54 protein-coding genes, 1 pseudogene and 1 riboswitch (1 of these 56 cut by a window edge) are annotated in these 56,247 nt (G+C 58.7%); of the genes and pseudogenes, 33 read left to right on the plus strand and 22 right to left on the minus strand.

The features are described 5' to 3' along the window. The 10 genes from BLT54_RS16200 to BLT54_RS16245 form a co-directional block, all read right to left on the minus strand. Positions 1-336, minus strand: partial view of an ABC transporter ATP-binding protein gene (locus tag BLT54_RS16200; RefSeq protein WP_074646333.1) — the beginning only. The gene continues 564 nt to the left of window position 1, outside the view; 336 of the gene's 900 nt are visible here — the first part of the coding sequence; it begins with the start codon at positions 334-336; the stop codon falls past the left edge of the window. Further along, on the minus strand, positions 333-1,196 hold the full coding sequence (locus tag BLT54_RS16205; RefSeq protein WP_074646334.1) for an ABC transporter permease: 864 nt from the start codon (positions 1,194-1,196) through the stop codon (positions 333-335). The genes BLT54_RS16200 and BLT54_RS16205 overlap by 4 nt, the downstream gene beginning before the upstream one ends. After that, positions 1,189-2,196, minus strand: coding sequence for an ABC transporter permease (locus tag BLT54_RS16210; RefSeq protein ID WP_074646335.1), 1,008 nt, complete (start codon positions 2,194-2,196; stop codon positions 1,189-1,191). The genes BLT54_RS16205 and BLT54_RS16210 overlap by 8 nt, the downstream gene beginning before the upstream one ends. A gap of 67 nt (positions 2,197-2,263) precedes the next feature. Further along, complete coding sequence (locus tag BLT54_RS16215) at positions 2,264-3,802, minus strand: ABC transporter substrate-binding protein (protein WP_074646336.1); 1,539 nt, start codon at positions 3,800-3,802, stop codon at positions 2,264-2,266. 129 nt (positions 3,803-3,931) lie between these two features. Continuing rightward, positions 3,932-5,476 (minus strand): phytoene desaturase family protein, encoded by a 1,545-nt coding sequence (locus tag BLT54_RS16220; protein ID WP_074646337.1) that lies wholly within the window; start codon positions 5,474-5,476, stop codon positions 3,932-3,934. 3 nt (positions 5,477-5,479) lie between these two features. Next, positions 5,480-7,030 carry an indolepyruvate oxidoreductase subunit beta family protein gene (locus tag BLT54_RS16225; protein WP_074646338.1) on the minus strand — a complete coding sequence of 517 codons (1,551 nt, stop codon included), beginning with the start codon at positions 7,028-7,030 and terminating at the stop codon, positions 5,480-5,482. An 11-nt stretch (positions 7,031-7,041) separates the two neighbouring features. Continuing rightward, positions 7,042-9,186: a thiamine pyrophosphate-dependent enzyme gene (locus tag BLT54_RS16230; protein ID WP_074646339.1), complete on the minus strand. Its 2,145-nt coding sequence runs from the start codon at positions 9,184-9,186 to the stop codon at positions 7,042-7,044. 11 nt (positions 9,187-9,197) lie between these two features. Further along, positions 9,198-9,644 (minus strand): MarR family winged helix-turn-helix transcriptional regulator, encoded by a 447-nt coding sequence (locus BLT54_RS16235; protein WP_074646340.1) that lies wholly within the window; start codon positions 9,642-9,644, stop codon positions 9,198-9,200. Then, positions 9,641-11,206 carry a phytoene desaturase family protein gene (locus BLT54_RS16240; RefSeq protein ID WP_074646341.1) on the minus strand — a complete coding sequence of 522 codons (1,566 nt, stop codon included), beginning with the start codon at positions 11,204-11,206 and terminating at the stop codon, positions 9,641-9,643. The genes BLT54_RS16235 and BLT54_RS16240 overlap by 4 nt, the downstream gene beginning before the upstream one ends. 15 nt (positions 11,207-11,221) lie before the next feature. Then, positions 11,222-12,016 (minus strand): cyclase family protein, encoded by a 795-nt coding sequence (locus BLT54_RS16245; protein ID WP_074646342.1) that lies wholly within the window; start codon positions 12,014-12,016, stop codon positions 11,222-11,224. Between the two features lie 568 nt (positions 12,017-12,584). Between BLT54_RS16245 and BLT54_RS16250 the strand changes: the two genes are divergently transcribed. From BLT54_RS16250 to BLT54_RS16260, 3 genes are all read left to right on the plus strand, one after another. Next, complete coding sequence (locus tag BLT54_RS16250; RefSeq protein ID WP_083351871.1) at positions 12,585-13,010, plus strand: cupin domain-containing protein; 426 nt, start codon at positions 12,585-12,587, stop codon at positions 13,008-13,010. Between the two features lie 63 nt (positions 13,011-13,073). Continuing rightward, positions 13,074-13,916 carry a fumarylacetoacetate hydrolase family protein gene (locus BLT54_RS16255; RefSeq protein WP_074646344.1) on the plus strand — a complete coding sequence of 281 codons (843 nt, stop codon included), beginning with the start codon at positions 13,074-13,076 and terminating at the stop codon, positions 13,914-13,916. Beyond that, complete coding sequence (locus tag BLT54_RS16260) at positions 13,913-14,722, plus strand: SDR family NAD(P)-dependent oxidoreductase (protein WP_074646345.1); 810 nt, start codon at positions 13,913-13,915, stop codon at positions 14,720-14,722. The genes BLT54_RS16255 and BLT54_RS16260 overlap by 4 nt, the downstream gene beginning before the upstream one ends. A gap of 66 nt (positions 14,723-14,788) precedes the next feature. On the opposite strand, the gene BLT54_RS16265 is transcribed toward BLT54_RS16260, so the two are convergent. After that, entirely contained in the window at positions 14,789-15,877 is a 1,089-nt protein-coding gene (locus tag BLT54_RS16265) for an LLM class flavin-dependent oxidoreductase (protein ID WP_074646346.1), read from the minus strand. Between the two features lie 127 nt (positions 15,878-16,004). Here BLT54_RS16265 and BLT54_RS16270 point away from each other — a divergent pair, with 127 nt between their 5' ends. After that, positions 16,005-16,538 carry a winged helix DNA-binding protein gene (locus BLT54_RS16270; RefSeq protein WP_074646347.1) on the plus strand — a complete coding sequence of 178 codons (534 nt, stop codon included), beginning with the start codon at positions 16,005-16,007 and terminating at the stop codon, positions 16,536-16,538. 15 nt (positions 16,539-16,553) lie between these two features. Here the strand turns inward: BLT54_RS16270 and BLT54_RS16275 are convergent, their stop codons facing one another. The 6 genes from BLT54_RS16275 to BLT54_RS16300 all read right to left on the minus strand — a co-directional run bounded on the left by BLT54_RS16275 (position 16,554) and on the right by BLT54_RS16300 (position 21,446). After that, entirely contained in the window at positions 16,554-17,018 is a 465-nt protein-coding gene (locus BLT54_RS16275) for a MarR family winged helix-turn-helix transcriptional regulator (RefSeq protein ID WP_074646348.1), read from the minus strand. Positions 17,019-17,161: 143 nt separating this feature from the next. Further along, positions 17,162-17,539, minus strand: coding sequence for a hotdog domain-containing protein (locus tag BLT54_RS16280; RefSeq protein WP_074646349.1), 378 nt, complete (start codon positions 17,537-17,539; stop codon positions 17,162-17,164). Continuing rightward, positions 17,532-17,960: a RidA family protein gene (locus tag BLT54_RS16285; RefSeq protein ID WP_074646350.1), complete on the minus strand. Its 429-nt coding sequence runs from the start codon at positions 17,958-17,960 to the stop codon at positions 17,532-17,534. The genes BLT54_RS16280 and BLT54_RS16285 overlap by 8 nt, the downstream gene beginning before the upstream one ends. 26 nt (positions 17,961-17,986) lie before the next feature. Further along, complete coding sequence (locus BLT54_RS16290) at positions 17,987-18,427, minus strand: acyl-CoA thioesterase (RefSeq protein WP_074646351.1); 441 nt, start codon at positions 18,425-18,427, stop codon at positions 17,987-17,989. Then, positions 18,424-19,167, minus strand: a complete 744-nt coding sequence (locus BLT54_RS16295) for an SDR family NAD(P)-dependent oxidoreductase (RefSeq protein WP_074646352.1) — start codon at positions 19,165-19,167, stop codon at positions 18,424-18,426. Before BLT54_RS16295 ends, BLT54_RS16290 begins: the two co-directional genes overlap by 4 nt. After that, positions 19,164-21,446 (minus strand): bifunctional salicylyl-CoA 5-hydroxylase/oxidoreductase, encoded by a 2,283-nt coding sequence (locus BLT54_RS16300; RefSeq protein WP_074646353.1) that lies wholly within the window; start codon positions 21,444-21,446, stop codon positions 19,164-19,166. The genes BLT54_RS16295 and BLT54_RS16300 overlap by 4 nt, the downstream gene beginning before the upstream one ends. Positions 21,447-21,836: 390 nt before the next feature. Between BLT54_RS16300 and BLT54_RS16305 the strand changes: the two genes are divergently transcribed. Beyond that, positions 21,837-22,256, plus strand: a complete 420-nt coding sequence (locus tag BLT54_RS16305) for an acyl-CoA thioesterase (RefSeq protein ID WP_074646354.1) — start codon at positions 21,837-21,839, stop codon at positions 22,254-22,256. A gap of 76 nt (positions 22,257-22,332) precedes the next feature. Here BLT54_RS16305 and BLT54_RS16310 read toward each other — a convergent pair whose 3' ends face one another. Continuing rightward, on the minus strand, positions 22,333-23,334 hold the full coding sequence (locus tag BLT54_RS16310) for an AraC family transcriptional regulator (protein ID WP_074646355.1): 1,002 nt from the start codon (positions 23,332-23,334) through the stop codon (positions 22,333-22,335). A gap of 225 nt (positions 23,335-23,559) precedes the next feature. Between BLT54_RS16310 and BLT54_RS16315 the strand changes: the two genes are divergently transcribed. From BLT54_RS16315 to BLT54_RS16385, 15 genes and pseudogenes are all read left to right on the plus strand, one after another. Further along, entirely contained in the window at positions 23,560-23,988 is a 429-nt protein-coding gene (locus BLT54_RS16315; protein ID WP_074646356.1) for a cupin domain-containing protein, read from the plus strand. A gap of 153 nt (positions 23,989-24,141) precedes the next feature. After that, positions 24,142-24,558, plus strand: coding sequence for a nuclear transport factor 2 family protein (locus tag BLT54_RS16320; protein ID WP_074646357.1), 417 nt, complete (start codon positions 24,142-24,144; stop codon positions 24,556-24,558). Then, on the plus strand, positions 24,555-25,742 hold the full coding sequence (locus tag BLT54_RS16325) for an acyl-CoA dehydrogenase family protein (RefSeq protein ID WP_074646358.1): 1,188 nt from the start codon (positions 24,555-24,557) through the stop codon (positions 25,740-25,742). Before BLT54_RS16320 ends, BLT54_RS16325 begins: the two co-directional genes overlap by 4 nt. A gap of 10 nt (positions 25,743-25,752) precedes the next feature. After that, on the plus strand, positions 25,753-27,180 hold the full coding sequence (locus tag BLT54_RS16330; RefSeq protein ID WP_176832906.1) for a carboxylesterase family protein: 1,428 nt from the start codon (positions 25,753-25,755) through the stop codon (positions 27,178-27,180). Between the two features lie 11 nt (positions 27,181-27,191). Continuing rightward, positions 27,192-27,728 carry a flavin reductase family protein gene (locus BLT54_RS16335; protein ID WP_074646360.1) on the plus strand — a complete coding sequence of 179 codons (537 nt, stop codon included), beginning with the start codon at positions 27,192-27,194 and terminating at the stop codon, positions 27,726-27,728. Between the two features lie 52 nt (positions 27,729-27,780). Beyond that, a complete protein-coding gene (locus BLT54_RS16340) occupies positions 27,781-28,650 on the plus strand; it encodes a transporter (protein ID WP_074646361.1) in 870 nt (289 codons plus the stop codon). A 75-nt stretch (positions 28,651-28,725) separates the two neighbouring features. Further along, a complete protein-coding gene (locus tag BLT54_RS16345; protein ID WP_074646362.1) occupies positions 28,726-30,387 on the plus strand; it encodes an AMP-binding protein in 1,662 nt (553 codons plus the stop codon). A gap of 171 nt (positions 30,388-30,558) precedes the next feature. After that, positions 30,559-30,690, plus strand: a riboswitch (TPP riboswitch). 123 nt (positions 30,691-30,813) lie between these two features. Beyond that, positions 30,814-32,613: a phosphomethylpyrimidine synthase ThiC gene (thiC, locus tag BLT54_RS16350; protein ID WP_074646363.1), complete on the plus strand. Its 1,800-nt coding sequence runs from the start codon at positions 30,814-30,816 to the stop codon at positions 32,611-32,613. After that, positions 32,610-33,545 carry an FAD-dependent oxidoreductase gene (locus tag BLT54_RS16355; RefSeq protein ID WP_074646364.1) on the plus strand — a complete coding sequence of 312 codons (936 nt, stop codon included), beginning with the start codon at positions 32,610-32,612 and terminating at the stop codon, positions 33,543-33,545. Before thiC ends, BLT54_RS16355 begins: the two co-directional genes overlap by 4 nt. Continuing rightward, positions 33,535-33,732, plus strand: a complete 198-nt coding sequence (thiS, locus tag BLT54_RS16360; protein ID WP_074646365.1) for a sulfur carrier protein ThiS — start codon at positions 33,535-33,537, stop codon at positions 33,730-33,732. The genes BLT54_RS16355 and thiS overlap by 11 nt, the downstream gene beginning before the upstream one ends. A gap of 1 nt (position 33,733) precedes the next feature. Beyond that, a complete protein-coding gene (locus BLT54_RS16365; protein ID WP_074646366.1) occupies positions 33,734-34,495 on the plus strand; it encodes a thiazole synthase in 762 nt (253 codons plus the stop codon). After that, the gene (locus BLT54_RS16370; RefSeq protein WP_074646367.1) at positions 34,492-35,097 is read left to right on the plus strand and encodes a thiamine phosphate synthase; all 606 of its coding nucleotides are present in this window, start codon (positions 34,492-34,494) and stop codon (positions 35,095-35,097) included. The genes BLT54_RS16365 and BLT54_RS16370 overlap by 4 nt, the downstream gene beginning before the upstream one ends. After that, on the plus strand, positions 35,094-36,005 hold the full coding sequence (locus tag BLT54_RS16375; protein WP_074646368.1) for a HesA/MoeB/ThiF family protein: 912 nt from the start codon (positions 35,094-35,096) through the stop codon (positions 36,003-36,005). The genes BLT54_RS16370 and BLT54_RS16375 overlap by 4 nt, the downstream gene beginning before the upstream one ends. A gap of 8 nt (positions 36,006-36,013) precedes the next feature. After that, positions 36,014-36,748 (plus strand): bifunctional hydroxymethylpyrimidine kinase/phosphomethylpyrimidine kinase, encoded by a 735-nt coding sequence (thiD, locus tag BLT54_RS16380; protein WP_245708038.1) that lies wholly within the window; start codon positions 36,014-36,016, stop codon positions 36,746-36,748. 225 nt (positions 36,749-36,973) lie between these two features. Next, positions 36,974-37,289, plus strand: a pseudogene (locus BLT54_RS16385) (IS6 family transposase); the annotation flags it as partial. Positions 37,290-37,355: 66 nt separating this feature from the next. Here BLT54_RS16385 and BLT54_RS16390 read toward each other — a convergent pair. Both BLT54_RS16390 and BLT54_RS16395 read right to left on the minus strand, forming a co-directional pair. Further along, the gene (locus BLT54_RS16390; protein WP_083351875.1) at positions 37,356-38,729 is read right to left on the minus strand and encodes a sensor histidine kinase; all 1,374 of its coding nucleotides are present in this window, start codon (positions 38,727-38,729) and stop codon (positions 37,356-37,358) included. After that, positions 38,726-39,397 (minus strand): response regulator transcription factor, encoded by a 672-nt coding sequence (locus BLT54_RS16395; RefSeq protein WP_074646370.1) that lies wholly within the window; start codon positions 39,395-39,397, stop codon positions 38,726-38,728. The genes BLT54_RS16390 and BLT54_RS16395 overlap by 4 nt, the downstream gene beginning before the upstream one ends. A gap of 130 nt (positions 39,398-39,527) precedes the next feature. On the opposite strand from BLT54_RS16395, the gene BLT54_RS16400 reads away from it, so the two are divergent. The 4 genes from BLT54_RS16400 to BLT54_RS16415 all read left to right on the plus strand — a co-directional run bounded on the left by BLT54_RS16400 (position 39,528) and on the right by BLT54_RS16415 (position 44,850). Next, positions 39,528-40,628 (plus strand): Bug family tripartite tricarboxylate transporter substrate binding protein, encoded by a 1,101-nt coding sequence (locus BLT54_RS16400; protein ID WP_143026861.1) that lies wholly within the window; start codon positions 39,528-39,530, stop codon positions 40,626-40,628. A 134-nt stretch (positions 40,629-40,762) separates the two neighbouring features. Beyond that, positions 40,763-42,724 (plus strand): tripartite tricarboxylate transporter permease, encoded by a 1,962-nt coding sequence (locus BLT54_RS16405; RefSeq protein ID WP_425429339.1) that lies wholly within the window; start codon positions 40,763-40,765, stop codon positions 42,722-42,724. A 63-nt stretch (positions 42,725-42,787) separates the two neighbouring features. Then, positions 42,788-43,882, plus strand: a complete 1,095-nt coding sequence (locus BLT54_RS16410; protein ID WP_074646372.1) for a 4-oxalomesaconate tautomerase — start codon at positions 42,788-42,790, stop codon at positions 43,880-43,882. A gap of 11 nt (positions 43,883-43,893) precedes the next feature. Then, entirely contained in the window at positions 43,894-44,850 is a 957-nt protein-coding gene (locus tag BLT54_RS16415) for a D-2-hydroxyacid dehydrogenase family protein (protein WP_074646373.1), read from the plus strand. Here the strand turns inward: BLT54_RS16415 and BLT54_RS16420 are convergent. Then, positions 44,831-45,883: an AbrB family transcriptional regulator gene (locus BLT54_RS16420; RefSeq protein WP_074646374.1), complete on the minus strand. Its 1,053-nt coding sequence runs from the start codon at positions 45,881-45,883 to the stop codon at positions 44,831-44,833. The genes BLT54_RS16415 and BLT54_RS16420 overlap by 20 nt on opposite strands. 73 nt (positions 45,884-45,956) lie before the next feature. Here BLT54_RS16420 and BLT54_RS16425 point away from each other — a divergent pair, with 73 nt between their 5' ends. The 3 genes from BLT54_RS16425 to tcuB are packed head-to-tail and all read left to right on the plus strand — an operon-like array spanning position 45,957 to position 49,122. Then, positions 45,957-46,628 (plus strand): GntR family transcriptional regulator, encoded by a 672-nt coding sequence (locus BLT54_RS16425; RefSeq protein ID WP_074646375.1) that lies wholly within the window; start codon positions 45,957-45,959, stop codon positions 46,626-46,628. A gap of 3 nt (positions 46,629-46,631) precedes the next feature. Beyond that, the gene (gene tcuA / locus BLT54_RS16430) at positions 46,632-48,056 is read left to right on the plus strand and encodes an FAD-dependent tricarballylate dehydrogenase TcuA (RefSeq protein WP_074646376.1); all 1,425 of its coding nucleotides are present in this window, start codon (positions 46,632-46,634) and stop codon (positions 48,054-48,056) included. Beyond that, positions 48,046-49,122 carry a tricarballylate utilization 4Fe-4S protein TcuB gene (gene tcuB, locus BLT54_RS16435; protein ID WP_074646377.1) on the plus strand — a complete coding sequence of 359 codons (1,077 nt, stop codon included), beginning with the start codon at positions 48,046-48,048 and terminating at the stop codon, positions 49,120-49,122. The genes tcuA and tcuB overlap by 11 nt, the downstream gene beginning before the upstream one ends. A 40-nt stretch (positions 49,123-49,162) precedes the next feature. On the opposite strand, the gene BLT54_RS16440 is transcribed toward tcuB, so the two are convergent. Continuing rightward, complete coding sequence (locus BLT54_RS16440; RefSeq protein WP_074646378.1) at positions 49,163-50,059, minus strand: LysR family transcriptional regulator; 897 nt, start codon at positions 50,057-50,059, stop codon at positions 49,163-49,165. A gap of 88 nt (positions 50,060-50,147) precedes the next feature. Here BLT54_RS16440 and BLT54_RS16445 point away from each other — a divergent pair, with 88 nt between their 5' ends. The 6 genes from BLT54_RS16445 (at position 50,148) to BLT54_RS16470 (ending at position 56,188) form a co-directional block, all read left to right on the plus strand. After that, positions 50,148-51,329, plus strand: a complete 1,182-nt coding sequence (locus tag BLT54_RS16445) for an ABC transporter ATP-binding protein (RefSeq protein ID WP_074646379.1) — start codon at positions 50,148-50,150, stop codon at positions 51,327-51,329. Between the two features lie 85 nt (positions 51,330-51,414). After that, positions 51,415-52,308, plus strand: coding sequence for a carbohydrate ABC transporter permease (locus BLT54_RS16450; RefSeq protein WP_176832909.1), 894 nt, complete (start codon positions 51,415-51,417; stop codon positions 52,306-52,308). After that, positions 52,305-53,198 (plus strand): carbohydrate ABC transporter permease, encoded by an 894-nt coding sequence (locus tag BLT54_RS16455; protein WP_074646381.1) that lies wholly within the window; start codon positions 52,305-52,307, stop codon positions 53,196-53,198. Before BLT54_RS16450 ends, BLT54_RS16455 begins: the two co-directional genes overlap by 4 nt. Positions 53,199-53,248: 50 nt before the next feature. After that, positions 53,249-54,496, plus strand: a complete 1,248-nt coding sequence (locus BLT54_RS16460; protein ID WP_176832907.1) for an ABC transporter substrate-binding protein — start codon at positions 53,249-53,251, stop codon at positions 54,494-54,496. Positions 54,497-54,560: 64 nt separating this feature from the next. Then, the gene (locus tag BLT54_RS16465; RefSeq protein ID WP_074646382.1) at positions 54,561-55,415 is read left to right on the plus strand and encodes a phosphodiesterase; all 855 of its coding nucleotides are present in this window, start codon (positions 54,561-54,563) and stop codon (positions 55,413-55,415) included. Continuing rightward, positions 55,415-56,188 (plus strand): HAD-IIA family hydrolase, encoded by a 774-nt coding sequence (locus BLT54_RS16470; RefSeq protein WP_074646383.1) that lies wholly within the window; start codon positions 55,415-55,417, stop codon positions 56,186-56,188. Before BLT54_RS16465 ends, BLT54_RS16470 begins: the two co-directional genes overlap by 1 nt. Positions 56,189-56,247 lie beyond the last annotated feature (59 nt).

Consider the following 56,247-nt stretch of genomic DNA (forward strand, 5'->3'; position numbering starts at 1 on the left):
GATTTTACGCACCGGATTGAGCGCGGTCAGTGGATCTTGCGGAATGAGGGCGGACATTTTGGCCACGGTGCGGCGGCGGGTGGCCGGGGTCATCGCATTGAGATGCGCCCCCTCCAAGAGAATTTCGCCTTCTGTCATTTTGATCTTATGGGGAAGAATGCCAAGGACGGCTTTGCCGATCATCGACTTGCCCGCGCCACTTTCGCCCACAAGGGCGCGCACCTCGCCGGGTTCCAGTTGCAGCGACACGTTGCGCAAAAGCCGTTGGCCACGGGGCAGGGCGATGTTGAGATTGATGATGTCGAGCGTGTGGGTGTGGGCTGTGGTTGAGGTCATTTGAGCACCGGATCGAAACGTTGTTTAAGACCTTCGCCAAGTGTTGAGAAACTCAGAACAGTCATGAAAAGGGCGATCAGCGGGAACAAAAGCACCCACCATGCAAAATGAATCGCGCCTCGCCCTTCGGCGATCATCGACCCCCAGGTGGGATCATCCGACGAGATCGACAGATTCACAAAGCTCAGGATCGCTTCGACAATCACCGCGATGCCCATTTCCAACATCAAAAGCGCAATGATCGACGGCATCACATTGGGCAAGATTTCACTGACCAAGGTTGCGGCGCGCCGCGCGCCGCCAATCCGTGCGCTGTCGACGTAATCCATGCGGGCCTGAACCATGGTTTCGGCCCGGATCACCCGCGCGAACCGGGTCCAGTCAATCAGCGCAATCGCGGCGATGACGGAGCCAAGCCCGGTGCCCATCACGGCCACCAAAAGCACGGCAAACAGGACCGGCGGAAAGGCCATCCAAATGTCGACCAACCGCGAAATCACCCGATCCGCCCAACCACCGTAAAAGCCCGCAATCAGGCCAAGGGCAGAGCCAAAAATCCCCGTGGTCGTGGCGGCGATCAGACTGACGAAAAGGGCAATGCGCGCGCCGTAAATGATGCGCGACAGGACATCGCGGCCAAGGCTGTCGGTGCCAAGCCAATATCCGGGTTCGCTGCCGTCCATGAAAAACGGCGGGAGGCGTTCCAGCATGAGATCTTGTGCCAGCGGGTCATGCGGCGCAATCAGTGGCGCAAGCAGAGCCGCCGCCGCAATCACGCCGATCCACAACAGTGGCAACCACAACCGAAAGTTGGTGTCGGTGAGGATCAGCCGGGGGGAATTCGTGGTGACATCAGCCATGGCGCAACCTCGGGTTCAGGAATGTGTAAGAGAGATCGACCAAAAGGTTGATCACGGTAAAGAGGGCAGCAAAGAGCAACACGATGCCTTGGATGAGCGGAAGATCCCGGTTGATCACGGCATCAATGGCCATGTTGCCAAGGCCTTCAAAGGCGAACAGGCGTTCGACAATCACGGTGCCGCCGATGAGAAAGGTGAACTGAACCCCCACAAGCGCCAAGGTTGGCAAAGCGGCATTGCGCAGCGCTTCGCGCAAGATCACGGCGGTCTCCGAAAAGCCGCGCACCCGCGCCAGCGTCGTGTAATCCTGCGTCAACGCCTCTTTGAGGTTCTGTTTCAACAGTTGCGCGATCATCGCGGCCAAGGGCAGCGCCAGCGACATCGCGGGCATCAACATATGCGATAAGGTTGAGCCAACGACGTCCAACCGCCCCCGCAGAAGCCCTTCGAAAATGTAGAAATTCGTTGTGAAATCAATGTCGATGCGGGGGTCGACGCGGCCTGAGATCGACAGAACCGGCCACAGCACACCAAACACCAAAACAAAGATCAGGCCCCAAAGAAAATCCGGCACCGACAAAACCGCACCGCTTGTCAGATCAAGCCCGACCTCTGTCCCCGTGCCACGTTTGCGCGCGCCGATCACGGCGACAAAGCCGCCAAGTGCGACAGCGAGCAGAAGTGCCAATGTGGACAGTTCGAGTGTCGCGGGCAACCGGCCCAGCACAAGTTCGGCCACGGGTTGGCGTAGGGTGATGGAGGTGCCAAAATCGCCCTGTATCACGCCGCCCAGCCAAATGATGAATTGTTCGGCCAGGCTTTTGTCAAAACCATAGACCGCGTTGAGGGTGGCAATGTCTTGATCCGTCGCGCCGGGCGGGAGCATCATGGCAATCGGATTTCCGGGCGCAACGCGGACAAGGATAAAGACCACAACGGCCACGCCAAAAAGCGTAATCGCAGTCGTTAACAGCCGCACAAAGACGGTTTTCAGGAGCATGGGTTTCTCACATGAATTAGGACCCGGGCCGCAGGCTATGCGGACCGGGTGCTTGGCCTGATCGGTTTCAGGCTTTGGTCACGGCTTGGGGTAGCAAATCGCCAGACATGTAGGGCACCACATGCACCGTGGACGCGTAGACGATGGGCATCACATATTGCAAAATCGGGATGACATAACCCTCTTCGGCGATGTAGCGCGACACGTCTTTATAGCCCTGAATCCGTTTGTCTTCATCCGGTTCGACAAAGAGTGGCCCAATTTTTTCAATCAGATCAGGGCTGTCCCAAACGGAGTGAGGCGAGGGGCCGAACATCGAGAACCCTGTGGAGGTGGACGGGTCACCGATCGAGTTGCCCCAGTTGTAAAACGCCGCTGGGGCCAGGGTATCCGTGGCGCGCAGCTCATAGTGCTTGGCGATTTCATAGACCTCAATCTCGGCTTCGATCCCGACCTTGCGCCACATGCCGACGATGGCCTGGATCATCTCGTAATCCTTGGGTTTGAACCCGCGCGTGGTTTGAATGGTAAAGGTCACCGGATTGTCGGTGGAATAGCCGGATGCGGCCAAAAGCTCTTTGGATTTTTCAGGGTCGTATTCCACCACGATGCTGTCGTCATAGGCGGCGTAGCCGGGCACTTCGAGGGTGGACAAGGCCACACCATACCCGCGCAACAGACGATCAATGATGAGCTGTTTGTCAATCGCGTGATGGGCAGCAAGGCGGACGTTCTTATCCAACATCACGTCGATGTCGTTCAGGAAAATCATACCAATATCGGTGATCGGCACGGTCACACCGGACAGGCCGTCCTTGGCGATCAGGCGGTCGTATTCTTCGTAGGGCATATTCGTGGTTATATCTGCATTGCCCGATTCGATTTCCGCCACACGCGAGGCGGCATCGGTGACGAATTTGATGGTCACGGTGTCAAATTCTGGCGCGCCGCCCCAATAGCCCGCAAAGGCCTTGAGGCGCACATAGGCCCCCTGCTCAAAAGCGTCGACCATATAGGGGCCTGTGCCGATGGGGGCTTTTTCAAACCCTTCTGATCCGACCTCTTCATAGTATGTCTTCGGTAGGACAAAGGCGGTGAGGAAGGCCATCCATTTGAACAATGCGGGTTCAAAGCTGAACACATCGCCGGTGATTACATTGCCATCGACAGAGAAATTTCCAATTTTCGACCACACGAATTGTATCGGGTTTCCGGTCTCAGGATGTGCCGCGCGCGTGAGGGACCACACCACATCTTCGGGGGTGAGGTCGTCGCCGTTGTGCCATTTGACGCCCTCGCGGACGGTCATGGTGATTTTGGTTTTATCGTCGTTGAAACCCCATTCTGTCAAAAGGCCGGGGCCAAACGACAGGTCAGGGGCTTGGTCGATAAAGCGGTCGAACACGGCGAGGTAGAGGGATTGCAACGCGGGGTTGACCGCCGCCGGGCCCGTGGTCGGGTCCCAGCTTTGCACCGGAATATTGTAGGCGATGGTCAGGCTGTCGGCACTTTGTGCCAAAACAGGTGCTCCCGTTGCGATCAAGGCGGTCAGGGCCGCGGATGCGCCGATAAATCCGCGCCGTGTCAGTTGTGTCTTTGCAGTCATGTGCGAAGCTCCCGTTGGTTAAAGGCGGCCCATTTTTCGGACTCTGTTTCTGGAGATAGTTTGAACATATAAAGTTTAAAATTAAAGCATAAACTTAAGATTCAAGACGCATTGGCGTTGATTTGGCTGTCACTTGATCATTTGCGCAGCAAAAAATCCCGATCCGGCCCCTGTCCCGGCCCCCGGCCAAGCGGCGGCCCCAATCATGTGCAGCCCCTCAATGGGCGTGTGCCCGTCGGCAAAGCCACGCACGGGCCGAAAGAGGAAATTCTGGCTCAGGTGATGAGAGCCACAAATCTGATCGCCACCAACGAGATTGGGATTTTCCGCTTCGAGATCGAGCGGCGAGACAAGCGATTGTGCGCGGATGGTGGCGCGAAATCCGGGGGCTTGCTCTTCGATCAGATTTAGCGCGCGTTCCGCCATCAATGCCTTTGCATCTGTCCAGTTTTGTGCGGAAATCTCACCTTTTGCATCGCCTTTGATCTCAGCCGGGACCACCCGGACCTGAACCCAAAGCGTGTGCTTCCCGTCCGGGGCACGAGAGGGATCGAACACTGTCGGTTGACCAACGACAAGAAGCGGCGTGTCCGGCAAAAGCCCGGCGAGCGCCTGGGCATAGGTGCGTGAGGCGGTGTCGATGCTGCGCCCGATATGGACATATGCGAAAGTGCCAAGCGCCTCTGCCGCCCATGGCACCGGCGCGTCTAAGGCAAGGTGGATCATCATTGTTCCGGGGGCGTGGCGGAATTTTTCGAGACCTTTGTCAAACCGCGCGTCCTGTGTGCCGCCGATGAGGCGCAACAGGTGTTTTGGGGCAAGACCTGCCAAAATGGTTGAGGCTTCGACCTTTTCCCCATTCACGACAACGCCTGTGGCCCTGCCGTTTGTGTGCAGGATCTCCGTCACGTCGGCGTTGCACTCCACTGTGCCACCGTGCGCCTCGATCATGGCGACCAGCGCGCGGGTGGCGACATCAGCACCGCCCTTGCCAATCACCATCCCCATGGCCTGACCACCCATGGCTTCGAGGTAAGGAAAAATCGCGCCTCCGGCAATGTCGGGGGCAAAATCAAGGTGCATGCCCCATGTCGAAAGCGCGGTGCGCAGGCGCGGGTCTTCAAAGCTGTCTTCCAACCACGCGCGCGGCGAGCTCATCAGAAACTGAGCCACCTCAAGAGTTTTCGCCGTCCCCAGAGACCGCCATGTTTTCCAGATGAATTTGAGCAGGGGCCAGCGTTGCATCGGGGTGCCAAGCAACCCACCGACCACACCGGCGCGGGCAGGAAACGCCGCCATCAGGTCGCGCCATGTCGCCTTGTCTGCGTCGGAGGCAAAGGTGGCCAGTGTCTCGTCCACGTTGGTGGTCACGCCGACATAATCCCCCGGCTCCAACGCCTGTGCAAAGGGGCGCGAGATGGGGACAAATCCCATTCCGTGTCGCGCCATTTCCTCCCCGTGGCGGGCCATAAAGGCCGAGCCTGCGAACATGGACAGGTTCATCGCCGCGACATCGTGACGAAAGCCGGGGAGGGTCAACTCTTCGGTGCGCACCGCCCCACCGGGGGTTGGCGCGCGTTCGAAAACACGGACTTTTTTGCCTCTTGCGGCCAGATCGGCCGCTGCGACAAGACCGTTGATCCCGGCACCGATGATGACGATAGGCGTGCTCATACCTTACCCCGCAAAGCTTTTGACAGTGGCCAAGGCGCCGTCGAGTTTATCGCCTTTGACATCGTCAAGCGCCGCCACGCGCAGACGACGCATCCAATCGGCGGCATCGTCGCGGCCCTTTAAGAGATCAAGCGCGCCCATCACGCGGGCAAATTTCGACAGGCCACGGGCATGGGTGTCGGAATAGCCCTTGATCAGGCGATAATTGGCCAGCACTTCGGAGGCGAGCGCCGGGTCCGTTTTGGCCACCTCAATCGCGGTGTTGAACCATGCGGTGACATGCGCCATTTCACTTTCGTGACGTAGCAATGTGCGGCGGATTGGCCGCAGGGATGACACCACCCAGAGCATCATAAACCCGCGCAAACTATCGGTGCGAATACGCCGCCCTTTGTCGAAATGCTTGGTGTAAAACGCTTCAATACCTTTGCGTCTTTGCAGCCATTTCCCCATAGATTTGGGCAAGGTCGTGGTGAATTCTTCAAAACGCGGGTGAAAATATTCGGTCAGCATCAGGACCTGATCGTCTTTGACGACAACCTCGTCTTTGACCCGCTCAAACCGCGACGCCCGTGTTTTAATATCCGCAACCCGCAACAGGTCATCATAACACAAAGCGCGGGCGCAATATTTGGCGGCATTCACACTCAGATCAAATGGTGCGGCATCAAGCGCGGCCATCTTTTCGACCATATCAAGATAGTCGGAACCATAGGCAACATCTTGGTAGTCCACGACTTTTTTCAAACCCAGAGCCGTCATGTCCCTGACCTCATCCGGCAGGGCCGCAACGCGGGCCTCAAGGGCGGCCCATTTCGCGGCCAGCTTTTGCGGGACATGCAAAACCGGCACGACGGGCGCTGTCGCCTCTTCGGGGCGTGGCGCAGGTTTGGTGCCTTTTGCAATTTCGTAGGCGTCGCCAAACGCCCGCAAACTCGCCTCAACACCGCGGCCTGAGCCACGGATCACATCCTCAAAACTGTCACGAGGAAAGGGCAGGGCACCTGATCCCGCCAGCGCGCCAAGCAGGGAGGACGAAATCACCGACCCGGCTTTTTTCGCCACAGTTTCCATATCAAAGGCGACGACATGATCGGCGGCGATGCCCATGGCTTCGACCACGTCGGCGCCATCCACGCGGCCATCGCCGGGGTTGATTTTCTCCGACACGGCGGCGATGCGGTGGGTGGAGGTGATCAACGTGGTCCGGCCCGGCGTCACAAAGCCGCGCATGATCGCCCGCCCGCCTTCCATCAACTCGGACGCGATGAGGATGTCGACATCCCCGATCGAGGGAGACAGGGAAAACACCGGCGCGCGGCCGGTGTCGCGGCACATTTCGACATAGTAAATGGTCGCGCCTGTCCGCTGGGCCACGCCCGCAACCGAGGTGGATTGGGCGCGATAGCCATTGGCTTCGGCCACGGCGACGATCCAGTTGGTGAGCACGCCACCGCCTTGACCGCCGACCGCGAGCGCCGCCAGTGTGATGACTTTCTCTCCGTCAGGGCCGGGGGACCGGCGGGCGACAATCGGATTTGCTTGTATAGTCATGGGACGGTTCCTTAGGCAAAAGCCACGCGTTTCGCGTCGCGGCGGCTTTGCAGCCAAGAGATGATTTTTTGACTGCGGCGGGCCCGGCGTTTTTCGCCCGCGCTTGGGTTCGACACGATCTCGGCCTGAAAGAAGGAGGGGCAGAGCACGGCCGCATCCGCCACCTCACCGCAGTTGCCACAGCCGACACAGGTTTGATCAATCGCGGCCACCGGATCATCGCGCAGGGGATCGCCGGTGTCCTTGACCGAGAGGGACGGACAGCCCGACAGGCGCATACAGGCGTGATCGCCGGTGCAAATATCCTCATCCACACCAAAGCGCGGGCGCACGACGCGTTTGCCATCTTTGGCCGCCTTTGCCAGTTCGGGTTTCACCCGGCGTTGTTTGTTGAGCATACATTCCGAGGAGGCGACGATCACCTTCGGCCCCTCTTCCTCGGTGGTCAGCGCCTCTTTCAACGTGTCGCGCAGTTTGGTCACATCATAGGTGCGATCAATCTGGCGGATCCATTTGACACCCATGCCTTTGCAGGCCTCAACGATGGAGTTTTGGGTCTGTTTGGTTTTGTTCGTGGCGCGCGAGGACAGGATGTCCTGACCCCCTGTCGCCGCCGAGTAGAAATTGTCGACGATGACGATGACATTGTCGGATTTGTTGAACACGGCATTGCCGACCGAGCTGGTCAGGCCGTTGTGCCAAAATCCACCATCGCCGACGAAGGAAATCGAGCGACGGCCTTTTTTGTTTTCATTGTGAAAGGCGGCGGCAGAGGCGGGACCAAGGCCATAGCCCATCGTCGTCGCTCCCAGATCAAAGGGCGGCATGATGGAAAACAGGTGACAGCCGATGTCAGAGGAGATGTGATGTTCGCCAAGCTCTTCTTCGACCAATTTGGTGGCGGCAAAGATCGGGCGTTCCGGGCAGCCGGTGCAGAACCCCGGCGGGCGGGCAGGCAGGATTTTGGAGAGATCGGGGATTGCGATAGGGTCTTCGTTGGCGGCCAGTTTGGCCACCGGCAGCATCTCAGCCGCATAGTCGGACAGGAATGCGCCAAGGCCATCGACCATCACTTGGCCGGTGTACTCTCCGCCCATCGGCAACATGCCCTTGCCTTCGAGTTTGACCGACTTGCCCGCTTTGTAAAGCATATGTGCGATCTGTTGCTCGATGTAGTTGGGCTGACCTTCCTCAATGATCAAAACCGCATCCTTGCCCTCGCAAAATGCCATGATTTGACTGTCAACGAGGGGATAGACGCAGTTGAGGACCAACATATCCATCTCGGTGTCGCCATAGAGATCGGCCAATCCCAGACGGTTGAGCGCCCGGATCACGGTATTATAGGTGCCGCCCTGAAGGATCAGGCCCACCTTGCTACCCGGTGTGCCGAACCGTTCGTTGATTGCACGATCCAGAACGAATTTTTGCGCCGCGGGCAGGCGTTTGGTGAGCTTTTCTTCTTCGTGCAGATAGGTCGCGGGCGGCAACACGATGCGGTCCAGTTTGCGCGCCGGGTTTTCGAGCGCATCAGAGACGGTCATCGGCGGGCGCTTGTTGTCACGCGCCTCGAAATGGCCGTGGACGTGACATGAGCGGATGCCGACCTGCAACATCACGGGGGTGTTCGACACTTCGGACAGCTCAAACCCATCCCCGACCGCTTTGACAATCGCGGGCAGGTTGGGACGGGGGTCCAGCATCCAGACCTGAGATTTCATCGCGAACGCATAGGTGCGTTCCTGCATGATCGACGAGCCTTCGCCGTAATCTTCGCCCACGATGATCAATGCGCCGCCCGTGACCCCACCAGACGCAAGGTTGGACAGGGCGTCCGAGGCGACATTGGTGCCGACGACGGATTTATAAGTGACCGCGCCACGAATGGGATAATGGACCGAAGCCGCGAGCATGGCCGTGGCGGTGGCCTCGCTGGCGGAGGCCTCGAAATGCACTCCAAGCTCGCTGAGGATTTCTTCGGCATCCGCGAGCACATCCATGAGGTGGGAAATCGGCGAGCCTTGATAGCCCCCGACATAGCCGACGCCGTTTTCCAAAAGCGCCTTGGTGATGGCCAGGATGCCCTCTCCGGTAAAGGTGTCGCCTTCACCTTGTTTGAGTTTTTGGACTTCCTTGGCAAATGATCTTTCGGCCATGGGGGTCTCCTTTAAAAATCGTGATGGCGGATGTCATAGAACACCCGCAAAAGCATCTTGTTGAGCTGCGCGCGTTCGTCTTGTGTCAGAGTGGCAAGCATGGTGTCGCGCATGCCAAGCATGGCTGGCCAAGCCGTTTCATAGGCGGTATGCCCGGTATCGGTGAGGCTGATTTTGCGCACACGGCTGTCGCCGTCTTGTCCTTCGCGACGGATCAGACCGGCCTTTTCCATTGTATCGAGTGTGCGCGAGAGGGTGGATTGTTTGATCACGGTCAGCACTGACAACTCGCCGATCGTGCAGGGGCCGCCGTCAAACAAAACGACGAGGGCGCGCATTTGAGCCACGGAGACGCCCACCTCTTTGAGCGTGGCTTCAACCCCTTTGTTGTAGCGCGCCATGATCCGGTTCATCAGATATGGTGTGAATTCTTCGAGATCTTCGGGACGGTCTATCATGCGCCCAGCTCCTTGGCTGTCAAAAAGCCTGAGCCGCCGGAGAGGCCGGGCCCCGGATGGGTGGATGCGCCGATATGATAGAGGTTTTTGACGCCCGTGTCGTGGCGCAGAGTGTCAGCAAACGGGCGCCAGAGGAAAAACTGATCGAGGGCACAGGCACCGCCATAGGGATCGCCGCCAACAAGGTTCATGTTGTAGTTTTCGAGATCCGCCGGAGAGATCGCGCGGCGGGTGACAATCTGATCTTTGAACCCGTCAATATGGTGGCTGAGGATGGCCTCAACACGGTCGGCATAGGCTTCGCGCAGCGCCTCTGTCCATTGTCCATCGGCGGGCACGGCGATCTCGCCGCGTGCATCGCCTTTGACGTTGCGCGGCGCTTCGGGCAGTTGCAGCCAGAGCACGGATTGACCCTCTGGGGCGCGGCTGGGATCAGCGGCGGTGGGTTGGCCGACGCAGATCGTTGGCACATCCGGCAACATCCCGCGTTCGGCTTCGTTGCCCGCTTTTGATACGGCATCAAGGCCGGGAGTGATGTGCAAAAGCTGAACAGCTTCAAGTCCGGGTGTGTTCCATGTCACAGGGCCGTTGAGCAGATAGTGAAGCTGGAAATTGCCTTTGCCATATGTGTATTTGCGCAGGTTTTCGGCGTGTTTGGGGGAGGGGGCGAGCGTGCCATAGAGTTGATGTGGCGTGACGGAAGCAAGCAGTTTGCCCGCCTTGATCGTCTCGCCGTTTGACAATTTAAGGCCTGTCGCTTTGCCGTTTGAAATCAAGATTTCAGACACTTCGGCAGAGGTGCGCACGGTGCCGCCGTGTTCCTCGATGATCGCGATCAGCCCGCGCACCATATTGGCCGCGCCGCCTTTCACGATGGGCGCGCCTGCCGCCTCCAGGGCAAAGCCGATCACCTGACCCATTTGACCGGAAAACGCCGCCTCAGGACCAAGCCCCGCATGCAGGCACCACGGTGCCCAAAGCGCCCGCGTCAACTCATCTTCAAAAGAGGTTTCCAACCAGCCACGCATGGATTGCAACGCGCCGCCCATGGTGGCGGCAAGCCCATGCGGCTTGCGTTTCCAGGCTTCTTTGCCCAATAGCTTTGCTGTGGATTTCGACCAAGGATCGCCACCCATCAGGCCAAACAAAAGCGCGGCATCGGCGCCAAAGGCCGCAAGATCAGCACCAAGCTGTGCACCATCGCCGCTGTGAATGGCATCAAAAGCGGCCATATTGACGGCACGGTCCATTTTATAGGTCAGCGCCCGGCCATCGGGCAAAAGCACACCGGTTGGGGTGTCTGTGGCACAAAATTCAACCCCATGCCGTGCCAGATCAGCCCCGAGCGCGCCATGGGCCGCACCCGTCACCCAAAGCACGAATGTTGTGGCAAGGGGATCATATGTGACCCCCTCCGCCAAGGTTTCGGACCGCATACAGCCGCCGGCCACCGCTTCGCGTTCAAACATCGCGACACGTTTTCCCGATTTGGCCAACAGGGCTCCGGCGACCAAAGCGTTGATCCCGGTCCCGATGATGGCAATGTCTGTGGATGCGGTCATGGATATGTCTCCCGATCAAGCGGCGGGGATGAGGGCAAGCGCGCGGATCGGCGAGCCGGTGCCCTTGACGATCTTGAGCGGTGCGGTGACGAAGATCGCGCCTTTGGCGGGCAGTTCCTTCAGGTTGGTCAAAGAGGCAAGGCCATAGCGGTTGTGTTTGTGCAGCAGGTTGTGCGCCGGGAACGGGATTTCAAACCCACCTGCGGCCCCCGCGTCGGTGCCAATGCATTGGGTGCCCCAGCCAAGCGCCTTTTTCTCTTCCATCAGATAGGTGATGAGCTCTGCCGTCGGGCCAGGCGTATGTGGGCCGTTTTCGTCGGCATTGAGGTATTTATCCTCATCCGTGTTGTATTGATCCCAATCGGTGCGCATCAGCACCCATTCGCCTTCTTTGATCTCGCCGTGCTCGGCTTCCCACGCCTTCACATGCGCGACGGTCAAAAGGAAATCGGGATTTTCGGCGGCCTCTTTGGAGCAATCAATCACATTGGCCGGAGCGACGAAGTTTTGCGGATTGATGGTATCGACGGAGCCGTCGGGAAAATCCTTGCCGGTGATCCAGTGGTGCGGTGCATCGTAATGGGTGCCGGAATGTTCGCCGAGTTTCAGCCAATTCCACGCCCAAAACGGACCGCGGTCACCGTATTCGGAGATTTTGTGAATCTCGATCTTGGGCGTGTCGTCGGCGAATTCAGGCGGCAGTTTCAACAGCGGCGTATCTGGGCCGAGCGGGGCGGTGCAATCAACGACTTTGATGGACCCGTTCAGCAGACCAGCAGCGACGTTTGCGAGTGTTTCTTGGGTGGACATATGGGACTCCCTGTTGAGGTGAAGTGTGTTTTTTGATTATTAATATGCAAGTGCATATATAAGTTTTCTTCAAGTACAAAGTTTATTTTGAGATAAAAATCTTTCGCATCGGCGCGAGCGTTCGTGTGAAACCCCGTCTTGAAAAGGCTGTGGTTTGTTTTGATCGCAGGCTGAAGATGGAGAAAACTGCATGAAAACAAACAGAGTTTTGAGCGGCTTCCAACAGGATCGGTTGAGGAGATTTGTCGCGAGTGTGGGGAGGTAAGGCACTGATTAAAATTTAAACAAACATAAAAATACGGGTATTTAGAGTGATTTGAGTAGAATCGGGCAAAAGGGCGTACCGTGGGAAAAACTGTTGCGCTGTGCAATGCCTTTGGATTTAGGGCAAATAAGACCCGGCACCTCTCAGGCTCTCTGGCCTTTTGTGTATGGGCGTGGATGTCCGCCTTAGGTCTTTGAACGTCATATCGCATGCGCAAAGATTTACTTGAAGCCTAAAACATCATGTGCAACTGTCGCATCCAAGGGTGCGATGCACCCGCCCAATTTGAGAGGAGGACTATCCATGAGCGACAAAGTTGTTCCCGTTGTCACGCGTTCCACCGAACTGGATGACAGCACATTGCAATCCGGTGAATGCGTTCGCAAATCGGGTGTGAGCCCACAGCACACACCCGCCACCAAAATCTGGTTTGGCCGTGTCAGCAATGATCCCGGTCATCGCTCGCCGCCGCATCACCATGAAGAATGCGAAACCGGGGGCTATGTCCTGAAAGGTCATGGTCGCATCTATTTTGGCGAAGACTACAAAGAATATCTTGATATGTATGAGGGCGATTTCGTGTTTGTGCCGCCTTACATGCCGCATGTCGAAGTCAACATGAGCACCACCGAGGAACTCGTTTGGCTGACCTGTCGGACGCCGGACAACCTCGTCACCAACCTTCCTGATGTGCCCGACGAAGCCCTCGAAGGCTATCGCCGCGCGTAACATTCATCCCCTTGTCGTCTCCGGCGCGTCATACCCCGGAGACGTCCTACGAAAGGATGCTTTATGAAGCTTCTTCGCTATGGGCCGATTGGCTCGGAACGCCCTGCATGTTTGGATGCCGAGGGCCAAATGCGTGACCTCTCCGGTGTTGTTGCCGACATCAATGGCGAGAGCCTGTCACCAGAGAGCCTTGCCAAACTTGCCGCTCTTGATTTGACGGATTTGCCCGTGGTTGAGGGGGCGCCGCGCCTCGGGTCAGCAATCGCACGACCGGGTAAATTTCTTTGCGTCGGCCTTAACTACGCCGATCACGCCAAAGAAACGGGCAAAGAACCCCCGACTGAACCGATCCTGTTTGCCAAGGCATCGAACGCGATTTGCGGCCCAAATGATGATGTCGAAATTCCGCGCACGTCCGAAAAGACCGATTGGGAAGTCGAATTGGGCATCGTCATCGGCTCGCGCGCAAAATACGTCTCGGAGGCCGACGCGCTGAACTATGTTGCAGGCTACGCTTTGGTCAATGACGTCTCTGAACGCGCCTTTCAATCCGAGCGCGGGGGGCAATGGGTCAAGGGCAAAAGCCACGACACCTTTGGTCCCGTCGGTCCATGGATGGTGACAAAAGACGAATTCGACGACATTCAGAACATTGATCTTTGGCTCGATGTGGATGGTGAACGCCGTCAGACCGGCAACACCAAGACGATGATCTTTGGGGTGGCACATCTGGTCCATTACATCTCGCAATTCATGACGCTGGAGCCGGGCGACATCATTGCAACCGGCACCCCTCCGGGCGTCGGTTTGGGGATGAAGCCGCCGACGTTCCTGCGGGCCGGACAAGTGGTCACACTCGGCGCGGACGGGCTTGGAGAACAACGTCAAAGAATGGTGCAAGCATGAGTATCAATTTCGAAAAAGTGAAAAATGCCCTGACGGATCTGTCGGGCAAAACCGCAATTGTGACCGGAGCCGCACGCGGGCAAGGCGCGATCGAGGCCGAGCTTTTGGCCACGGCTGGGGCGTCGGTGCTTTTATGTGATGTGCTTGAAGAAGACGGTGTTGCCCTTGCGGCGCGTCTGGTCGATGCGGGGCATAATGTGCGCTTTGTGGCACTCGATGTGACCTCGGAGGCGGCATGGTGTGCGGCCTTGGATCTTGTGCGGGATTGGACCGGGCGGCTTGATATTCTTGTGAACAACGCGGGGATCATCAATCGCAAGATCATCCGGGATATGTCCGTGGACGAGTGGCGTAAAGTGATGGATGTGAATGCGACAGGCGCGTTCATCGGCCTCAAACATGCGGCGCCGTTCATGGCCGAAACGGGGGGCGGCAGCATCATCAACATTTCGTCCAACAGTGGCTTTTCCGGGCATTATGACCCCGCCTATACGTCGTCAAAATGGGCGCTCAGGGGCCTGACGCGCACGGCAGCGATGGAGTTCGCGGACATGGGCATTCGGGTCAATGCCATCTGTCCGGGCCTGATTGTGACGGACCTGAATCGCAGCTCGCCTCATCTTGCGCCGATGATCAACCTGACGCCGATGCAACGCTCCGGTGAGGCCGATGAGGTTGCGCAATTGGTGCTGTTTCTCGCCTCCGAGGGGTCAGCCTTTATCACCGGGGAGGACTTTGTGATCGACGGTGGCTTTACCGCCGGGGCGGCCTATCGTCGGGTCGCCAAGGAGACTGGACTGCTTTAATCCTGCCTTGCTCGACAAGACAAAAAGCCCCCGTTCTCTCAGAGAGCGGGGGCTTTGCATTGGGCGTTAACGAATGCCAGCTTCGGCGAGAAGCGGCAGCACTTCATCGCGGAAATAGGGGAATTCCTCAACGTAATCGACAAAGGACAGGGTGGTGCCCGCAAAGCCGGTGTCATGCAGTTTGATGATGCCATCGGCCACTTGCCGCGGTGTTCCGATCAACGGGAAACCACCATGGCCAAGCGCCATCACATCGCGGATTTGCGCCAGCAAATCATGCGGGAAAGACTGTGCGTGGGCGAACTGAAGATTCACAAGGTTGTCGACGGCGGGCCAGTCGATTTCGCTCATGATCTTGTCGTGATAGGCGCGCGCCTCTTCTTCGGTGGGGCGGCAAATCACATGGCTGAATGTCAGCACGCCAACATCGCGGCCCTTATCCGTTGCCTTTTGTTTCAGCTCCTTGATCTCATTGACAGAACGGGTCAGATCAATGGCGGGCGTAAACAGGTAATTGGCGTTTTGGGTGGCAAATTCCCGCCCCAAACCGGAACCAGCAGCATTCAGGATTGGCACGCTCCCTTCGATTGGCCAAGGATCACCCTTAACGCCTTTGAGTGTAAAGGATGCACCGTCCCAATCAAAATGTTCATGACTGGTCCATAGTTTTTGAACGATGTCGAACCATTCCTGGGCGTAGCCATAGCGGGACTCGTGATCATCAGGCAGTGTGAGCCCAAGCGCCTCATATTCCGGCTTGTTCCAACCCGCGACAATGTTGAGCCCCGCGCGGCCCGCACCGATTTGATCCATCGTGGCGATTTGTTTGGCAACGACAACCGGGTGGTTGGCCGCGGTGTGAATGGTGGCAAAGACAGAGATGTCTTTGGTGTTGGCCAAAAGGGCCGTGGCCCATGTCACCGTTTCCAACACGCTGCCGTGAAAGTCGGTTTCCCCGCCATAGCCGATCCAGCGGGCAATCGGCAAAATGAAATCCATCCCGGCCTCGTCAAGCATCTTGCCGAGCTTGAGATTGTTTTCCCAGCTGTTCACCCAGCGTTCCGGTGCTTTGCTGACCGTCATCCCAGAGGAGCAATTGGATGAAAAGGTGCCGAGTTTGAACCCTTCCTTTTGGAACATTTTATTCTTGGTCATGTGCAGGTCTCCATGTTGGTTTTTGAATAGATTTTTGATTTAAAAATGAATTTAAAAAAGACATTGAGTCAAGATAATTTTGCTGTGAAAACTTGTTTAAACCGAAGTCCACACCGGAGGTCCGCACATGACGGAAAAAAAGGCAGCCCCAAAGAATATTGACTTCACATGGCATCTTGCCGCCGACGAACCAGAGGTCGCGGCAACCGAATTTGAATTTGCTTTGATGCGCACATTTGAAAGCTTTGGTCGTTGGCAATCCGAGTGTTTGGTCGCCTCTTCGGGCTATGTCGCCAGTGGGCCAGACAACGCGTTGCTCCATGTGATCCGCATGAATGATCGCGCCAAAACGATCAAAGAAATCGCCCGCCTCATGAACCGGGACGACATTCCTAACATTCAGTATTCTATCCGAAAAATGGTTTCTGACGGGCTTGTGTCCAAACATGGATCAAGTCGGACGGGGGTCACCTACGCGGCCACGGATCGCGGGCGCGAAATCACCGACAGATATGCAGAGATACGCCGCAGTCAGTTGATTTCCGAGATTGGCGAATTGCCGGAATTCACCGCGCGGATGAAAGACGCGGTGCGGACACTCAACATTCTTTCAGGGCTGTATGAGGAGGCCTCTCGGGTGATCGCGACACATCGGCGCTGATCACGCGAAGCTCCGTTACCCTTTGTGGCGAATGTCGAGCATGATGGAAATGCCCCGCGCCGCGTCGGATTCAGATACATCCTTGAACATTTCGTCGATCCAACTGAGATGCTCAGCCGTCATTTCATCCATCAACGCGCGGCCTTTGTCGGTGATCCGCACCAGAAACGCGCGGCGATCTGATTCGAGAGTTAGCCGTTCCACAAGCTCCTCATTCACCAGCCGATCCACCACGCCAGTGACATTGCCATTGGACACGACAAGATGCTGCGACAGCTCGCTCATTTTCATGCCCTCCGGTTCCGAATGAAGGGCGGCCAAGACGTCAAAGCGGGGCAGGGTGGTGGCATAGCCTGAGCGAAGGCGTTCACGCAAAGATCCCTCGACGTGGCGCACGGCCTTGAGCATTTGCAACCAAAGCCGGAGCCTTTGACGCGCGAGCATTTCATCCTCAATCAGGTGGGTCTCTTGCGCCGTCATTTTCACACATCCATTTCGAAGTATCGTACAAAACTTATTTTAAGTATCAATTTATAGATGGGCAGGTAAAGTGAAAACCCACATGAAATTCATATGGGTTTTTCTCTGACTGGCCTATGTGTCTCACAACGGTGTAATATTTTTTAGTTCAGTTTCCGTGGTTTGCCATCGGCATCAACCGCAACAAGCACCACATCAGCACTCATAATGAGAGTGCAATCCGTATCGGGCGCGGCCCATGCGGAAAGAAACAGGTTAAAGGAACTGTTGCCGCGTCGTGTCAGATCGGCATGGATCGCAAACTCTGCGCCAGCGGCGAGGGCGGCGTGAAAGGTCAGCTCTTTGATCGACAGGATCAAGGCATCGCCCTGTGCAATCTTGCGCCCTGCAAGTCCCGCCGCCACATCAAGCTGACCCATGATCCACGCTCCGGTGACCGCCCCACGCGGCGTGGCGTGGCTGTGCGGGGCGACGGTGACAAGGGTGGGGGCTGTGTCGGGGCGCTGAAGCGCCTCAGTCATGGGGTGTAACGTCATGGGGAATAACCGCGGTGGCTTCGATCTCGATCTTGGCGGCGTCCTCCATCAAGGCCACGACCTGAACAACGGCCATCGCCGGGAAATGCCGTCCAATCACCTCGCGGTAAGCGGCACCGAAAGCCCGCAGGTTGTCGAGATATTCCTCTTTGTTGGTGATATACCACGTCAGGCGCACAAGGTGCTCAGGCTTTGCGCCAGCCTGTTCCAGCACCGCCACAATGTTTTCAAGCGTCTGGCGGAATTGCCCCAGCATATCCAGATGTTCCCACTCCTGCTGTGCGTTCCACCCGATCAGACCGCCGGTGAAAACCATCCGGCCTTCGGCCAAAAGACCGTTGGCATAGCCTTTGGCCGGAACCCAGCCGTCGGGCTGGAGGAACATATGAGGTGTGAGAGCTGTCATGGTGCGTCTTTCTTTTAATCTTGCTTTTAATCTTGGCGTTCATTTTGGGAGGAGGCCGTGAGGTAGCGGGACATGGCTGCACGGGGTGTTTCGGGCCAGGGTTCAGAGCCGCCAGTCTTGATGTTGGCGTAAACCACGGTGGCCTTACAGGTGAACCGCCGCGCGCCCTCGCAGGCACAGGTGATGCGGAATGTCGCAGAGGACCGGCCGATCCGTTCGACCTGAAGCGAAAGTTCCAACCAATCCTCAAGCAGTGAGGGCGCGTGGAACCGCACCTCGATATTGCCCATCGGCGTGCCGTAGCCCTCAGGGAGGCCAATGGAGGCCCAGCTAAAATCCAACGCATCCGAAAAGAATCGCTCGGTGAGTGAGGAGATCATTTCAAAATAGCGGGGATAGAACACGATCCCGGCGGCGTCACAGTGATTGAATTCCACCTGACGGCGGATGGAAAAGGTCTCGGTCATGTCTCACCTCCGGACACTGAAATAGATTGTCCGGTGACCATATCGGAGCCCTCAGAACAGAGCCAGAGAACGGCGCGGGCGACATCTTTGGGCGGGACGAGCCTGTGCATGGGGTTGGTCGCCTCCAAAGAGGCGCGGGCCTCTTCGGGGCTGCGCCCGGTTTTTTCGACGATATTGGCGATCGAGCGTTCGGTCATTTCTGTGTCAAGAAACCCCGGACAAATCGCATTGACCGTGATGCCTTTGCGCGCAACTTCGAGGGCCACGGATTTGACCATTCCAACCACGCCATGTTTTGCCGCCGCATAGGGGGCCACATAGGGATATCCCTTGATCCCGGCGGTTGAGGCGATGGCAATGAGGCGACCCCATGGCTTGCCCTGCATGGCCTTTATGCCCTCGCGCAGCGTGAGAAAGGTGCCGGTGAGGTTGACCGTCATCATCCGCTCAAAAGCGGCAAGGTCGGTTTTGGCAAACGGCGCACTTTCCGAGGCCCCGGCATTGGCCACGACAATATCGGGGGCCGCCTTGGCAATGGCCGCGGAAATCGCAGCCTCATCGGTGATGTCCGCGACAATCGCCGTGATGTTCGGGTGTTTGGCGGCCACAGTGTCAAGCGGCGCACGACGGCGACCGCAAATCGTGACCTGTGCTCCGGCTTGGGCCAGTTGCATGGCGATGACAGCCCCAACACCAGAACCGCCCCCCGTCACAAAGGCCGCTTTCCCGTCTAAACTCATGACGCCATCGCTTTCGTGCGTTCGGCAAGCGTATTGGCCTGACGGCGCCCGCCTTCATAGGGGGCTGGCCAAGGCTGTTCAGTGTCCCCAAGCTCCACGGCGGCATGCAGGGTCCAGTAAGGGTCGGCAAGATGCGGACGAGCCAACAGAACAAGATCGGCGCGCCCCGCCATCAGGATCGAATTGACATGATCCGGCTCATAGATATTGCCCGCGACCAAGGTCGGCGCGTGGATGTCATTGCGCACCCGATCGGAGAAGGGCACTTGGAACATACGGCCATAGACCGGCTGTTCTTTTTTATCGGTCTGGCCAGAGGAGACGTTGATGGCATCGGCTCCGGCCTCTTTGAACATCTGCGCGATCACGACGGCCTCTTCGGGGTGAACGCCCTCTTCGCCCATCCAGTCATGGGCCGAAATACGCACGCTCATTGGCTTGGCCTCGGGCCAGTGCGCCCGCATCGCGTGGAAGATTTCAAGCGGGAACCGCATCCGGTTCTCCAAGCTGCCGCCATACTCATCTGAGCGTTTGTTGGTCACCGGCGAGATGAAGGAAGCCAAAAGATAACCGTGTGCGGCGTGCATTTCGATCATGTCAAAATCGGCCTGTGCCGCGGCTTTCACCGCTGTCACGAATTGATCTTTGACCCTGTCCATGTCGGCGCGGTCCATCTCTTTGGGCACGACATTGCCCTCCATCAACGGGAGTGCTGAGGCAGAAAGGAGGTCCCAATTGCCCTCTGTGAGCGGTTGGTCGATCCCATCCCACGCCAGACGGGTGGACCCTTTGCGGCCAGCATGGCCAATTTGCGCACAGATTTTCGCAGGGGTTTCCGCATGCACAAAACCGGTCAAACGCGACCAGGCGGGCACTTGGTCCGGTCCGATGCACGGGCAACCGGGCGTGATACGCCCCTCCATGGAGACACAGAGCATTTCGGTGAACACAAGCCCGGCCCCGCCTTTGGCACGCTCTGCGTAATGCACAAAATGCCAGTCGGTCGGCATGCCGTCGGCGGCCTTATATTGTGCCATCGGTGAGACAACGACGCGGTTTGTCAGTTCCATCTCGCGCAGCTTGAACGGCGCGAACATCGGGCTGCGGTTCGAATTGCTGCCCGCTTTTTTCTGGAACCACGCTTCGGCCGAGGCCAGCCATTCCGGGTCGCGCAACCGCAGGTTTTCGTGGCTGATCCGTTGGGACCGGGTGAGCAGGGAATAGTTGAACTGCATCATGTCGAGGGTCAGATAGCGATCGACCTCTTCAAACCATTCCGTCGAATTGCGCGCGGCGGATGTGACGCGCAGCACTTGGAGTTTGCGTTCGTCTTGATAGGTTTGCAGCGCGTCCCGAAGCGGGGCACCGGAGTTGAGTTCATCGGCCAAGGCGATGGCACTTTCCATCCCAAGCTTGCTGCCTGACCCAATGGAAAAATGCGCGGTGGCGGAGGCATCCCCGAGCAGAACGACATTTTCAAAATACCAGTTTTCGCAGGTGACGCGCGGGAATTGAATCCAGGCCGAGCCGCGAATGTGATTGGCATTGGTCATCAAGGCATGGCCACCAAGGTGTTTGGCAAAAATCTTTTCGCAAAGCGCGATACTGTCTTGTTGGTTCAGCCTGTCAAAGCCAAAGGCCTTAAAGACCTCGGGGCCGCATTCGACAATGAACGTCGCCGTGTCATCGTCAAATTGATAGGCATGCGCCCAGATCCAGCCATGTTCGGTTTTCTCGAAAATAAAGGTGAAGGCGTCGTCGAATTTTTGATGTGTGCCGAGCCAGACAAAATGGTTCCGGCGCATGTCGATGTCTGGCTTGAACTTGTCGGCATAGATCGTGCGTGTTTTGGAGTTGAGGCCGTCTGCGGCCACCACCAAATCGTTGGCCTCTTTCAATTCGGCGATCTTTTCGTCGGTGAGGTCGGTTTCGTATTGCAAGGTGACGCCAAGCGCGCGGGCGCGTTCTTGCAACACCAGCAACAATTTTTTACGCCCGATGCCACAGAACCCGTGACCGCCTGAGGTCATTGCCTCATCGCCGCGCACCGTTTTGACATCATCCCAATAGGCAAAGTTGTCGCGGATCATTTTCTCGGAGATCGGGTCATTGTCCTCAAAATTGGACATGGTCTCATCGGAAAGCACAACGCCCCAGCCAAAGGTGTCATCGAAGCGGTTGCGCTCATAGATGGTGAGGTCATGGTTCGGATCGCGCAGTTTCATCGAAATCGCAAAGTACAGACCGGAAGGGCCGCCGCCGAGAATCGCTATCTTCATTGCTGTCATCCTTTGACTGAGGGGGCTGATCTGTGTCGCCTCCAATATATTTTAAATATAAAGTTAAATTGACCAAGGCTTTCTGTCAACAGGTAAGACATGGAACAGGCGCGCCGAAACTGTGCCCTGTGATTTTAGATTAAAGTATTGAAGTAAAACGCTAAATAATTTATTTATTCTCCGCATCTGGCTTTATTTTTAGGGCTATAGGTCCTATCTTTCGGGCGTTACTGCCGATAAAGGGCCCATATCCGATCCGATTCATCCGGTGTTTGACATCGCAATAAATTTTAAACATAAACAATAACAGAGGGCGCAGATTTGGCGGGCCGCCCATCTTTATACATACGGCGCATGCCCATTGCGACCACCCGACTGAAAGGAATTCCTATGCCCTTTATGATTTCAAAGCCGATGCGTTTTGGTGATTGTGACCTCACCGGCATCGCCTATCATCCGGCCTATCTGTCCATGTTGGTCGATGTGAATGAGGCCATGTTCGCCTCTTTCGGGGTGACATGGAAAGAGCTGATGTTCGAACGCCACTTGGGTCTGCCCAGCGTCAAAATGACCATCGAATTTAAGAAACCCGCAGTGTACGGGGATGTGCTCGATTTCAATGTGCATGTGCGCAAAATCGGCAAATCCTCTCTCGATTTATACACGGTGGTGAAGGTCGGAGAGGACGTGATTTGGACCATCGAGCAACTTATTGTCATGACCTCGACCAAGGACCACAAATCCCATCCCTGGCCCGATGATTGCCGCGCCGGGTTGGAGAGATATCTTCACCCCGAACTGGCGGCGTAAACAACGGCGTTTGCCTGTGACTGCGCGCTCTGATCCGTCGGGGGCGCAGTCCGGCGGAAACGCTTAAAATCGGCGCTCACTTCCCCCGTCGCAGCGTGTCGGAGGGCAGTTCGCCATATCGTTTGCGGTAGCTGTCCGCAAAGCGCCCGAGATTTGTGAATCCCCATTTCAGTGCGATTGAGGTCACCGAGGCTTCGGGTCCGGCGGCGATACAGTCGTTGCGTACGCCTTCAAGCCGGATGGTTTTGAGATAGGCCATCGGTGTCGTACCTCGAAACCGTTTAAAGCCATCAAACAGAGTCCGTACACTCACAGAGGCCGCTGCCGCAATTTCAATCACAGAGATCGGGTCCTCAATATGTGTGCGAATGAACTCCTCAGCCAAGCGCACATGGCGTGGAACCGCCTGCGCGCCGCGCGTTTCGAGACGTTCGGAATGGCTATGGCGAAAACTGGTCAGAACCGCCGTCATCAACGTATTTTCAAGATGTTTCGACCCAAGATCTGAGCGAAAAAAACTTTCTGCCTGTCCGGCCTCGCTGGCGGTGAATTCAATCAGGCGGCGATAGCTTGAGGTGCTGGTCGCTGTCGGATCTGGGACAAACTCAATCGGGCTGCGCAGGTCATCATTGAGCATCAAACGCAAATGTTGCTCAAGGGCAGCGCGTTCAATTTTGAGCACCAATTGCCCGCAATTGTTGATCCATTTCATCTTGAGCCGCGTGGTGGCGGAACTGACGACATCGGTTCCCGTGGTGGCTCGTACGTCGTGTACGCCGATCTGCATCGCACATTGGCCTTGGTCGGTGGAGTGGATCATAAACCAGTCGCCCGGCTCGCCCGCATCAATCTCCACATCCGCGCCATATCGAACATAGCTGAGGGCCACACTGCCCATGGAGGCAAAACTTTGTCGAAAGGACAGGTCCCGCCCGCGCCCTGAGAAATCGATTCTATGGGGGCAAAACACTTCGGTGACCTGTGCATGGGCCTCATCTATATCGTCCGTTTCAAGCAGCATGTGCCGAGCGATCGGAATAGCGGCCGTGCTGTCATCAGAAATGTGATTTTTTCGCATGATCTGAACAATCCCTGCAGAAAACGGATATCCGCGTCGGCTGATTCATTTCAACCTTAAAACATAAAGGCACTCGAACGCACATTCCGTCAAGGGGCTTAAGTGATCCTCTCTTTCGCCAGAAACCGTGTCAAACAGGGGCTTTCTGGCGCAGAACCCTACAGAGATCACATCCCTAAGACCGTGTGTTTTGGACCTAAAAACACGCAACAGTGGAGAAAGATCATGGACTTCAGCAAAGGTATCACCCCTTCGGGCGAGAGCTTTAAAAACCAAAAATGGACCATTTTGGGCGAGCCTTATTTGCCGCTGCATGTGTCGGACAGCTCGATGCTTATGCATGCGGAATTCAACGTCGACAGTTTCGTGCCCACCCATGTTCACGATACGCAGGATGAAATTTTGCACATTCTCGAAGGTGAGATGGAGTTCGAAACCGAAGGTAAGGTGATCAAAGCCGGGGTTGGCGACACGGTGACTTTGCCGATGGGTATCCCGCATTCCCTACACAACCGCTCCGGCGCGTTGGCGCGGGCGTTGGTTGTCGTCTCCCCGGTCGCACGGATGTACGATTACATGGTCGCCATTGATGGCATGAGTGATCCGGCCGAAGTCGTCCGCCTTGGCGCAGAGCATGAAATTCGGTTTGTCTGACCTGTGCGAACTCAGATAGACGGCCACGCGCGCCTCTGCTGAGACGAGCGTCCCCGCATCTACATCAAAATCAAAATCGGGCCCCGAAGCCATTTCGGGGATCAATCCGACGTGTCTCAACAGACCTCAAACACACAACAGGGAACATTAAAAATGACTGTAAAATCTGTCATCGAAGCCTTTTGGCAAGGGCATAGCACTCAGGACATCGACGCCCTGAAAAACATCATGTCCGAAGACGTGACATGGACCGTGGTTGGCAAAACCTGCCCGATCGCAAAGACCTATTCTGGTTGGGACGGGTTCTTTGGCGAACTCCTCGGTGGCTTGGGCGAAGCCTTCAAACCCGGCACGCTGAACATGATCGTAAAAGGTCTTTATGCCGACGAGGACGCCGGCGTGGGCTTTTTGCATCTGGCTGAAACGGCGACCTTGCACAATGGTCAGATCCTCGACGTTGAATTGGTCGATGTGTTCACCGTGCGCGACGGCAAGATTGTCGATGTGCGCGAAATCATGGACCTTGCCGCCGTCAACGGTGCCTTTGGCTTTGCGGAGGTGTCGGCATGAGCGCGTATAAAAAAGACATCACCCAAGAGATCATCGCCAAAGTTCACGCCATCGGCCCGATCCTGCGCGACAATGCCGTCGAAACTGACAAAGGCCGTCGCGTCACCCAGGCCTCCCTTGATGCGCTCGAAACCACCGGCGTTTTTGGGATCAACTCGCTGGCGCAAAATGGCGGCTTTGAGGGCGGAGCCCGTATGCTGTTGGATGTCACCAGCACCATCGGCATGTATTGCCCAAGTTCCGCCTGGATTTCCGTGATTTCAAGCGTGTCTGCCCAGCTTGCCATGCGCTTCCCGGACACGGCGTGGAACCGCGTTTATGCGGGTGGAAAACCCGTCCGCATGGCCTCCGTGATCGTCAATTCCGGCAACACAGCCCGACGCGAGGGCGAAGGCTACCGGATCAACGGCGAATGGCCGTGGGGCTCCAACATCCTCAATTCTGAATGGGCCATCGGCGCATTGGATGTGTATGAGGCTGAAGGCGCGGACCCAACGCCGGGCTATGTCCTGTTGCACAAGGACAGTTTCACGATCAAGGACACATGGTACAGCATCGGGATGCGTGGCACCGGCAGCAACAATTTCATTGCCAAAGATATCTTGGTTCCAGCGGATCAAATCGCATCAGTAGGCACGATTCTTGGTCCAGAGTTTGAGATGTCGGGTGAGGCGCATTTCCTTCAGCGGTTGACGCCGGTTTCAATGTTCCCGACCGTGATCATTTCGGGCCCGCTTGGGGGGGCAAAGGCGGCCTTGGACTATGTGATTGCGGCGGCGGGCAAACGCCCCATCACCTACTCCAAATACCACCCGCAAAACACCTCTGGGGCTTTTGTTCAATCCATCGGGGCGGCCAAAGCCAAAATTGACACGGCGGAAATGAGCCTTCAGGCCGCAGCCGATTTGATTGATGCGGCGGCCCTTGGCACCGAACCTTTGTCGATGGCGGATCGTGCCCGTGTGCGCAATTACGGCGCACATGCCACGGCCAATCTGTGTGAGGTGATGAACGATCTCGCCACTTTGCATGGCACCGCGACCTTTGCCGAATTCAGCCCTCTGGGTCGACTGTGGCGCGATGTGAACACCGGCGCGCGCCATGCCATTGCGGCCAGCCCGCTGTGCTATGAGATCGGCGGCGCGAGTCTTCTTGGCGTCTCCCCTCCGACTCCGCTCGTCTGAGGGCGGTTCCGTGTCTGATCCATTTGACCTTCACATGCAGGGCGGCGGGGCCGCCCTGCCACAAAAAGACGTGTCGCGTGCCGGGGCCAAAGGCACCACATGCGGCGGCGTCGAATGGTATTACGGCATCCGCTATGGGCGCTTGTCCAAACCGGACACACCCCGATCCCGCGTTGCGCCTGCAACAGGGCAGGTGCGCGTGCGTCATCTGACCGAGGTTCCGGTGTTTCCACAACTCCCCAGCCGCCTTGAGGCCCTCATGGGGCCGGGCATTGGCGAAAACCCGCAGTCGGATGAGGCGTTTTATCTCAACGTCTGGACCCCAAAAGGCGGCACTGACCTTCCGGTGATGGTGTTCCTGCATGGCGGCGCTTGGGTCAGTGGTGGCGGCGCGGCACGGTGGTATCGTGGCGCGGCTTTGGCGGCGGAGGGCATGGTGGTGGTGACGTTGAACTACCGGATTGGGCCCAATGGGCATCTCGAAGAGGATGCGCCTTACGCGGATCAAGACCCCACCGATCACCGCCCGATGGAGGACATTCTCACTGCATTGCAGTGGGTCAAAGACCATATTTGCGATTTTGGCGGCGATGCCAATCGGATCACTCTGGCCGGACAATCGGCGGGGGCATGGTATGCTTGGGCCTTGGCCGGGTGGTCAAAAGCCAGGGGCTTGTTTGATCAGCTCGCGCTTTTGAGCATTCCACAGATCAGCCCTTGGAGTGCGACGCACCGCAGCACCTTCACCCGCGACGCCGTTGCGCGCTGTAAGGAGATGCAGTGCCAAGGTGAACCGCAAGAGACGACTTTGTTGCGCGCAGGTGCCGAGGTGTTGTCGCGTCACACGTCGCCTCTTGGGGCGATGGCACCGATGTATTTGCCGGTTTGGCCCGTTGCGGCGGCGGAGACGCCTCTGCATGTCGCGGCGCTGTATGTGCGGGTGACAGACCATGAGATGTCCGTCTTTTTGCCCCAGCTTGCAGCGGGATCAAAGCAGGATGTCGCACGCCTTTCGGCTCTGCGCGCCCAGTCCGATCCGCCAAATCTGTCGCACGCCTGTCCAAAGGGCTGGTCAGAGGACTGGTCAGAGGACTGGGCCGAAACCGTCGCCCGCGCCTCGTGGTTGAGCTTTGGTGCCTTTGCAGAGGCCATTGCCAAGGCGGCGGAGGAGTGTGGTCGCAAAGTGATCCGACGACAGTTCGCAGCACGGAGCGACCTGCCCGGCGTCGGGGCGGCACATTGTTTCGATCTGCCATTCCAATTTGGAAACCCCGTAGATTGGCATGACGCGCCGATGCTCGACGGCTGGTCCACTGAGGCCTTCGAGGCCCTCAGCCAAGAGATGCGCGCGGACTTGGCCGCCTTTGTTTTGAATGATCCTCAGCCGTTGAAACGCCGCCTTGGGATGCCGCTCCCGACCGAATGCCACATCCTTTGAGAGGAGTTCAGATGACTGACATTTCAGATATGGCCGAGGCCTTTCGCACCGCCTTTCGCAATCATCCGGCAGGGGTCGCGATTTTGACGGCGATGACACAGACGGGGCCCGTTGCGATGACGGTCAGTTCCCTGATTTCCGTCAGTGCCGTGCCGCCGGTGATTGCCTTTTCGCTGTCCAATCAGTCCGGCACCGCTGCCGCTCTTTTGACGGCACAGACCGTGGTGATCCATTTCCCACGCTACGAGGATCTTGATCTGGCCAGTCTCTGCGCCAGGCCGGGAGAAGCCCGTTTTGGCGCAGACAGCGATTGGGAAACTCTGCCGACGGGGGAGCCACGCTATCGCCAAATTGGCACATGGTTTCGGGGCGAAATCCAAACGCGCCTGCCGCTTGAGGCGGCGACGCTTGTGACGGCACAGCTGCTTGAAGGTGTCTGTGCCGGCGCGACGACATCCCAAGGCTCCCAAACGCTGGTTTATCTGGATCGGCGTTGGCGAGGCCTTGGGCAAGAAGACCGCAGGAACGGTCCATCACTCACCTCATAAGCTGGCATCAAAAAGCCAGCATAGTTCAACATCTGACCAATAGGGATCTCTCATGAAACACTTCGCACACAGCCTCGTTCTTGGGGCACTCACAACCTGCGCCGCTTTGCCAGCATTGGCCGTTGACGTCGCGCCGGGCGATTACGCCATTCTGCCGTCTGGCACCACTGTCGGCCTGCTTTACCTCCAGCATTCCCGAGCGACGGAGTTGAACTTTGGCGGGGTTGATGTGCCCGCCTCTGAGGTCACCGCCAATGTCGCGGTTTTGCGGGGGTTGCACTACACTCAGATCGGCAATGAGCCGGTTTTGTTTCAAATGGTTTTGCCGATGGGTGGTTTTGAAACGGCTCAGATCGGCGGGGCGGCACAACCCACCTCCGAAGGCCTTGGAGACCTGACATTCGGGGCCAGTTATTGGCCCGTCAAACCCTCCAACCCGGAAACCGGAACGACGGTTGGTGTCACGGCATTTTTGACCGCTCCAAGCGGGTCTTATGAGTTTGGCGAAGTCTCTTTGGGCGGCGGGACATGGGTGTTCACCCCACAAGTCGCGCTCATTCAGGGACTGGGCAATGGTGTCTATCTTGATGCCATCGCAGACGTCGCCTTGAGCATGGATCATACCGAAAGCGGCGTGGAGGTGTCGCGCGATCCCGCCTCTCAGGTGCAGGTCGCCTTTCGCAAACAATTTGGCCAAACCAAATCGCTCTCTGTCGGCTATTCCGGCCAATTTGGCGGCGATATCAATTATGACGGTGTCTATTCGGGCCTTAAAACGCGCCGCGATCAGGTCCGCGTTTATGCCAACAGCTTTTTAAGCCCGACCGTTCAAGTGCAGGGCATGTTGGCCAAGGACCTCAATGTGGAAGACGGGTTCAAAAACGACGTTGTCGCGGAAATCCGCTTTCTCAAACTGTTCTGATCGGACCAACGGCGCGCGGGCGTTGCCGCGCGCCACTGACGCGTTTTGCCGCCCTTACCCCAATGGAGACCAAGAATGCTTGGACCTAGCGCACATGTAGACACGTTTTGCCGGGACAATCTTCCGGCACCCGAAGACCAACCCGACTATTTGCTAGACGCTTTCCCCTATCCCGACCACATGAACGCGGCCTATGAGCTCACCGACCGGATGGTCGAAAAGGGCTTTGGCGATCGTGTCGCCTTGGTCGGTCAAGGCCGCAGTCGCACCTATGCGGAACTGGCCCAGTGGAGCAGTCAAATCGCCCGTGCTCTTGTCGAAGACTATGGGATCAAACCGGGGCATCGCATTTTGATCCGCTCGGCCAATACGCCCGCGCTTGTGGCCTGTTGGCTTGGCGCGACCAAGGCGGGGGCGGTTGTGATCAACACCATGCCTATGATGCGCAAGAAAGAGTTGATGCAATATCTGGACAAGGCACAGGTGCAATTGGCGCTGTGCGATCTGCGGATGTTGGATGAACTTGAGGCCTGTTTGGGCGATAGCGCAACTTTGGAACATGTTGTGTCATTTGACGGCACGGCGGGGTTCAATGGGGCTCTTGATCACATGGCCGCCCGTCAATCGACGGAGCCCTTTTGGGTCAAAACCGGGCGCGATGATGTGGCGCTTTTGGGGTTTACCTCCGGGTCGACCGGCGTGCCCAAAGCGACGATGCATTTTCACCGAGACCTTTTGGTGATCGCGGATGCCTATGCCAAAGAGGTGCTCAATGTGCAGCCCGATGACATTTTCGTCGGATCGCCACCTTTGGCATTTACCTTTGGTCTTGGCGGTTTGGCGATCTTCCCGCTGCGCTTTGGGGCCTCTGCGGTCTTGCTTGAACAGGCGGGGCCGGCGCAGTTGATTGAGATCATCGAGCGGCATAAGGCCACAATCTGTTTTACCGCACCCACCGCCTATCGGGCCATGCTTTTGGCCATGGAAGAGGGGGCCGACCTGTCAAGTTTGCGCTGTGCAGTCTCTGCCGGAGAAACGTTGCCACCGCCGGTCTTTGAAGCCTGGGTCAATAAAACGGGCCGCGAAATCCTCGATGGGATTGGCGGAACGGAGTTGCTTCACATCTATATATCGAACCGATTTGGCTCGGCACAACCGGGCTCCACTGGCACACCGCTTACGGGCTATATCGCAAAAATTGTCGATGATGAGATGAACGAAGTCCCGCGTGGCACGCCCGGTCATTTGGCCGTGAAAGGTCCGGTGGGCTGTCGTTACTTAGAGGATGCACGGCAGACGACGTTCGTGCGAGATGGGTGGAACCTCCCCGGCGATATTTTCACTCAAGACGAAGCCGGGGCCTTCCACTTTGCCTCGCGCTCGGATGATATGATTGTGTCGTCCGGGTACAACATCGCGGGTCCCGAAGTTGAATCCGCCTTGCTGGCCCACCCGGATGTTTTGGAATGCGGTGTGATCGGTGTCCCCGATGAGGCCCGCGGTGCGATCGTACAGGCGCATGTTGTGCTTCGGGATGGCGTGGCGGCCAATGAAAGCACCGCCATGGAATTACAGGAATTCGTCAAGGCGACCGTTGCGCCCTATAAATATCCGCGTTCCGTGATTTTCACCACTGCGTTGCCGAAAACGGAAAGCGGCAAAATCCAACGCTTTCGGTTGAAACAAAGCGAGGATTGTGCGGGCGCATTCACTCCGAATGAGGATGCACCCGATTGAGAGCCCCGTGGCGTCCTCCCTGTTTTTTCTCTGTTGGATCAGTCGTATATTCAATGAGATAACTTAGAAAAGTTGTTCCCCGCATCAGCGGGTGACAGGGACGTGCAAGCCAACCTGCCATTTCGCGAGTAAACTTATTGGTTGACAGCACGCCCCGGCATTTCGTTAATACCTCTACGTCAGGGGAGTCCCGCCCAAGGGACTGAGAGGCTGATTGACGGTGGGGAACCCCCACCCGAGGTGACGCGACCCTTAGAACCTGACCCAGTTGATGCTGGCGTAGGAAGACCGAAGGGCATTTCCGTACACCTCTATCACGAGGGCGGTCCTTTCGGGCCGCTTGGCCCATTTGCGTTTGCGCGCATGGGCGGTGGTCCATGTCTGCTACCCGTTTCACTTGGGTCTCATCGTTATGAGGAGACCGAAATGAAAGACACGATCCCGACAATCACCACAGGGGCTTTGCCCGCCTCACAAAAAATTCATCTTCATGGCCAGATCCATGAGCTGCGCGTGCCGCTGCGCGAGATTTCGGTGACGGGCGAGGCCCCATTGCGGGTCTATGACAGCTCCGGCCCCTATACCGACCCGGCGGTGCAGATCGAGATTTCCGAAGGGCTTGCCGATGTGCGCGGCGGCTGGCTTCAGGCGCGCGGAGACATTGAACAGTATGAGGGGCGGGTGGTGACAGATGCCGACAACGGCTTTGTGACTGGCACCCGCTTGACCCCCGCTTTCCCGAAGCGCCGCGATCCGCTGCGCGCCGTTGGCACGCGCGCCGTGACGCAGTTGGCCTATGCCAAAGCCGGGGTGATCACGCCTGAAATGGAATTCGTTGCCATTCGCGAAAACGAAGGCCGAATGGCGGCCTATACCCGCGATGGCGATCCGATGGGGGCGGAGTTGCCCGATCTGGTCTGCCCAGAATTTGTTCGCCAGGAAATCGCCGAAGGCCGCGCGATCATTCCCGCCAATATCAACCACCGTGAACTTGAACCGATGATCATCGGCCGCAATTTCAAGGTCAAGATCAACGCCAATATCGGCAATTCCGCCGTTACCTCCTCGATGGAAGAAGAGGTGGAAAAAATGGTTTGGGCGATCCGGTGGGGCGCGGATACGGTGATGGACCTGTCCACCGGCCGCAACATCCACAACATTCGCGATTGGATCATCCGCAACGCGCCGGTTCCGATTGGCACCGTGCCGCTCTATCAGGCGCTCGAAAAGGTCGGTGGGATTGCCGAGGACCTGACATGGGAGGTGTTCCGCGACACGCTCATTGAACAGGCCGAACAGGGCGTCGATTACTTCACCATTCACGCCGGTGTCCGGCTGCACATGATCCCGATGACCGCCAAACGGGTGACCGGGATCGTGTCGCGTGGTGGGTCGATCATGGCGAAATGGTGTTTGCATCATCACCGTGAAAGTTTCCTCTATGAGCATTTCGAGGAGATATGCGACATTTGCCGGCGCTATGATGTCAGCTTTTCGCTGGGCGACGGGCTGCGTCCCGGTTCCATCGCCGATGCCAATGACGCCGCGCAATTCGCCGAGTTGCGCACGCTTGGGGAACTCACGAAAATCGCTTGGGCCAAGGATTGTCAGGTGATGATTGAAGGCCCCGGCCATGTGCCGATGCACAAGATCAAGGCCAATATGGACGAGCAGTTGAAACATTGCCACGAAGCGCCGTTTTACACGCTCGGGCCGCTGACGACCGACATCGCGCCAGGCTATGATCATATCACCTCCGCCATCGGTGCGGCGATGATCGGGTGGTTCGGCACGGCGATGCTGTGCTATGTGACGCCTAAGGAACACCTTGGCCTGCCGGACCGCGACGATGTCAAAACCGGGGTCATCACCTATAAACTCGCCGCCCATGCCGCCGATCTGGCCAAGGGTCATCCCGGCGCACAGTTGCGCGATGATGCGCTGTCCCGCGCCCGGTTCGAATTCCGCTGGGAGGATCAATTCAACCTCGGTCTTGATCCCGACACCGCGCGCGAAATGCATGACGAAACCATGCCGAAAGAGGCGCATAAAGTGGCGCATTTCTGTTCCATGTGTGGGCCGAAATTCTGTTCGATGCAGATTTCCCATGACATCCGCGCCGAGGCCGAAAAGCAGAACGGCATGGTGGCCATGGCCGAAAAATTCCGCGAGGGTGGCGCACTTTACCTGCCGACAGACGACAGCGCGAAGGAACCGGCGGAATGATCTCGGTTCTGGGATCGGGCGTGGTGGGGTTGTGCGTTGCCACCGCGCTGCATGAGGCGGGGCATGAAATCGAAGTGATCGCGCCCGAACACAGCCCGCCCCCCGTCTCATGGCTCGCGGGGGGGATGCTTGCGCCCTTTTGCGAGGGTGAAAGCGCCCCCGAGGTGATCGTCACGCGCGGACAATCGGCGGTGGATTGGTGGACCGCGCATGTCCCTGATGTGGTGCGGCGCGGGACGCTTGTGCTCGCCGCGCCGCGCGATGCGGGGGAACTGGACCGCTTTGCGCGCGCAACACGCGGGCATGGCTGGGTTGCGCCCGAGGCGCTTGAACCCGCAGTATCAGGGCGATTTGCGCGTGGGCTTTTCTTTGCGGCAGAAGCGCATCTCGATCCCCGCGCTGCGCTCACCGCCTTGCGCAGGCGGCTTTTGGCGGTGGGAGTGGCGTTTCGCGACGGCGCCCCGCGCGGGCGCGTGGTGGATTGCACGGGGATCGCGGCCCGCGCGGCTTTGCGCGATCTGCGTGCTGTGCGTGGTGAGATGTTGGAACTGCACGCCCCGGATGTGGCGCTCACCCGGTCCATCCGCCTGCTGCATCCGCGCTTTCCGGTCTATATCGTGCCACGCGGCGCGGGGCGTTACATGGTCGGGGCCACGATGGTCGAAAGCGATGATGCGGGCGGCATCACGGCGCGGGCTGTGATGGAATTGCTGTCGGCGGCCTATACCGTTCACCCCGGTTTCGCGGAGGGCGAGGTCATCACAACGGCGGCGGGGCTGCGCCCGTCCTTTCCAAACAATCTGCCCGCCATCCGGCATGTCGGCGATGTGATCCACGTCAATGGCATGTACCGCCACGGGTTTTTGATGGCGCCGGCGCTCGCCCTTGATCTTGTGTCCGTTTTGGCAAAGGAGCCGGCCCATGCGCATTGATCTGAACGGTGCATCCTATGAGACGGCTGCGCCGACACTGGCCGATTTGATCGTGGAAACCGGTGTGGAGGCGGCGGCGGTCGCCACCGCGCTCAACGGGCGGTTCGTGCCCTGCGCTGCGCGGGCATCGACCCCGCTCACCCAAGGCGCAAAGGTTGAACTCCTTGCGCCGATGCAGGGAGGATAGAATGTTTTACGGCACAGACCTCAACACCCGTTTGATGCTCGGCACGGCACAATACCCCTCGCCCGAGGTGCTGCGCGCGGCCATTTCGGCCTCTGGCGCGGAAGTTATCACCGTTTCGCTGCGCCGCGAAGGGCCGGGGGGCACGGGTTTTCGCGACATTCTTCAGGACAGCGGTTGCCGGATTTTACCCAACACCGCAGGGTGCCATACGGTGCGCGAGGCCGTGACCACCGCCCATATGGCGCGCGAACTGTTTGGCACCCCTTGGATCAAGCTCGAAGTGATTGGCCATGCCGACACGTTGCAGCCCGATCCTTTTGCACTGGTCGAAGCCGCCCGCATTTTATGTGCGGAGGGGTTCGATGTCTTTCCCTACACGACCGAAGACCTGATCGTCGGGGAGAAATTGATCGAGGCCGGGTGTCGCGTGTTGATGCCATGGGGTGCGCCGATTGGCTCGGGGCAGGGGCTGCGCAACATTGGTGGGCTGCGCGCCATGCGGGCGCATTTCCCGCAGGTGCCTTTGGTGATCGACGCCGGCATCGGCGCGCCATCTCAGGCGATGCTGGCCATGGAACTGGGCTTTGATGCGGTGCTGTTGAACACCGCCGTGGCCAAGGCGCTTGACCCGGTGACGATGGCGCGGGCCTTTGCTCAGGCGATCACGGCGGGACGTTTGGCACGGGAGGCGGGCCTCATGCCTGCGCGCGATATGGCCCAGGCATCCACGCCGGTGTTTGGCATGGCGGAGTTGCTGGCATGAGACTTGATCCGTTTTACCTGATCGTGGGCCATGTCAGTCAGATCGAATTGCTCGTCCCCCATGGGGTTCGCCTCGTCCAGCTTAGGATCAAAGATCAGTCGGATGCGGAAATCCGCCGTCAAATCCGCCGTGCCCGCGACTTTTGCGCCGTGCATCGCGCCCAGCTTGTGATCAACGATCACTGGCAAGCGGCACTCGATCTCAACTGTTCCTTTGTTCATCTGGGTCAAGAGGACATGGACAGCGCGGATTTTGCCGCGCTGCGTCGTGCGGGGGTTGCCGTTGGCCTGTCCACCCATGATGAGGCCGAGCTTGAGCGCGCACTGTCGTTTGATCCGGCCTATGTGGCGCTTGGTCCGGTCTATCGAACGCTCCTCAAAACGATGCCATGGGGGCCGCAAGGGCTGGATCGTGTGACCGATTGGAAACGCGTGGCGGGCGACGTGCCGCTGGTCGGGATCGGCGGGCTGACGACCGAACGATTGCCGGGGCTGTTTGCCGCCGGGGCGGACAGTGCCGCCGTGGTGACGGATATCGCACAGGCACCTGATCCCGAGGCGCGCTGTTGCGACTGGATCAGGGCCACGGAGGCTTGGCGATGAGCCGCTATGCAAGGCAGGAAATCCTACCCGAAATCGGAGCCGCAGGTCAGGCCCGGCTGGCCGCTGCGCGGGTTTTGATGGTGGGGGCGGGCGGGCTTGGGTCCACCGTTTTGCCGCTTTTGGCCGGGGCGGGGGTCGGGCAGATCGACATCGTCGATCCCGATCACGTGGAGGAAAGCAACCTGCACCGTCAGACCCTGTTTCGCATGTCTGATCTGACCCAACCCAAGGCCGAAGCTGCCGCACACAGTCTTGCGGCGCTCAACCCCGAGGGGCTCTTTATCGCCCATGTCACCCGGCTCGATCCGGGCAATGCCCCCGATCTGATGGCGCAGGCGAATCTGATCGTCGATGCCGCCGACAGTTTTGCCACAAGCTATGCGCTCTCCGATCTCTGCCTTACGGCTGAACGCCCGTTGATCAGCGCCTCGGTTTTGGCGCGTCAGGGCTATGTTGGCGGATTTTGCGGTGGCGCGCCCAGTTTGCGCGCGGTGTTTCCCGACCTGCCCGCCCGGCTTGGAAGCTGTTCGGACACGGGCGTGATGGGGCCGGTCGTCGCGATGCTCGGCGCGCTTCAGGCACAGATGGCGCTGTCGGTTCTGTTGGGCCTAAAGCCTTCGCCTTTGGGACAGCTTTTGTCGCTCGATCTGGCGCAGTGGCATGTGAGCGGGTTTCGCTTTGACGGCGCGCCAGAACCGGATGCGGTGCCGGAAATTTTGGCCCCCGCGCATATCGTCCCGGAGGATTTGGTCATCGACCTGCGGGGTCGCGCCGCAGCCGACCCACACCCCGCGCCGGGACAGCGCGTGGTTTTTGTCTGTACGTCTGGTCTACGGGCATGGCGGGAGGCCAAACGATGTGCTGCGCTTGGGCATCACCGGGTTGCCATCGTTGGAGATGGGCAGTGAGCGGGGCCGTGCTCTGCATCGGAGGTCTGGATTCAAGCGGCGGGGCGGGGGTGTTGCGCGACAGTGCGACGGTGCACGCGCTTGGCGGTACTGCGCGCGTTGCCGTCACGGCGGTGACCGCCCAAAGCGACCACGCCGTCACCGCCGTGCACGCCGTCCCGTCCAAGGTTGTGACGGATCAAATCGACATCGCCGGTCCGGTGAGCGCGGTCAAAATTGGCATGTTGGGCACGGTGGGCATCGTCGAGGCGGTTGCCGCCACTTTGCCCCGTGCGCCTTGCGTTCTGGACCCGGTGCTGATGTCCAGTTCGGGTCACATGTTGCTGGACGACCCTGGGGTCACCGCCTTGTTGGAACGGCTGTTGCCAAAGGTCGACCTTTTGACACCGAACGTGCCGGAACTGGTCGCTTTGGCGCACCGCCTCGGCGTCCCGGAGGGCGATCATAGCGCCTGTGTCGAGCGACTTTTGCAACGGGGATGTGGGGGGGTTCTGGTCAAGGGGGGACATGCGCAAGGCACCGCCAGCGTCGATCACCTGTATCGCCGAGACATCCCGGTTGTGGCCTTCACAGCGCCGCGGATTGACGCCACGCTCAGAGGGACCGGGTGCCGATTGGCCAGTGCCATCGCGGTTCATATCGCACAGGGTGCCAGCCTTGTTGATGCGATCACCGCAGCAAAACACCATGTCCATGGTGAGTTGGTGTTGGCGCGTGACGTGGCGACCCAGCCGAGGTTGTGACATCGCCGGGCGGGTAACGCCAAATGTTTTTCTCCACCAGAAAAGAAAAGGCGGCATCCGGGAGGAGGGGACGCCGCCAATGTTCCGGACCGGTTCAGGGAGGAGGAGACCCGATCACATGACTTAAGATAGGGGCGATGCTGCAACTGCGCAATAGTTGCGCCATAAAATTCTGCATTGCAGCATTGTGTGGCAGCGTCAAGTGGTTGTGGGCAGGGGTTTTGAATGGTCGATGTCAAGGGTGTGCCTTATCCGAAGGCTGTGATGGTGTACGTGGTGTTTTTCTCTCTCCGCCATGCCATTTCCTACTGCGATCTCGAAGAGGCCATGGCCCGTGCGCGGGGTGAAGGTCGACCACGTCACGCTGAACCGTTGGGTGGTAAAGTTTGCGCCACTGATTGCGGTACAAGCGCAGGCGAGGACGCGGCCCACGGCGACATTCTGGCGGATGGATGAGAGCTACATCAAGGTTAAAGGCAACTGGACCTACCTCTATCGGGCCGTGGATCGGGATGGCCAAACCCTTGATTTCATGCTTTCAGTGGGGTCAGGAGGCAAAAGCCAAAGATGCGTGCCACTCAACCAAACGTGGCAACACCATTGGTTTTCAATTCGGCAGGATGACACGAATGGTACATCCCTCGGTGTCGGGCAGGACGATGGCGCGACCGTTGTGGCTTCGCGCGATGTCTTGCACGATTGCCAAGCCCAGGCCGCATCCTTGCAACGTGTCGGGGTCGGCGCGGAAAAACCGATCAAAGACCCTCTCGCGCAGGGGATCGGAGATGCCGGGCCCGTCATCCGCAACCTCAAGCCAAACCTCAGTCGCAAGAAACCGCAGGGTGACGGTGATGGTCGGGGTTTCTCCCGCGTAAGTCACGGCGTTGTCGAGCAGGTTCATCAGCACTTCGTTGATCAAAATGCTGTCCGCCTGTATCCATCGCCGCTCTCCCGTCACCTCGTAGATCACCGCCACACCTTGCGTGATCACCCGCTCTGCGAAACTGCGAGTCGTGTCCTCGACCGCTGTGGCAATATCAATTGGGCTTGCGAGGCTGCGCATTTTGCGACCTCTGACACGTTCCATTGAGAGGAGCTGATGGGTCAGCCGACCCGTCCGGCGCGCCACATCCGCGACATCGGCGATGCGTTCGCGCAAAACCTTCTCGGTCGGGGCGGTCATCGCCGCCTCGGCCTGCGCTTGGATCGCGGCAATCGGATTTCGCACCTGATGTGCTGCGTCCGAAATGAAGGCGTCGCGCAGGGCGAAGGCGGTGTTGAGCCGGGTGAACAGGCTGTTCATCGCCTCGACGAGGGTGGTCAGCTCCTCTGGCACCCATCGGCGGATTGGCTTGAGATCATCGGGGGTGCGGGCCAAAATGGCCCCTTCCAATTCGCGTAAAGGCCGCAAGCCAAAAGTGATCCCGAACCAGACTGTCAAAGCCGCGGTCGAGACCAGGATCGCGAAATAGAGCATGGTTTGAAAGATCAGATCATGGCTCAGTGCCTTTCGCTGCGAAACCGTCTGCCAGACCTCAACCGTCGCCAATCCTTTGCCGCCGTTCTCGTTCACATAGTCCTGCATGATCAATGCGCGCACCGGGACGCCATTGGCAACGCTGTCATAGTAGTTGGGTTTGCCCGGTGCCAGTGCGGTAGAAAAGGAGGAAATCGGGGCATCGGAATAGCCGGTGACATAGGCCCCGTTCGGCCCCGTGACGCGGTAGAATATCTCATCTCCCAAGGCGCTTGTCATGGCATTCAAAAGCTGGATCGTGAGCATGTCACCCTGCGACTGCATCACATCGCGGGAGATCGTGAGCGCGATAGAATAGAGGGTGTTGTCATAGACTTGCCGCGACACATTGGTGAATTGGAGATACCGCGCAACGCTTGCAAGAATCGCAACCAGCACAAGCGGCGCAACAATCATCAAAAACAGGCGCTCGCGCAGGGCCAGACGGCGGAGGCGCAGTTTCACGGTTTTTCCTCGTCAAGCATATAGCCAAGGCCGCGGGCGGTTCGAATGAGAACACCGGAGCCGTCCAGTTTGCGCCGCAGTCGCGACACCAAAAGTTCAATCGCATTGGAATCAATCTCGGCACCGGTGCCATAGAGCGTGTCAGAGATCCGGTCGCGCGAGATGATCCGGCCACGGTTGTCGAGCAGGCATTCGAACAGGGCCAACTCACGCCGTGGCAGCTCCAGATCCCCTGCAGGACCCTGTAATGTGCGGCTTTGAGAGTGATAACGGAGCGCGCCGATCTCTGTTGTGGGGGATTGCAAAATCGGCCTGCGGCGGGCCAAGGCGCGCACTCTTGCGATCAGTTCCGCCATTTCGAAAGGCTTCACCAAATAGTCGTCCGCCCCCGCTTCAAGCCCCATCACCCGCTCGGATGTCTTGCCCATGGCAGTCAGAATCAACACCGGAATCGTATCACCTCGCTGACGAATTTCGCGCACAATCGACAGACCATCCTGTCCCGGCAAGTTGACATCAATGATCGCAACGTCAGGGTTCTCTTGGCGCAGGAACGCAGCGCCATCAATTCCGTTCGCGATCCAGTTCACCCCAAGGCCTTGATCCTCAAGGGAATTTTTTATTCCCTTTGCTAAATTCTCATTATCTTCGATGATTGCAATACGCATTTCGCCTCGGACAGGATTTGGACAGGTTGGCTGGCTATAACCCTAACAAGGCGCGCTTGAGAGGAGAAAGCAAGGGCGTTGTGATCGCTTAAACATCGGCGATCAAAAATGCAGAATGGGAGGACGACACGTGACCGATTTTAAAATGACCCGCCGCAAAGCGTTGGGCATGGCTTTGGCGACCGCTGGTGCGATGATGACATCGCCGGCTTGGGCCGAAGTGGATTTTTCTGGAAAAACAATCGAATGGATCATTCCGTTCTCGGCGGGTGGCGGATCGGATACATGGGCGCGGTTCAACGCACCTTTGCTGTCTAAATATTTGCCGGGTCAGCCGACCGTTGTTGTCGTCAACGAGCCCGGTGGTGGATCGACAAAAGGGGCAAACCTGTTTGCTGTGCGCGCCAAGCCCGACGGCTTGACCCTGCTTGGGACCTCGGGGTCTACGCAATTCCCGTATCTGCTCGGTGATCCGCGCGTCAAATACGAATATAAAGACTGGAAAATCGCCATGGCCGCGCCAACCGGCGGTGTGGTCTATACCTCGCCGTCAACCGGCGTTGAAACCGTGGCAGATCTTGCAAAGCTGAAAGATCAAAAGCTCACATATGCAAGCCAAGGGGCCACCTCGCTTGATCTGGTGCCGTTGCTTGGGTTCAAACTTATGGGTTTGGATGTGCAGCATGTGTTCGGGTTCAAAGGGCGCGGCGATGGCCGTTTGGCGTTTGAACGTGGTGAAACGAACATCGACTATCAAACCTCCTCGGCCTACATCAAAAACGTGCTGCCTTTGGTCGAGGCCGGACAAGCTGTTCCGCTGTTTTCTTGGGGGGTGTTGGACGAGGCTGGCAATATCGTCCGCGACCCGAACTTCCCGGATATCCCGAGCTTCCCCGAAGCCTATGAGATGTTGACGGGCATGGCACCCGAAGGCGACGATTACGATGCCTTTGTGGCCTTCTTCATCGCGGGGTTCCCGGCTCAGAAAATGGCGATTCTGCCAAAGGACACGCCAGACGATATCGTGGCGGCTTTCAACGTGGCCTTTGAGACAATGAAGCAAGATCCCGAATATCTGGCGAATAAACAAGCTGTCCTCGGGTCCTACGAGCAGGTCACAGGCGGCAAAGCAGAAGGGCTGTTTGAAATGGGCACGACCATTTCGCCGCAAAACCGCAAGAATGTCGTCGATATGCTCGGCGCGCATTATGGCGTGAAGCTCGGCGAATAACCCCAAAGCCGGGTCAAACGTCGGGGGTGATCGCAAGTCTGCCGTCACCCCCCCCTTTCCCCACACATATACACTGAATTTCCCCGGAGGACTTCCCCGTGGCCGATACCCTATTGGCAGCGCTCTCTGCGCTTATGACTTTCGACCATCTGCTTTACATGCTCATCGGCGTGACAGTTGGACTCGTAATCGGGGTGATCCCCGGATTGGGCGGCATCGCCGGCCTCTCTTTGTTGATGCCCTTCCTGTACGGGATGGACGATATTTCTGCTCTGGCGATGCTGATCGGCCTCGTTGCGGTGATCCCCACATCGGATACGTTCTCTTCCGTGTTGATGGGGATTCCCGGCTCCTCGGCCTCGCAAGCGACGGTGCTCGACGGGTTCCCACTTGCCCGCCAAGGCCAAGCGGCACGGGCGCTGTCTGCGGCTTTTATCTCGTCAATGTTTGGCGGGATATTCGGGGCCGTCGTGCTGACTGGTTTTGTCGTTGTGGCGCGGCCCTTGATCTTGATGTTCGGCTCGGCTGAGCTGTTCATGCTGGCGCTGTTCGGCCTGTCGATGGTGGCGGTTTTGGCCGGGCGTTCTTTGGCAAAAGGTCTCGCGGCCTGTGCGGTGGGTTTGCTGATCGGTTCGATGGGGGGAGCACCCGCAACGGGTGAGTTCCGCATGACCTTTGGCTTGGGCTATCTGTACGACGGCATTCCTCTTGTCGTGATTGGTCTTGGTCTGTTTGCCGTCCCCGAGATTTCCGATCTTCTGCGCCGCAACGCCTCGATTTCGGATCGCCCGCCGCTTGGCTCTGGCTGGGCAAAGGGATTTCGCGATTGGTATTCCAACATTTGGCTGTCCATCCGCTGTTCGGGCATGGGCTGTATGATTGGCGCCATTCCCGGGCTTGGCGGTTCGGTGGTCGACTGGATCGCCTATGGGCACGCAGTCCAGACCTGCAAAAACCCTGAAAATTTCGGCAAAGGCGATCCGCGCGGTGTTGTGGCCCCCGAGAGTGCGAACAACGCGATGCAGGGCGGGGCTTTGCTGCCGACGATGCTGTTCGGCATTCCCGGATCGGGGTCGATGGCGGTGTTTTTGGGCGGGATGGTGCTTTTGGGCATGGAACCCGGACCTGCGATGGTCACCACAAACCTCGATATCACCTATTCGGTGATCTGGTCCCTGGCGCTTGCCAACGTGATGGGCGCAGGAATCTGTCTTTTGCTCGCAATCCCGATCTCGCGCCTGACCCAGATCCGCTTTCCCTTGCTGGCACCGTTCATGATCACGCTCATCTGCTTTGCCGCGTTCCAGGCGACCCGCGACATTGGTGATCTTTTGGCGCTCCTGTCTCTGGGTTTGCTTGGCATTTTGATGAAACGCTTCGCTTGGCCGCGCCCTGCGATGCTGATCGGCTTCGTGCTGGCCCCGCAATCCGAAACCTATCTGTATCAAGCGGTGCAGTTCTACGATTGGTCCTTCGTGACCCGTCCGGGCGTGATCATCATCGGTTTGCTGACACTCGCCTCGGTGATCTTTGGTATCCGCAAACGCGTGGATGACACCGGACATGTCGTTTCGGCGGCCAAAGATACCGACGAACACGAAGGCCGTTGGACCAGCCGTGCTCCGCAAATCGTCTTTGCGCTGATGATCGTCGGACTTTTGATCGTCGGGCTGAAGGATGCGCTTGACCAAAGTTTCCTTGCCGCCGTCTTCCCCGCCTCCGTGGCTGTGGTGGGTTTGGCGATGGCCCTTTGGCTACTGCCGGAACTGATCGGCGGGCATCGTGGTCACGTCTCGCATTACGACAGTGAATTGGATGGTGAGACGGTCGGCAAAGCCGGAATCGGTGGGCTTTGGGGCGGGGCGCTTTGGATCGGCGGGCTGGTTCTGGCCTCCGCGCTGATCGGCTTTTACCTCGCGATGATCCTGTTCTTCGTGGCGTTCCTGCACGTGAGGGCGCGGGCCAAGCCCCTTCAGACGCTGATCATGACGGCGGCAGCGGCGGGCTTTATCTTGCTGATCGCCAAGATGCTCTCGCTCAATTTCCCCTCGGGTCTGGCGCAGTCCTATCTCGATCTGCCGTGGCCCTTCCGCTGATCCCACATTGACCTGCCCTCCGATGCTGTCGGGGGGCACACTCATTTTTGCCGAAGGTGTGACATGACCCAAACTGCAATCCCCTATCTTCTGTTGCGCGGCGGGACCTCGCGCGGGCCGTATTTTAACCGTGCTGATCTGCCCAAAGATCGCGACACGCTGTCGGGCGTTTTGGTCGCGGTCCTCGGTTCGGGGCAAAAGCTCAATATTGATGGCATCGGTGGCGGCGCTGCGGTGACGACCAAGGTCGCGATGTTGTCGAAATCCGATGTGCCAGAGGTCGATATCGACTATTTCTTCGCCCAGGTGTCGGTCGAGGATCGGCTCGTTGATTACAAGCCGACCTGCGGCAATATCCTCTCGGGTGTCGGCCCTGCCGCAATCGAGATGGGCCTGATCACGCCGACCGGTGACGAGACATGTGTCCGCATCCGGTCGGTCAACACCGGCGCGCGGGTCGAGGCGGTCGTATCCACCCCGAACGGGCGCGTGAGCTATGAGGGCGAGGCGAAAGTTGACGGTGTGCCGGGCACATCAGCTCCGATTTACCTGAATTTTATGGATGTTGTCGGCTCTGCCACGGGGGCGCTTTTGCCCACGGGCGCGGTGCGCGATGTGATCGACGGGATCGAGGTGACATGTATGGATGTTGCGATGCCGATTGCGATCGCACGCGCCTCTGACTTTGGCCTGACCGGATATGAAAGCGCCGAAGAGCTGGACGCGAACCGGGCGTTTTACGCGCGGATGGAGCCGATCCGCCTTGAGGCGGGCAGGCGTATGGGGATGGGGGATGTGTCCAAATCGGTGACCCCGAAATTTGCCCTGCTGGCCGCGCCCCGCCATGGCGGTACGATCACCGCACGGTATTTCATGCCGTGGAATTGCCACCCGACGATGGCGGTGACCGGCGCGCAATGCCTTGCCTCTTGCGTCCTGACCCCCGGCACCGTGGCCGAAGGATTGTTCGCGCCCCCCTCCGGCAGCCCCGCATTGGTGCGGATCGAACATGCGAGCGGCGAAATTGACGTGACCGTTGACTATGCCTCGGATGACACGGGCTTTCATCTGAAATCTGCGGGCCTGCTGCGCACCGCACGTCTGCTTGCGCGTGGCGAAGTTTTCGTGCCTTCTTCGATCTGGGACGGCAAAGCGTAAAGGAGATCGAAATGCGGGTGCATGTGCTGGATGATTGGTCGGACACGCTGCGCAGTTTGCCCTCCTTTGCCCGTCTTTCGGGTCATGAGGTCACGGTCTGGACCGACAGCGCCTCCGAGGAGGTCCTTGTCCAACGCCTTGCCCAAGCCGAGGCGTTGGTTCTGTTTCGTGAGCGCACACAGATCACCCGAAGCCTGCTTGAGCGTTTGCCAAATCTCCGGCTGATTTCCGCGCGCGGCGCCTGGCCCCATGTCGACACACAGGCCTGCACCGATCTTGGCATCGCGTTTTGTTCGCAAAAATCCGATGCCGCGCCGAACCATGCCGCGGCAGAGCTGACATGGGCGTTGATCCTGAGCGCGATGCGCGATCTGCCCGCGCAAATGGCGGCGCTGAAAGCCGGACAGTGGCAGGGGGGCGTGGGCCGTTCGCTGCGTGGGCGCACCATAGGGATTTATGGGGCGGGGCGGATCGGGCAACTCGTTGCCGGATATGCCCGCGCCTTTGGTATGGAGGTGATTTGGTGGGGCAGCGCGGCGCGGCGGGCCGCTCTTGTGGCCGCAGGCGAGACCGTGCCCGAAAGCCGCGCGGCGTTTTTCGGCGGGGCGGATGTGATTTCACTGCATTTGCGCTTGGTGCCACAGACCCGTGGCATTGTCACCGCGAAAGACCTTGCCCGAATGCGTGAGGATGCGGTTTTGGTCAACACCTCCCGCGCCGGGTTGATCGAGGCAGGTGCACTGTTGCCCGCGCTCACCAAAGGGCGTCCGGCGATGGCCGCCCTTGATGTCTTTGACGTCGAACCAGTGCTCGATCCGAATGACCCGCTGCTCACCCACCCACGCGTGATCGCCACACCACATATTGGGTTTGTCACACGCGATGAATTCGATCTGCAATTCGGCGAAATCTACGATCAAATCAATGCCTTTACATCAGGCGCACCTATCAATCTCGTCGCAGGATAATCTTGGCCGCAATCGGCGCACCCAGGATCACGATGATCACCCGCGTCAGGTGGTGAACGATCACAAACCCCAAATCCGCCCCGGTGACGATGGCCAGCACGGTCATTTCGGCCTGTCCGCCGGGCGCGAAGGCCAGGAAAGCATCCACCGGGGGTGCCAGATGCAGCAGGGTGATCGCCTCAGTGAACCCCGCTGAGAGCGCGGCGAGCAGGGCGACGAACACCACGCCGGAGACAACAAAGCGCCTCAGTTCGCGCCATGTCACCCCGACGTAACAGACACCAATGCCGATGCCGATCAGAAGCTGCGCCGCCAAAATCGCCTCGCGCGGCGGGCGTATATGCAAAAGGCCGGTGAGGGACAGGGTGGCCGCCAAGATCATCGGCCCAAGGATCGACGCGCCGAACAGATGAAACCGTTCGGCGACTTTCCATCCGGCCAGAGCCGCAAAGGCCATCAGCCCAATCTGATCCCATGGAAGTTCACGTGCGGGCAGGCCGATCGGGTTGCTCAATCCAACGCCGTAGAGTTGCACGGCAATGATCGGGGCCAGCGTCACGATGATCAAAACTCGCGTCGCATGAATCAGTGAGAGCGCGCGTGCGTCGCCGCCCGCTTCTTGGCCAAATACCACCATGTCCTGCAATCCGCCGGGCATGGCCGCATACCAAGCGGTGACCCGATCATATCCGAGGGCGCGGAAATACGGCAGTCCGACCAAGGCGATCAGCCCGACAAAGACCGGCACCAATGCCACGGTTTGCGCCATTTTGGGGAGGGCATGCACGACGTCTGGGGTGATTGAGGCCCCCGCCGCCACCCCCAGAATCGTGCGTGCCGCCACCGAAACCTGACCCATGCCTTGCAGGGTCTGACCCGCGAGGGCGGCGATGAGGCAGGCCAGAAGCGGCCCGAACAGAAAGGGCAGGGGCAGGCCCAAAGCGATGAAAATCCCCGCGCCACTCAGCGCAATCGCCATGGTTTTCAGCCGCCGCAAGGCGATTGGGTGGGATGAGAGCAAGCGATGGATCATATGGGCCTCATCTGGTTGACATGATGTGTATCCTAATGTATCCACCCGGATACAAAATCACAAGAGGTCAGATATGTCAGACCACCCCGACGAAATCCCGCAGGGCCAAAGCGCCTATCGCCGTTTGCTTGAGGAGATTCGCAATGGCGTTCTCGAACCGGGGATGCGGCTTCGCGAAGTCGAGATTGCCGAGCGCCTCGGCCTGTCGCGCACACCGGTGCGCGAGGCGATGCGACTGCTTGAGGGCGACGGGCTTGTTGTGCACCAGCCGCGTCTTGGGGCGACTGTGCGCGCATTGGGCTATGCCGAGATCATGGAGCTTTACGAAATGCGTGCGGTTCTGGAAGGCACAGCGGCACGGCTCGCGGCGCGCGCAGCCTCCGAAGTGGAGCTGTCTGAGTTGACGGCGCTCAATGCCGAATTCGCAGAGGCCATTGGCCATCAGGCGAAAGCCGCCGAAATCAACCGCCAGTTCCATATGATTTTGCAAGACGCGGCAAAGAACCGGTTTCTCATCAAATCCATCAGCAGTTTGCAAAAGACGATGATGATCCTTGGCCCGACCACGCTGTTGGATGCCGACCGTGCGCAGAGCGCGGTGGGAGAACACGGGCGGATCATGGCGGCGCTGAACGCGCGCGATGGCGCGCGCGCCGAAGCCGAAATGCGGGCCCATATCGAGGCCGCCCAACGGGCGCGGCTCAAAGGACTGCGCGCGCGTGAGCGTGCCATGGAGGAGGATTGAGCAATGGTGGAAACGGTAAAAGACACCGTGTGGGATGTGATCGTTGTCGGCGGTGGCAACGCGGCGCTTTGCGCGGCCATCACCGCCGCCGAAGCAGGCGCAAAAGTGCTTATTCTGGAAGGCGCGCCAAAGCCCTATCGCGGCGGCAATTCGCGCCACACCCGCAATTTCCGCTGTATGCACCAAGGCCCGCTTTCGGTACTGACCGGGGCCTATCAGGAAGACGAGTACTTCAACGATCTGATGCTGGTCACCAAGGGCAAAACGGACGAATCCCTTGCCCGCCACGCCATTCGCACGTCTGAAGAATGCCTGCCATGGATGGAGGCACATGGCGTGCGGTTCCAGCCTTCGCTCTCGGGTACGCTGTCGCTTTCGCGGACGAATGCGTTTTTTCTTGGCGGTGGCAAGGCACTGGTCAACGCCTATTACAATACCGCGCAGGATCTTGGGGTCACTGTGAAATACGATGCGCAAGTGTCGCATATCGGGATGGTCGGGGACTGTTTCTCCCATGTCGCAGTGTCCTTTGCGGGGGGCGATACGGTTGAGATCAAGGGTCGCGCCGTGGTGCTGGCCTCGGGCGGTTTCCAATCCGATCTTGAATGGCTCACCCGCGCATGGGGGCCTGCGGCGGCGAATTTCCTGATCCGCGGAACGCCCTATAATCGCGGCGTGGTGCTGCGCGACATGCTTGATCAAGGCTGTGAGAGTGTTGGCGATCCGACCCAATGCCATGCGGTTGCGATTGATGGCCGCGCGCCGAAATTTGACGGCGGGATCGTGACGCGGCTTGACTGTGTACCATTCTCGATCGTGGTGAACCGGGATGGTGAGCGGTTCTATGATGAGGGCGAGGATGTTTGGCCCAAACGCTATGCGATCTGGGGGCGGCTTGTGGCGGGCCAGCCCGATCAGGTCGGCTATGCCATCATTGATGCGCGCTCGCGCGATCTGTTCATGCCTTCGGTGTTCCCGCCGGTGCAGGCCGACACGATTGACGATCTGGCCGACAAACTTGGGCTTGATCCCAACGCGCTGGTCCAAACCGTCGAGACCTTTAATGCCGCCTGCACCGAGGGCGATTTCACGCCCACCGAGTTGGATGGTCTGTCTACCACCGGCCTGACCCCGCCCAAAACCAATTGGGCGCGGTCGATCAGTCACCCGCCGTTCTATGCTTATCAACTTCGCCCCGGCGTGACCTTTACCTATCTCGGCCTGAAAACCGGACATGACGCCCGTGTGCAAACCACAAATGGTCCGCTCCCGAATGTGTTCGCGGCGGGCGAGATCATGGCAGGTTCGATCCTTGGCCAAGGCTACCTTGCGGGCTTTGGCATGACCATCGGCACAGTGTTCGGACGGATTGCCGGGCATGAAGCCGCCAAAATTGTCCTTTCTCAGGAGGCGCAGCATGTCGCTTGACACCCATCTTTCCGAAGCCCGCCGCCAGATCGAGATCTGCAATGCCTGCCGCTATTGTGAAGGGTTCTGTTCGGTTTTCCCCGCCATGACGCGGGAAAAAGCCTTTGCCGATGGCGACCTGACCCATTTGGCAAACCTGTGCCACAATTGTCGGGGCTGCTACTATTCCTGCCAATATACCGAGCCGCATGAATTTGCGCTTAACATCCCGGCAGCCTTGGCCGAGGTGCGCCAAGACAGTTGGGAACGGTTGGTCGGGCCGCAGGTTCTGGCCAAGGCGTTCCATCGCAGCGGTGTCGCCATCGCGGCGGTGCTCGTGCTTGGGTTTGCCCTGCTGATGGCTCTGATCTCGATGATGCGTCCAGCCAGCGGCGAAGGGTTCTACGCCGAGCTGTCGCATAACCTGATGGTGGCGCTCTTTGCGCCTGCGTTCCTTTTGCCCTTATATGCCGTGGCCGTGGGGCTGAGACGGTATTGGGTGGAAACCGGCGCGCCGAAGATGGCGTTGCGCGATGTTCTTACGGCTTTCAAACAGGCCGGGCAGCTCAAAAACCTCAATGGCGGGCAGGGGCAGGGCTGTAATTTCGAGCGCGAAGATCGCTACACCGATGCGCGGCGCTGGTTCCACCAAGCGGTTTTGTTCGGCTTTCTGCTCTGCTTTGCCGCCACCTCCGTCGCGACATTGATGCACTACCTCCTCGACCTCAAAGCGCCTTATCCCCTCTTGAGCCTGCCCAAGATGTTCGGCATCACCGGAGGTGTCCTTTTGGTGATCGGTACGATTGGTCTGGGTTGGCTCAAAACCAAAGCGGACCCTGAACTGGGGGCCAAACGGGTTTGGGGCGGCGAGATGGGCTTTATCGCTTTGCTTGGTTTCACCGCCGCTTCGGGGCTTGCGCTTTATGCCGCGACGGGGCGTCCCGTGATGCCGACCCTTTTGGTGCTTCATCTTGGTGCCGTGGCGACGCTGTTTCTGCTGCTGCCTTACACGAAAATGGTGCATGGGTTTTTCCGTCTCACCGCTTTGATCGCGGAAGAGGCCATCAAACGCCGTGGTTCGATGTAACGGCCTCCTTGCCGCTTTGAACATGCTCCGCGCTGAGACCTCATAATCCACGGCGATCGAAGGCAAAGAACACCTCCGGCAAGGTGCCTTTGGTCGCCCGCAGGGTAAAGACGTAATCGGACCGTTCCAGATGCATTTCCCGGCACGGGATCTGGATGAAACCGTCCTGGCGGCTGGCGCCCTTGTTCCACATAAAGCCAACCCCAAGCCGATGTGCAACCGCATCCAGAACCCCGTCGCGGGTGTCGAGTACGATGGAGGCACGCGGAGAAAGCCCGGCCTTTTGAAAGGCTTCATCGACAACGCGCTGGGTCGAGGAGCCCGCCGTACGCATGATCAGCCGTTCCCGCATAAGATCACGACAACTCACTTCGGTCTGAGCCGCCAGCGGGTGCTCGGGGTGGACGATCACCACCACGGATTGGCTCTGAATCTTGCGCCGTTTGAAGCGTGGCTGGTCGGGCACCTCGGGCAAAACCGCGACATCAACCCGGCCTTCGGTCACGGCTTGTACGATCTTGCCCCAGCTTCCCATCTCGATGTTCACGTTCACATTCGGGAAATGGTCCTGAAACGCCGCAATCAACGCCATACCCGGCAAGGGATTTCCCAAACCCACGCGCAGTTCGCCCTGTTCCAATGTGCTGTGCTGCGACAGGATTTTAGCGATGCGTTCGCCCGCATCCTCGATCTCGCGAGAGGTTTTGTAGATGTCCTGACACAGTTTGGTGGGCACCATGTCGTTGGCCATCCGTTTGAACAATTCCGCATTCAGCGCATGTTCCAGATTGCGCACCTGTTGGCTGATCGTCGCCTGCGAGACGTTCATGCGCCGCGCGGCAGCCGAAAAGCTACCGGTTTCCATCACTCCGTTGAGGGCGCGCAGACGAGCAAAGGTCAGGGCGGCAAGCGCCTCTTTGGGCAACAAGGTCTTCATGTGAGGCTTATAGGAACCTCCTGTAACCGTAACATGACTGTTGCAGAAACTTCCTATGAAGCCCCCGAACAGATCGAAGGGGGCCGTCATGGCGACTATCCAATTCCGAGACATCCGAAAGTCCTTTGGCGATACCGATGTCCTCAAAGGCGTCGGGCTTGATATCGCGGATGGCGAATTTTTGTCGCTTGTCGGACCGTCGGGGTGCGGGAAATCCACCCTGTTGCGGATTCTGGCTGGGCTGGAAAGCCAGACCAGCGGATCGGTGAGGATTGGCGGCACGCCCGTCGACGGGCTGCATGCCGCAGATCGCGATCTGGCCATGGTGTTTCAAAGCTACGCGCTTTACCCGCATCTCAGTGTGGCCGAAAACATCGCCGTGCCGCTGACCATGCGCCGTCTGTCGAACGCACAGCGGTTGCCGCTGATCGGGCGCGCCTTGCCGGGCAGCCGGACGACCCGCGCCGCGATTGGCACCACCGTGCGCGAGGCGGCCGAGATGCTTGATATTGCGCATCTGCTCGACCGCAAGCCCGGGCAATTGTCCGGTGGTCAACGTCAGCGGGTGGCCCTGGGCCGGGCGCTGGTGCGCGACCCTTCTGCGTTCCTGCTTGATGAGCCACTGTCCAATCTCGATGCCAAGATGCGCGTGCATATGCGCGCAGAGATCGCCCAACTCAATCGCAAGCTCGGCGCAACCTTTGTCTATGTGACCCACGATCAGGCCGAGGCGATGACCATGTCCGATCGGATCGCAGTGATGATGGAGGGCGAGTTGTTGCAAGTCGGCACGCCTGACGCGCTTTATGATCACCCCGAGGACATTCGCGTGGCGCAGTTCATTGGCTCGCCTGCGATCAACATCCTGCCGGTCGACACCGACGCCAGCGGTACGATCCGCCTGTGTGACATGGCCACTGGCCTGCGTGCAAGCGGTCCCCCCATCGAGCATCTGGGCGTGCGCCCCGAGGCCTTTGTACCCTGCGAAGAGGGTGAATTGGTTGTGGGCCGCGTACGGATGATCGAGAACCTCGGCTCGGACCTGTTCGTGCATCTGGACGCAGCCGGTGTGCCAATGCCTGTCACCGTCCGATTGCCGTCTTCGGCGCGTGGGCGCATCAAGGTCCGTGACGTAATGCGTCTTACCGCCACGCCCGCACGGATTTGCGGCTTTGACAGCGCTGGCAAGGCCGCCCCCGTCAGCGCCCATGATAAGGCCCACGATAAGGCTCACGACACCGCCCATGACAAGGTGGCACGCCATGTCTGATCTCGCCTCTCTGACGAACAGTGGTCCAAAGCAACAGCGGATCGCGCGCCCCGAGCGCCCCGAGCGCCGACAAGCACGTGCAGGCATGGTGCTCTTTGCCCCGGCGCTGGTGTTGCTGATCCTCATCCTGATTGTGCCGGTGGGGGTCGCCGCACTCCTGTCCTTCACCGATTATACGCTTGGCCGCCCCAGCATCGACTGGGTGGGCCTGCGCAATTACATCGACATTTTTACCGGCTCCTCCTACCGTAAAATGATCGTGGCCACAGTGCTTTATGTCGCGCTGGTGGTGCCTGCCTCGGTGTTTCTGGGGCTGGGTGCGGCGCTGTTGATCCGGTCGCTCAATGTGGGGCAGTCGTTTTACAAAACCGTCTATTTCCTGCCGGTCATGGCCTCGCTTCTGGCCATGGCGATCGTGTGGGAATTTGCGTTGCACCCGACATTGGGGATCGTGAACCGCACACTTGCGATGGGGTGCGGCACGCCGCTGGAACTGTGGTCCTGGTTCGCGCGCAGCTGTGTCGATGGCTTTCCGCTTTGGCTCGGAGATCGTGACTATGCGCTCTACACGTTGGCGTTCATCGGCATCTGGCAGAGCTTTGGCTTCAACATGGTGCTCTATCTTGCTGGCCTCACCTCGGTGCCAACCGAGCTATACGGGGCGGCCGCGATGGATGGGGTCAAACGTGGCTGGGAACGGTTTCGCCTGATCACATGGCCAATGCTTGGCCCCACCACCGTCTTTGTCGTCACCATCACGATGATCCGATCGTTTCAAGTCTTTGACACGGTCGAAGCCCTCACCCATGGCGGGCCTGCCAAGTCCACCTATGTGATGATCTACGCGATCTACGAAAAAGGTATTGCACAGAACCTCGTTGGACTGGGTGCGGCCATCACCATCCTCTTTCTGGCCTTTGTCATGCTGATCAGCGTGGCGCAGCGCCGCTTTGTCGAACGCAAGGTGCATTACCAATGACCTATCGCTTTTCCACCCGCCAGACGCTTGCTCATGGGTTTTTGATCCTCGGCGCGATCATCGTTCTGTTGCCCTTTTACGTGATGATTTCGACCTCGTTCAAATCGCCCGCAGAGATTGCCACGGGCACCGGCGGCGTGTTCGGGTCGCAGGCGCTGTTTCCCGATCCGACCTGTCTGGCACTGGGCGGCAACGAGCCCGACTGCCTCGTGCGCCCGGTGCTCGACAACTATAGCCAAGCATTCACCGCCGCCCCGATGTGGCGCTATCTTTTGAACGGTGTCATCGTCACCCTGTCGATTTTCGCCCTGCAAACGCTGGTCGCGGTGCCTGCCGCCTATGCGTTGGCCAAGCTTAAGTTCTGGGGACGTGATGCCGCCTTTGCCCTCGTGCTGTTTTGCCTGCTGATCCCGGTCCATGCCATTGCGCTGCCGCTCTATCTGATGCTGGCAAAACTGGGCCTCACAAACAGCTACGCCGCCCTCATCCTGCCGTGGATCGTGTCGGCCTTTGGCATTTTCCTGATGCGGCAGTTTTTTATGACCGTGCCTGATGATCTGATTGATGCCGCGCGCATGGATGGCATGGGCGAGTTCGCAATCATCTGGCGCGTCATGTTGCCCACTGCGATCCCTGCGCTGCTCGCTTTTGCGATCTTCTCGGTTGTGGCGCATTGGAACGATTATTTCTGGCCGCGCATCGTGATCACCGGCGACCGTAGCCTGTTCACGCCGCCCTTGGGTCTTCGCGAATTCAAGGGCGATCTGGGCGGCGATTTCTACGGTCCGATGATGGCAAGCGCCACGGTCATTGCCGTGCCGCTCGTCGTCGCGTTTCTGCTCGCCCAACGGCGTTTCATCGACGGCATCACGCTGTCGGGCATGAAATAACCCCCGTTTCCTCCCTGTCACACCGCCAACCTTCAAAAGGATTTCTCCCCGTGAAAACGCTTCTGCCTCTCTCCACCGCTTTGATCGCCGCAATGGCCACCACACAAGCCCATGCGGTCGATATCGAAGTGGGCTATGCCTATTCCGCAACCTTCGATCTGACGTTTGAGCAGATCATGCAGGAGTTTGCCAAATCCCATCCCGACATCACTGTGACCTTCCGCGCCACCTATGAGAATTACGAGGACGCGACCAACACCGTCCTGCGTGAAGCGGTGGCAAACACGTTGCCCGATGTGTCCTTTCAGGCGTTGAACCGTCAGGCGTTGCTGGTTGAGCGCGGCATCGCCAAACCCCTTGATGCCTATATCGCCGCAGAGCCGGATTTTGAAACCGACGGCTATCACAAAGCCATGCTCGATCTGTCGACCTTTGACGGCCAAATCTATGGCCTGCCGTTTTCCGTCTCGACTCCGATCAGTTTTTACAACCGGGACATCTTGGACGCCGCAGGGGTCGATACGCTCCCCGCGACCTGGGACGAGGTCATCGCGGCCTGCCAGTTGATCAAGGACAAGACCGACAAAGAGCCGCTCTATTGGGAATGGAATATTTCCGGCAACTGGCTGTTGCAGGCGGCGATGTGGAGTCAGGGCGCGCCGATGATCAAGGACGGCAAGCTCAATATGGACAATCCCGAGGGCCTCAAGGCGCTTGAGACTGCCAAGGCGATCTTTCGCGACTGCGGTATGAAAAACGTCATCGGTGGTGACGCGGCCAAGTCACTGGCGGCGGGCGATCTGGGCATGTTCTTCAGCTCGACGGCCTATGTCGGCTTTGTCGACCGCTCGAAAGTCGGCGATTGGGAGTTTGTGACCGCGCCCTATCCGGGCATCGACGGCGCGCCGCAATCCCTGCCGGCAGGTGGCAACTCGGCCATGCTGACCTCGACTTCGCAAGACCCCGAGGTGCTTGAGGCCGCGTGGCAGTTCATCAAATTCACCACCTCCGGTGCGGGGGCCGCTGCCGTGGCGCTCACCACCGGCTATGTGCCGCCGAACAAAGTGGCAAACGAGCTGTTGATGGAAGACTTCTATGCCAAGAACCCCAACAAGCTTACCGCTGTCAATCAACTGCCGCTTTTGTCTGAATGGTTCGCCTATCCGGGAGACAACGGTCTGGCTGTGACCCAGGTGATCGAAGATTACCTTGAGGCCATTTTTGTCGGCGACGCGACCGATATGGAAGAGCTGCGCGACGAGATGGTCGAAGAGGTCAACGCCCTGTTGCCGCGCTAACTGACGTTGCACTCATTGGGCGTGGCGGTCCCCACCGCCGCGCCGCATTGCCAAAGGATACACGATGCCCGCTCCCCTCCGTTTCGCCGTTCTCACCGATCTGCATTTCGTTCCCGAAGGTCAGACGATCTACGGTTTTGACCCGCGTGTCTGCCTGAGGCAGGCACTTGAATTTCTCGACACCCTGCCGCAGGTGGATTTTCTGGTGATCATCGGCGATCTCACCGACCGCGGCGAACAGGCCGCCTATGAGAGCCTGCAAAACGAGCTGTCGCGCCTCAAGGTCCCGGTGATCCTGATGGTCGGCAACCATGACGCCCGTGCCCCGTTTCGCGCGGTTTTCCCGGATGCGCCGCGTGACGACAACGGCTTTGTCCAGGGGCTGCATGTGTTCGAGCAGGCCAGCCTCATCACCCTCGACACGCTGATTGATGAGACAGGCGTACATCATGGGGCGCTCTGTGACGCCCGCCTTGCGTTTCTTGAAACCGCCTTGCGGGACGCGCCCGCTGACCGGCCTGTTCTGTTGTTCCAACACCATCCGCCGCTGGACCTCGCGATCCCGCCGATGGACGCGATCCGCCTGCGCGATGATGCCGCCGAACTTGCCGCCTTTGCCCGCACAGGCCGCAAACCCGACCACCTGTTCATGGGCCACGTCCATCGCCCGATCACGGGTCTTTGGCAGGGCATTCCGTTCCACATCCAGCGTGCTCTGATGCATCAAGTCCATCACGAATTTGATCAGCCGGGACGGATCATGGGGAGCATTGAGGCCCCCGATCTGGCCTATGTCACGGTCACGGATGGCACGATCTTGATCCATGAGTGTTCCTTTGCCTACGACGGCCCTAGCTTTGATCTGGAATCCCCAGAAGCCGCCGCCGTGGCAACACCCCAAGGCTTGGAACGGTTCTGATGCGGCTCGATCTCTATGATGGCTTTTTGTGTGATCTGGATGGCTGTCTGATTTCTGGCACGACTGTTCTGCCGGGGGCGCAAGCCCTGCTCGAATATGCTGGGGACCGGTTGATCATCCTGAGCAATAATTCAACGGATACGCCTGCAACCCTGTCTGCCCGTCTCAAGCGGCTCGGCCTGTCGGCTCCGCCCGAGCGGATCGTGCTTGCGGGCGCCGCCGCTCTGGATCATCTGGCGCAGATCGGGGATGTGCGTCTCAGACTCTACGCAAATGCGGCTCTGCGCGCCTATGCGCAGGGTCTGGGGTTGTCACTGGACAGCCCTGAACCCACGCATATCTTGCTCACGCGGGATGAGACCTTTGGGTACAAGGACCTTCGTGACGCGCTTGAGCTTTTGGCAAAAGGCGCGCAGTTGTTTGTCGCCAATCCCGACGAAAGCCACCCCGGTCCCGATGGCACACCTGTACCCGAAACCGGTAGCCTGCTTGCGGCGATTTTAAGCGTTCTGCCTGACCTTCGCTATACCATGATCGGCAAACCGGAAGCGGGGTTATACCATGCGGCCCTTGCTCGCCTGTCTGGTGATGTGCGCAAAGTTCTTGCCATCGGCGACAACCCAAAGACGGACGCGGCGGGTGCCGCGCGGCTTGGAATTGAGTGTGCTTTGGTTGGCGCGCGTCATGGGACATGGGCAAATCTTGAACATCTTCTGGAGGCGGGTCAGACGACCAAAACGCTCGCAAGACATCGCGCGCGAAATTGCACGTGATCTGAGGGGTCACAGAGAAGGGTCACGAGAGGTCCCGCAGGGTCGAGAGCAGCTCCCGA

The organism is Celeribacter baekdonensis, from assembly GCF_900102315.1.
GTDB classification, from domain to species: Bacteria; Pseudomonadota; Alphaproteobacteria; order Rhodobacterales; family Rhodobacteraceae; genus Celeribacter; species Celeribacter baekdonensis.

Excerpts from the sequence above, each read along its gene's own strand:
- BLT54_RS16205 (WP_074646334.1), bottom strand. The coding sequence starts at position 1,196 with ATGGCTGATGTCACCACGAATTCCCCCCGGCTGATCCTCACCGACACC.
- BLT54_RS16210 (WP_074646335.1), bottom strand. The coding sequence starts at position 2,196 with ATGCTCCTGAAAACCGTCTTTGTGCGGCTGTTAACGACTGCGATTACG.
- BLT54_RS16215 (WP_074646336.1), bottom strand. The coding sequence starts at position 3,802 with ATGACTGCAAAGACACAACTGACACGGCGCGGATTTATCGGCGCATCC.
- BLT54_RS16220 (WP_074646337.1), bottom strand. The coding sequence starts at position 5,476 with ATGAGCACGCCTATCGTCATCATCGGTGCCGGGATCAACGGTCTTGTC.
- BLT54_RS16225 (WP_074646338.1), bottom strand. The coding sequence starts at position 7,030 with ATGACTATACAAGCAAATCCGATTGTCGCCCGCCGGTCCCCCGGCCCT.
- BLT54_RS16230 (WP_074646339.1), bottom strand. The coding sequence starts at position 9,186 with ATGGCCGAAAGATCATTTGCCAAGGAAGTCCAAAAACTCAAACAAGGT.
- BLT54_RS16235 (WP_074646340.1), bottom strand. The coding sequence starts at position 9,644 with ATGATAGACCGTCCCGAAGATCTCGAAGAATTCACACCATATCTGATG.
- BLT54_RS16240 (WP_074646341.1), bottom strand. The coding sequence starts at position 11,206 with ATGACCGCATCCACAGACATTGCCATCATCGGGACCGGGATCAACGCT.
- BLT54_RS16245 (WP_074646342.1), bottom strand. The coding sequence starts at position 12,016 with ATGTCCACCCAAGAAACACTCGCAAACGTCGCTGCTGGTCTGCTGAAC.
- BLT54_RS16250 (WP_083351871.1), top strand. The coding sequence starts at position 12,585 with ATGAGCGACAAAGTTGTTCCCGTTGTCACGCGTTCCACCGAACTGGAT.
- BLT54_RS16255 (WP_074646344.1), top strand. The coding sequence starts at position 13,074 with ATGAAGCTTCTTCGCTATGGGCCGATTGGCTCGGAACGCCCTGCATGT.
- BLT54_RS16260 (WP_074646345.1), top strand. The coding sequence starts at position 13,913 with ATGAGTATCAATTTCGAAAAAGTGAAAAATGCCCTGACGGATCTGTCG.
- BLT54_RS16265 (WP_074646346.1), bottom strand. The coding sequence starts at position 15,877 with ATGACCAAGAATAAAATGTTCCAAAAGGAAGGGTTCAAACTCGGCACC.
- BLT54_RS16270 (WP_074646347.1), top strand. The coding sequence starts at position 16,005 with ATGACGGAAAAAAAGGCAGCCCCAAAGAATATTGACTTCACATGGCAT.
- BLT54_RS16275 (WP_074646348.1), bottom strand. The coding sequence starts at position 17,018 with ATGACGGCGCAAGAGACCCACCTGATTGAGGATGAAATGCTCGCGCGT.
- BLT54_RS16280 (WP_074646349.1), bottom strand. The coding sequence starts at position 17,539 with ATGACTGAGGCGCTTCAGCGCCCCGACACAGCCCCCACCCTTGTCACC.
- BLT54_RS16285 (WP_074646350.1), bottom strand. The coding sequence starts at position 17,960 with ATGACAGCTCTCACACCTCATATGTTCCTCCAGCCCGACGGCTGGGTT.
- BLT54_RS16290 (WP_074646351.1), bottom strand. The coding sequence starts at position 18,427 with ATGACCGAGACCTTTTCCATCCGCCGTCAGGTGGAATTCAATCACTGT.
- BLT54_RS16295 (WP_074646352.1), bottom strand. The coding sequence starts at position 19,167 with ATGAGTTTAGACGGGAAAGCGGCCTTTGTGACGGGGGGCGGTTCTGGT.
- BLT54_RS16300 (WP_074646353.1), bottom strand. The coding sequence starts at position 21,446 with ATGAAGATAGCGATTCTCGGCGGCGGCCCTTCCGGTCTGTACTTTGCG.
- BLT54_RS16305 (WP_074646354.1), top strand. The coding sequence starts at position 21,837 with ATGCCCTTTATGATTTCAAAGCCGATGCGTTTTGGTGATTGTGACCTC.
- BLT54_RS16310 (WP_074646355.1), bottom strand. The coding sequence starts at position 23,334 with ATGCGAAAAAATCACATTTCTGATGACAGCACGGCCGCTATTCCGATC.
- BLT54_RS16315 (WP_074646356.1), top strand. The coding sequence starts at position 23,560 with ATGGACTTCAGCAAAGGTATCACCCCTTCGGGCGAGAGCTTTAAAAAC.
- BLT54_RS16320 (WP_074646357.1), top strand. The coding sequence starts at position 24,142 with ATGACTGTAAAATCTGTCATCGAAGCCTTTTGGCAAGGGCATAGCACT.
- BLT54_RS16325 (WP_074646358.1), top strand. The coding sequence starts at position 24,555 with ATGAGCGCGTATAAAAAAGACATCACCCAAGAGATCATCGCCAAAGTT.
- BLT54_RS16335 (WP_074646360.1), top strand. The coding sequence starts at position 27,192 with ATGACTGACATTTCAGATATGGCCGAGGCCTTTCGCACCGCCTTTCGC.
- BLT54_RS16340 (WP_074646361.1), top strand. The coding sequence starts at position 27,781 with ATGAAACACTTCGCACACAGCCTCGTTCTTGGGGCACTCACAACCTGC.
- BLT54_RS16345 (WP_074646362.1), top strand. The coding sequence starts at position 28,726 with ATGCTTGGACCTAGCGCACATGTAGACACGTTTTGCCGGGACAATCTT.
- thiC (WP_074646363.1), top strand. The coding sequence starts at position 30,814 with ATGAAAGACACGATCCCGACAATCACCACAGGGGCTTTGCCCGCCTCA.
- BLT54_RS16355 (WP_074646364.1), top strand. The coding sequence starts at position 32,610 with ATGATCTCGGTTCTGGGATCGGGCGTGGTGGGGTTGTGCGTTGCCACC.
- thiS (WP_074646365.1), top strand. The coding sequence starts at position 33,535 with ATGCGCATTGATCTGAACGGTGCATCCTATGAGACGGCTGCGCCGACA.
- BLT54_RS16365 (WP_074646366.1), top strand. The coding sequence starts at position 33,734 with ATGTTTTACGGCACAGACCTCAACACCCGTTTGATGCTCGGCACGGCA.
- BLT54_RS16370 (WP_074646367.1), top strand. The coding sequence starts at position 34,492 with ATGAGACTTGATCCGTTTTACCTGATCGTGGGCCATGTCAGTCAGATC.
- BLT54_RS16375 (WP_074646368.1), top strand. The coding sequence starts at position 35,094 with ATGAGCCGCTATGCAAGGCAGGAAATCCTACCCGAAATCGGAGCCGCA.
- BLT54_RS16395 (WP_074646370.1), bottom strand. The coding sequence starts at position 39,397 with ATGCGTATTGCAATCATCGAAGATAATGAGAATTTAGCAAAGGGAATA.
- BLT54_RS16405 (WP_425429339.1), top strand. The coding sequence starts at position 40,763 with ATGACTTTCGACCATCTGCTTTACATGCTCATCGGCGTGACAGTTGGA.
- BLT54_RS16410 (WP_074646372.1), top strand. The coding sequence starts at position 42,788 with ATGACCCAAACTGCAATCCCCTATCTTCTGTTGCGCGGCGGGACCTCG.
- BLT54_RS16415 (WP_074646373.1), top strand. The coding sequence starts at position 43,894 with ATGCGGGTGCATGTGCTGGATGATTGGTCGGACACGCTGCGCAGTTTG.
- BLT54_RS16420 (WP_074646374.1), bottom strand. The coding sequence starts at position 45,883 with ATGATCCATCGCTTGCTCTCATCCCACCCAATCGCCTTGCGGCGGCTG.
- BLT54_RS16425 (WP_074646375.1), top strand. The coding sequence starts at position 45,957 with ATGTCAGACCACCCCGACGAAATCCCGCAGGGCCAAAGCGCCTATCGC.
- tcuA (WP_074646376.1), top strand. The coding sequence starts at position 46,632 with ATGGTGGAAACGGTAAAAGACACCGTGTGGGATGTGATCGTTGTCGGC.
- tcuB (WP_074646377.1), top strand. The coding sequence starts at position 48,046 with ATGTCGCTTGACACCCATCTTTCCGAAGCCCGCCGCCAGATCGAGATC.
- BLT54_RS16440 (WP_074646378.1), bottom strand. The coding sequence starts at position 50,059 with ATGAAGACCTTGTTGCCCAAAGAGGCGCTTGCCGCCCTGACCTTTGCT.
- BLT54_RS16445 (WP_074646379.1), top strand. The coding sequence starts at position 50,148 with ATGGCGACTATCCAATTCCGAGACATCCGAAAGTCCTTTGGCGATACC.
- BLT54_RS16450 (WP_176832909.1), top strand. The coding sequence starts at position 51,415 with ATGGTGCTCTTTGCCCCGGCGCTGGTGTTGCTGATCCTCATCCTGATT.
- BLT54_RS16455 (WP_074646381.1), top strand. The coding sequence starts at position 52,305 with ATGACCTATCGCTTTTCCACCCGCCAGACGCTTGCTCATGGGTTTTTG.
- BLT54_RS16465 (WP_074646382.1), top strand. The coding sequence starts at position 54,561 with ATGCCCGCTCCCCTCCGTTTCGCCGTTCTCACCGATCTGCATTTCGTT.
- BLT54_RS16470 (WP_074646383.1), top strand. The coding sequence starts at position 55,415 with ATGCGGCTCGATCTCTATGATGGCTTTTTGTGTGATCTGGATGGCTGT.